48 protein-coding genes (1 of these 48 running past the window's edge) are annotated in these 57,671 nt (G+C 39.5%); 6 read left to right on the top strand and 42 right to left on the bottom strand.

From position 1 onward, the window contains the following. Positions 1–1,877, top strand: partial view of a helix-turn-helix domain-containing protein gene (locus tag ABIL39_03710; GenBank protein ID MEO0165227.1) — the 3' portion only. The gene continues 373 nt to the left of window position 1, outside the view; the window shows 1,877 of its 2,250 coding nt (coding positions 374–2,250); the start codon falls outside the window, past its left edge; it ends in the stop codon at positions 1,875–1,877. A gap of 136 nt (positions 1,878–2,013) precedes the next feature. On the opposite strand, the gene ABIL39_03705 is transcribed toward ABIL39_03710, so the two are convergent. The 10 genes from ABIL39_03705 to ABIL39_03660 form a co-directional block, all read right to left on the bottom strand. Then, a complete protein-coding gene (locus tag ABIL39_03705; GenBank protein MEO0165226.1) occupies positions 2,014–2,574 on the bottom strand; it encodes a hypothetical protein in 561 nt (186 codons plus the stop codon). Positions 2,575–2,576: 2 nt separating this feature from the next. Beyond that, on the bottom strand, positions 2,577–3,056 hold the full coding sequence (locus tag ABIL39_03700) for a V-type ATP synthase subunit K (GenBank protein ID MEO0165225.1): 480 nt from the start codon (positions 3,054–3,056) through the stop codon (positions 2,577–2,579). 14 nt (positions 3,057–3,070) lie between these two features. Further along, positions 3,071–5,104 (bottom strand): V-type ATP synthase subunit I, encoded by a 2,034-nt coding sequence (locus ABIL39_03695; protein ID MEO0165224.1) that lies wholly within the window; start codon positions 5,102–5,104, stop codon positions 3,071–3,073. Next, positions 5,086–5,406, bottom strand: coding sequence for a hypothetical protein (locus tag ABIL39_03690; GenBank protein MEO0165223.1), 321 nt, complete (start codon positions 5,404–5,406; stop codon positions 5,086–5,088). Before ABIL39_03690 ends, ABIL39_03695 begins: the two co-directional genes overlap by 19 nt. Before the next feature lie 5 nt (positions 5,407–5,411). Next, positions 5,412–6,032: a V-type ATP synthase subunit D gene (locus tag ABIL39_03685; GenBank protein MEO0165222.1), complete on the bottom strand. Its 621-nt coding sequence runs from the start codon at positions 6,030–6,032 to the stop codon at positions 5,412–5,414. An 8-nt stretch (positions 6,033–6,040) separates the two neighbouring features. After that, the gene (locus ABIL39_03680) at positions 6,041–7,426 is read right to left on the bottom strand and encodes a V-type ATP synthase subunit B (GenBank protein MEO0165221.1); all 1,386 of its coding nucleotides are present in this window, start codon (positions 7,424–7,426) and stop codon (positions 6,041–6,043) included. Then, on the bottom strand, positions 7,423–9,195 hold the full coding sequence (locus tag ABIL39_03675) for a V-type ATP synthase subunit A (protein MEO0165220.1): 1,773 nt from the start codon (positions 9,193–9,195) through the stop codon (positions 7,423–7,425). The genes ABIL39_03680 and ABIL39_03675 overlap by 4 nt, the downstream gene beginning before the upstream one ends. Beyond that, positions 9,192–9,512, bottom strand: a complete 321-nt coding sequence (locus ABIL39_03670; GenBank protein ID MEO0165219.1) for a V-type ATP synthase subunit F — start codon at positions 9,510–9,512, stop codon at positions 9,192–9,194. Before ABIL39_03670 ends, ABIL39_03675 begins: the two co-directional genes overlap by 4 nt. Further along, positions 9,502–10,416 (bottom strand): V-type ATPase subunit, encoded by a 915-nt coding sequence (locus ABIL39_03665; GenBank protein MEO0165218.1) that lies wholly within the window; start codon positions 10,414–10,416, stop codon positions 9,502–9,504. The genes ABIL39_03670 and ABIL39_03665 overlap by 11 nt, the downstream gene beginning before the upstream one ends. An 85-nt stretch (positions 10,417–10,501) precedes the next feature. Beyond that, positions 10,502–11,695: an L-serine ammonia-lyase gene (locus tag ABIL39_03660; GenBank protein MEO0165217.1), complete on the bottom strand. Its 1,194-nt coding sequence runs from the start codon at positions 11,693–11,695 to the stop codon at positions 10,502–10,504. A 145-nt stretch (positions 11,696–11,840) separates the two neighbouring features. Here ABIL39_03660 and ABIL39_03655 point away from each other — a divergent pair, with 145 nt between their 5' ends. Continuing rightward, entirely contained in the window at positions 11,841–12,800 is a 960-nt protein-coding gene (locus ABIL39_03655; GenBank protein ID MEO0165216.1) for a phosphotransferase, read from the top strand. After that, complete coding sequence (locus ABIL39_03650) at positions 12,784–13,836, top strand: serine hydrolase (protein ID MEO0165215.1); 1,053 nt, start codon at positions 12,784–12,786, stop codon at positions 13,834–13,836. Before ABIL39_03655 ends, ABIL39_03650 begins: the two co-directional genes overlap by 17 nt. Before the next feature lie 6 nt (positions 13,837–13,842). Here the strand turns inward: ABIL39_03650 and ABIL39_03645 are convergent, their stop codons facing one another. Further along, positions 13,843–16,089, bottom strand: coding sequence for a YCF48-related protein (locus tag ABIL39_03645; protein MEO0165214.1), 2,247 nt, complete (start codon positions 16,087–16,089; stop codon positions 13,843–13,845). Positions 16,090–16,251: 162 nt separating this feature from the next. Between ABIL39_03645 and ABIL39_03640 the strand changes: the two genes are divergently transcribed. Next, positions 16,252–18,513: a helix-turn-helix domain-containing protein gene (locus tag ABIL39_03640; protein MEO0165213.1), complete on the top strand. Its 2,262-nt coding sequence runs from the start codon at positions 16,252–16,254 to the stop codon at positions 18,511–18,513. Positions 18,514–18,849: 336 nt separating this feature from the next. On the opposite strand, the gene ABIL39_03635 is transcribed toward ABIL39_03640, so the two are convergent. The 3 genes from ABIL39_03635 to ABIL39_03625 all read right to left on the bottom strand — a co-directional run bounded on the left by ABIL39_03635 (position 18,850) and on the right by ABIL39_03625 (position 22,190). Then, a complete protein-coding gene (locus ABIL39_03635; protein ID MEO0165212.1) occupies positions 18,850–19,272 on the bottom strand; it encodes a DUF86 domain-containing protein in 423 nt (140 codons plus the stop codon). Then, a complete protein-coding gene (locus ABIL39_03630) occupies positions 19,256–19,705 on the bottom strand; it encodes a nucleotidyltransferase domain-containing protein (protein ID MEO0165211.1) in 450 nt (149 codons plus the stop codon). Before ABIL39_03630 ends, ABIL39_03635 begins: the two co-directional genes overlap by 17 nt. 112 nt (positions 19,706–19,817) lie before the next feature. Further along, entirely contained in the window at positions 19,818–22,190 is a 2,373-nt protein-coding gene (locus tag ABIL39_03625; GenBank protein ID MEO0165210.1) for a YCF48-related protein, read from the bottom strand. A gap of 146 nt (positions 22,191–22,336) precedes the next feature. Between ABIL39_03625 and ABIL39_03620 the strand changes: the two genes are divergently transcribed. Then, entirely contained in the window at positions 22,337–24,571 is a 2,235-nt protein-coding gene (locus tag ABIL39_03620; GenBank protein MEO0165209.1) for a hypothetical protein, read from the top strand. Between the two features lie 152 nt (positions 24,572–24,723). Here ABIL39_03620 and ABIL39_03615 read toward each other — a convergent pair whose 3' ends face one another. From ABIL39_03615 to ABIL39_03590, 6 genes are all read right to left on the bottom strand, one after another. Continuing rightward, entirely contained in the window at positions 24,724–26,814 is a 2,091-nt protein-coding gene (locus ABIL39_03615) for a hypothetical protein (protein MEO0165208.1), read from the bottom strand. Positions 26,815–26,924: 110 nt separating this feature from the next. Beyond that, complete coding sequence (locus ABIL39_03610; GenBank protein ID MEO0165207.1) at positions 26,925–27,413, bottom strand: hypothetical protein; 489 nt, start codon at positions 27,411–27,413, stop codon at positions 26,925–26,927. Further along, positions 27,346–27,957, bottom strand: a complete 612-nt coding sequence (locus tag ABIL39_03605) for a hypothetical protein (GenBank protein ID MEO0165206.1) — start codon at positions 27,955–27,957, stop codon at positions 27,346–27,348. Before ABIL39_03605 ends, ABIL39_03610 begins: the two co-directional genes overlap by 68 nt. A 21-nt stretch (positions 27,958–27,978) precedes the next feature. Further along, positions 27,979–28,272 (bottom strand): hypothetical protein, encoded by a 294-nt coding sequence (locus ABIL39_03600; GenBank protein MEO0165205.1) that lies wholly within the window; start codon positions 28,270–28,272, stop codon positions 27,979–27,981. Positions 28,273–28,426: 154 nt separating this feature from the next. Next, on the bottom strand, positions 28,427–29,971 hold the full coding sequence (locus ABIL39_03595) for an SBBP repeat-containing protein (protein ID MEO0165204.1): 1,545 nt from the start codon (positions 29,969–29,971) through the stop codon (positions 28,427–28,429). A 38-nt stretch (positions 29,972–30,009) separates the two neighbouring features. Next, on the bottom strand, positions 30,010–31,479 hold the full coding sequence (locus tag ABIL39_03590) for a T9SS type A sorting domain-containing protein (GenBank protein MEO0165203.1): 1,470 nt from the start codon (positions 31,477–31,479) through the stop codon (positions 30,010–30,012). A gap of 267 nt (positions 31,480–31,746) precedes the next feature. Here ABIL39_03590 and ABIL39_03585 point away from each other — a divergent pair, with 267 nt between their 5' ends. Further along, complete coding sequence (locus ABIL39_03585; protein MEO0165202.1) at positions 31,747–33,810, top strand: hypothetical protein; 2,064 nt, start codon at positions 31,747–31,749, stop codon at positions 33,808–33,810. Positions 33,811–34,177: 367 nt separating this feature from the next. Here the strand turns inward: ABIL39_03585 and ABIL39_03580 are convergent, their stop codons facing one another. The 22 genes from ABIL39_03580 to ABIL39_03475 all read right to left on the bottom strand — a co-directional run bounded on the left by ABIL39_03580 (position 34,178) and on the right by ABIL39_03475 (position 56,887). Next, complete coding sequence (locus ABIL39_03580; GenBank protein MEO0165201.1) at positions 34,178–34,594, bottom strand: hypothetical protein; 417 nt, start codon at positions 34,592–34,594, stop codon at positions 34,178–34,180. 7 nt (positions 34,595–34,601) lie between these two features. Then, positions 34,602–35,513, bottom strand: a complete 912-nt coding sequence (locus ABIL39_03575) for a UbiA family prenyltransferase (protein MEO0165200.1) — start codon at positions 35,511–35,513, stop codon at positions 34,602–34,604. Positions 35,514–35,522: 9 nt separating this feature from the next. Further along, on the bottom strand, positions 35,523–36,923 hold the full coding sequence (locus tag ABIL39_03570; GenBank protein ID MEO0165199.1) for a capsule assembly Wzi family protein: 1,401 nt from the start codon (positions 36,921–36,923) through the stop codon (positions 35,523–35,525). Between the two features lie 55 nt (positions 36,924–36,978). After that, positions 36,979–38,304, bottom strand: a complete 1,326-nt coding sequence (locus tag ABIL39_03565) for an exopolysaccharide biosynthesis polyprenyl glycosylphosphotransferase (GenBank protein MEO0165198.1) — start codon at positions 38,302–38,304, stop codon at positions 36,979–36,981. Between the two features lie 13 nt (positions 38,305–38,317). Beyond that, the gene (locus ABIL39_03560) at positions 38,318–39,481 is read right to left on the bottom strand and encodes a DegT/DnrJ/EryC1/StrS family aminotransferase (protein ID MEO0165197.1); all 1,164 of its coding nucleotides are present in this window, start codon (positions 39,479–39,481) and stop codon (positions 38,318–38,320) included. 12 nt (positions 39,482–39,493) lie between these two features. Beyond that, positions 39,494–39,991: an acyltransferase gene (locus ABIL39_03555; protein ID MEO0165196.1), complete on the bottom strand. Its 498-nt coding sequence runs from the start codon at positions 39,989–39,991 to the stop codon at positions 39,494–39,496. Continuing rightward, positions 39,988–40,989 (bottom strand): Gfo/Idh/MocA family oxidoreductase, encoded by a 1,002-nt coding sequence (locus tag ABIL39_03550; GenBank protein MEO0165195.1) that lies wholly within the window; start codon positions 40,987–40,989, stop codon positions 39,988–39,990. Before ABIL39_03550 ends, ABIL39_03555 begins: the two co-directional genes overlap by 4 nt. A gap of 146 nt (positions 40,990–41,135) precedes the next feature. Next, positions 41,136–42,236 (bottom strand): hypothetical protein, encoded by a 1,101-nt coding sequence (locus ABIL39_03545; protein MEO0165194.1) that lies wholly within the window; start codon positions 42,234–42,236, stop codon positions 41,136–41,138. 2 nt (positions 42,237–42,238) lie between these two features. After that, positions 42,239–43,285, bottom strand: coding sequence for a GNAT family N-acetyltransferase (locus ABIL39_03540; GenBank protein ID MEO0165193.1), 1,047 nt, complete (start codon positions 43,283–43,285; stop codon positions 42,239–42,241). Then, positions 43,282–44,658 carry a hypothetical protein gene (locus tag ABIL39_03535; GenBank protein MEO0165192.1) on the bottom strand — a complete coding sequence of 459 codons (1,377 nt, stop codon included), beginning with the start codon at positions 44,656–44,658 and terminating at the stop codon, positions 43,282–43,284. The genes ABIL39_03540 and ABIL39_03535 overlap by 4 nt, the downstream gene beginning before the upstream one ends. 2 nt (positions 44,659–44,660) lie before the next feature. After that, entirely contained in the window at positions 44,661–45,839 is a 1,179-nt protein-coding gene (locus ABIL39_03530) for a glycosyltransferase (GenBank protein MEO0165191.1), read from the bottom strand. Then, positions 45,836–47,488 carry an asparagine synthase-related protein gene (locus ABIL39_03525; GenBank protein ID MEO0165190.1) on the bottom strand — a complete coding sequence of 551 codons (1,653 nt, stop codon included), beginning with the start codon at positions 47,486–47,488 and terminating at the stop codon, positions 45,836–45,838. Before ABIL39_03525 ends, ABIL39_03530 begins: the two co-directional genes overlap by 4 nt. A gap of 58 nt (positions 47,489–47,546) precedes the next feature. After that, positions 47,547–48,707, bottom strand: coding sequence for a glycosyltransferase family 4 protein (locus ABIL39_03520; protein MEO0165189.1), 1,161 nt, complete (start codon positions 48,705–48,707; stop codon positions 47,547–47,549). Continuing rightward, on the bottom strand, positions 48,704–49,870 hold the full coding sequence (locus ABIL39_03515) for a glycosyltransferase family 4 protein (GenBank protein MEO0165188.1): 1,167 nt from the start codon (positions 49,868–49,870) through the stop codon (positions 48,704–48,706). The genes ABIL39_03520 and ABIL39_03515 overlap by 4 nt, the downstream gene beginning before the upstream one ends. Continuing rightward, entirely contained in the window at positions 49,867–50,769 is a 903-nt protein-coding gene (locus ABIL39_03510) for a glycosyltransferase family 2 protein (GenBank protein MEO0165187.1), read from the bottom strand. The genes ABIL39_03515 and ABIL39_03510 overlap by 4 nt, the downstream gene beginning before the upstream one ends. 827 nt (positions 50,770–51,596) lie before the next feature. Continuing rightward, positions 51,597–51,773: a hypothetical protein gene (locus ABIL39_03505; protein ID MEO0165186.1), complete on the bottom strand. Its 177-nt coding sequence runs from the start codon at positions 51,771–51,773 to the stop codon at positions 51,597–51,599. Positions 51,774–51,804: 31 nt separating this feature from the next. Further along, the gene (locus tag ABIL39_03500) at positions 51,805–53,115 is read right to left on the bottom strand and encodes a flippase (protein MEO0165185.1); all 1,311 of its coding nucleotides are present in this window, start codon (positions 53,113–53,115) and stop codon (positions 51,805–51,807) included. A 95-nt stretch (positions 53,116–53,210) separates the two neighbouring features. Beyond that, on the bottom strand, positions 53,211–53,537 hold the full coding sequence (locus ABIL39_03495; protein MEO0165184.1) for a hypothetical protein: 327 nt from the start codon (positions 53,535–53,537) through the stop codon (positions 53,211–53,213). Positions 53,538–53,664: 127 nt separating this feature from the next. Beyond that, positions 53,665–53,838: a hypothetical protein gene (locus ABIL39_03490; GenBank protein MEO0165183.1), complete on the bottom strand. Its 174-nt coding sequence runs from the start codon at positions 53,836–53,838 to the stop codon at positions 53,665–53,667. Between the two features lie 214 nt (positions 53,839–54,052). After that, positions 54,053–54,799, bottom strand: coding sequence for a methyltransferase domain-containing protein (locus ABIL39_03485; protein MEO0165182.1), 747 nt, complete (start codon positions 54,797–54,799; stop codon positions 54,053–54,055). Continuing rightward, entirely contained in the window at positions 54,796–55,677 is an 882-nt protein-coding gene (locus ABIL39_03480; GenBank protein ID MEO0165181.1) for a polysaccharide deacetylase family protein, read from the bottom strand. Before ABIL39_03480 ends, ABIL39_03485 begins: the two co-directional genes overlap by 4 nt. Positions 55,678–55,777: 100 nt before the next feature. After that, positions 55,778–56,887 (bottom strand): PAS domain-containing protein, encoded by a 1,110-nt coding sequence (locus ABIL39_03475; protein ID MEO0165180.1) that lies wholly within the window; start codon positions 56,885–56,887, stop codon positions 55,778–55,780. Between the last annotated feature and the right edge of the window lie 784 nt (positions 56,888–57,671).

The following is a 57,671-nucleotide window of genomic DNA, read 5'->3' as shown; positions in this document are numbered from 1 at the left end:
ATTGTCTTGAATATGTGCGACATCTTTTGAATAGCGAGTCCTCCCAAGAAAATTTAAAAAAAGCTGCGAGGATTGTAAACGCCCTCCCTGGCTACCCTGCCCACTACGATTACATCCTTGAACAGATTCCCGAGAATTTGCTTTCCTTAAGAAGAAGGTTTGACAAATTGTACAATCAATTCCTAAAAATTCCTACACCGGAGTTTTATAAAAAGATTCACCGATTGCGTCGGCAATTTGAAAGGAAAAAATTGTATTATTCGGCAATCATTGCCGGGCTCTCCGAAATTCTTGCCCTGCACTGGATGCGCACTCCAGAAAAGGAGATTGCACTCAATGACCATTTGAAAGGATTGAAAGGTAGACTGCGTGATCCAATCTTAAACTTTCAGTTGACCTTCCTTGAAGCGACTGCCAGGATAGAACTTATGGAGTTAGAGAGAGCAAAGAGATTGGTAGAAAAAGCCTTACGGCTCTTAAGACGCCTTCCTTACGCCGCTTTTTATGAATCCTACGGTGATTTGATGACATTCATGAGCGATTATAATTCCGCCTTGAGATATCAATTTAAGGCACTGGAAATGACAAAAGATGAAGAAACAAAAAATCGCCTTTATTTTAAAATTGGCTTGTCCCTCACCATTGATGGTCGACATCGCGAGGCAATAAAATATCTCAATATGGCAAAGATAGAGTTTAAAAATAAATATTTTGCTTCGTATGCTCTTACCCAGGCACTTGCCTATCTTGGCCTGGGAAGGATTGAAAAGGCCCTTTATTATCTACAAAAAACTCTTGAAAAATCTGAGCGCGAGCAGTTTCGTAATACAATATTTACAACAATTTGCTGTTACGGAGCAATTAATTGTCTGATCGGCGAAAAAGAAGGAGCAAAAAACTTGTTAAGCAACTATCTAAGGCTTATAAAAAAATACAAATTAAAAAGAGAAGCGAAAATAATGGAGCATCTGATAAATCCCGAAAATTTGCATTTACCGGCGGCTAAATTACCTACTATCTATTTGGTATATTTACTCAAATGGGCGAAAGCAAGTAAAAAAACCAGTGATTACCGAAAATTACAAAATTATGCAAAAAAATATGGCATCCGTGGATTTCTCCATCGCCTTTTTTTGTATATTCCAGAACCAGTTCATGAAATGTTGAAAAAAGGTAAAAACCCCGAAATCCCCCGTTGTTTCTTGCAAATGCCTTTATTTAACCCAGAAACCCCGGTTTATTATATAAAAATTTTAGGAGAACCAGTTGTTTATAAAAACCAAGAATACTTACGAATTAAATTAACTACTAAAGAATCAGCATTTTTAATTTATCTCGGTCTTAATGCATCTGAACCTGAAAAGAGTGTTTCTGTTACTGAAATTTATAATAACTTCTGGCATAAAAGCAAAACGCCAGAAGATAGATTTTCTCACATGCTTGTTGATATTAAGAAGAAGTTAATGATGCCAGGACATTTGTTGATGATACAATCATACTACAATTCAAAAATGCTGGTAAACAAAGGATTTTATATTGCCACTGATTACAGTGACTTTTGTTCAACCCTTACCCGGGCAAAGGCACTACAGCGGGCAGGGGAATGGAGTTTCGCAAGAAAAGAATATCTAAGGGCATTTAAGTTGTTTCGGGGTGAGCCGTTTAAGAAGAATTTTGATAACTGGTCCGTGGATATGAGATTTAGAATTTTGAGTCAGTTTGAGACCGAGGCAATAAATTTTGCTAAGAGCTGCCTTGAACACAGCAATAAAACTGACGCACGAAAAATTTTGCAAAAGGTCTTAAAGATTATCCCGGATGCAGAAGAAGCGAAAAATCTGCTGGATATTTTATCTACCGGTCATAAAAAATCATAGGATAAATGCATGTTTATATTTTTCTGTAAGGCTAAAGCCTTACCAGATGAGGGCAAATCGCCCCAAGCCCAGCCTTTGATTTATTGAAAAAGGTGTCAAATTAAAGAACGACGCAATTTTTATGTGGCTATCAGTATTATATGTATTCCAGCGCCCGGGCAATCAAATTCTTCAGTTCATCGCGCATAATTTCAATAATTACGTCTACTGAACCGAGAAATGTTATGTTGCCTTTCTTGATTATGACTCCACCATGCATTTTATCCTCTTTAATCACGAAGTTACAATTTTCCTGTTTCAAAAACTTCTCCAGTTGAGGTCGGTAGCGCTTAATATCATCGGATGACAGGTATAACTCACCTTCTTTTTCTCCGCTCTTTTTTATTAGTTGCTTGAGAAAATCAAGATAACTTTTATGCTCAGACAATTTTTTCAAAGCAGATTGGAGTACCTCATCGATGTAAGTCTGCATCTCTGCCGTAATTTTCTTATTGTATTCCAATTTTAATTGCGCTAGTGCCCTTAATACCTCTTCCTGTTTTTTCTTTTCAATCTCGGTATGCAAGCTTTTCTCTGCCCAGGCAATCTTTTCTTGATACTCTTTTTTCAATTTTTCAATTTCCGCCGCATAATGTTCTCTTATCTTCTCGGCTTCTTTTCGGGCATCGCTTAAAATTTTTTCTACAACGCTTTTCATATTTAGAGTTTCATTCCCATCAGACTCAGAATCGTAACAATCAAACCCAACACTGCATAGATTTCTACCAGAATTCCATAAATTACTGCCTTTGCCGATTCTTGAGGTCTCTTTGCTACCATCTCTACACCCGCAGTGCAAACTTTACCCTGCCAGATTGCGGAAACCAGACCAGCCAGGGCTACAGGCATGCACGCAAAGAACAATTGTAAACCCTGCCACAATGAGATTGCCGGAACCGTGCCACCCAGAAGACCTATCTTGGTCAGCAATAAGAATGCACCTAAGAATCCATAAAATCCCTGAGTTCCGGGCAGTGCCACCAAGATTAATAATTGCCCGAACTTATCCGGATCCTCACTCAGGACACCATTGGCAGCCTGAGCGGTGTAACCTATGCCAATTGCGGAACCAATGCCCGCAAGAATTGCGGCTAGGGCACCCCCGGCAATGGCAATTGCTAAACCTAATGGATCGGTCATAATTCCTCCTATTTTTATTTTATCTCCACATATCTTGTCTCCAGACCAAATGGCCGAAAGAGTTTTCCACCACCGGTGTAAAAACGTCCAAAAAATTCGATATAGTGGAGACGCATAGTGTGAATAAACCCACCTAATGCATTGATTAAAATATTGAAACTATGCCCACCGATCAACACGATTATCGTTAGAAAAATACCAATCACAGGAACCTTTAAGAGCATCCAGGCGATCATATTCACCGTAATTGCGATGCCACCGGTAACCATACCCAATGCCATCAATCGGATATAGGAAAGAATATTGCTGACAAATGAAGTTATGCCATAGAGTGTGTAAAGACCCCATGCCATCCGGATTAATACTTTCTTTCCCTTTTTAATCCGGAAAATATTCACGACCAATAAAGCTCCAGCGAGATACTTGAAAAACGGTGGGAAGAGCTTCATCAATGTGCCGAGCAAAAATAAGACAAACAGTGTCCATAAGAGCTGATCAATCAAAGGTGGATTACCGGAGCGATTGGAATAGAGGATGATCCCGGTAACGGCAAGAAGTATTAAAACCTTAAGGATCGGTGATTTGAGAATTGTAAAATAAAGCGGAATGCACACAATCAATACTACCCAGGTAAGATTTTCAAATATCGCCCGAGCGTACTCTTTGTTTCGAAGGTCATCAAAGACTTCAATCATTACTCCCAGTAAAACATGGATATATCCGATACTCAAAGAGAGATAAAAAAAGGGCATCGGATTGGTAAGTGGATCAAAGAGCATCAATTTTTTAAAGTTTTTAAAAAATGGAATACCAATCAAATCAAAGAGATTACCAGCCCAGCCTCCAACCATACTCCCGGTAAAGATGGTGATAATACCCCCTACAAATAAAATCCATAAAAGACTCTTATCACCCGGCACCCGCCGCATAAGGTATAAAGAGAATAGAGCAAGAAATATCCCATAGATAGCATCGGTCAGGCAAAGGGCAAAAAAGAGCGGGAAAAATACGGCAATGAATGGTGTTGGATCATATTCTTTCTGCTCGGGCATACTATAGAGTCTAATCAACATCTCATAAGGTGTACTCCACCAGGGGTTTTCAATTGCCACCGGTGGTTTCTCTTCGGTGTCGGGAGAAATTTTTTGATAACCAGCAAATTTAAATTCGCCAACAAGTTTTTCGATTTTGTCAAGGTCTTTCTTTTTAACCCAGCCAATGATATTCACGGTCTGGGATGTTTCCGGCAATGCGGCTGCCACTCCATGCTTTCTGAATTCATTTTCTAACCAATCATAGACAATCTTCAAATTCATAATCTCTTGAGCCAGTTCAGCTTCTCGACGGTCTAATTCCGAGATTCGTAAATTAATCCGCTCAATCTCCTCACTCCATGCCGCAATCAGCTCTGCTGGGGTTTTGGGGACATCCGGCAGTTCAATGATTTCGCATCCGAGTTCCAGAAGTTTACCTTTAAATCTCTGGAGATCTTCTTTGGATACAAAGAAAGTGCCAAAAATCTTTGTCCCCACTCGATTGATAGTCTCAAAAGAAAAGGATATTTCAGCAATCAATTCCTCAATCTTTTTGAAGGTATCTTCAGATTTAATCTGGACAGGGATGGTCTCAATCTGTTTAAAACTTTTTAGTTCGTTTAACTTATATGATAAAGGCTGAAAAGGTGTCAGGAGGGAAATCATGTTGCGCAAATTCTGCAATTCATTGCGCAACTCCTCACGTTCTTTTTTTATCTTTTCAAGCTCTGCGGTGGTGTGTCGGAAGTCATACCTTTTAGTGAGTTGTTCAAAATCCTCTAAACGCAAAGGAATACGTGGTGGCACAAAATTGTCTAAAACCCCTTTTTTTTGATAGGTTGAAATCTGGGTAATCGCTTCTTTTATTTTTTCCAGGTCCTCCGGGGCATAAACCGGAGCCTCTTTTGACTCGGTAATATGAATTATCCTGAGTTTGTGGAGTCGGTCGATAAACTGATCTTTTATACTTTTGTGGACGACGATTACTATCTTTTCTAACGGGACGACGGCCATTTTAGTATCAGTTTCTGAACTTCCTCTATTGCTTTTTCTTTGTTCTCTTGAAATTTTTCTTTTAAATCCCGCCGCAGTTGCTCATATTCTTTATCAAGCAACTTTTTTTGTGCTTCGATGATCTGCCTGGCTTCATCTTTGCTCGCCTGTAATAATATAACTCTTTTCTTATTGATCTCTTCCAGCCTTCTCTCTAATTCCTCTTTCGCTTTTTGCAGCTCCTCAATTCCCTGCCTTTCAGCTTCTTGCTTTATATTCTCACCTTCTATCTCAGCCTTTTTAATTTCTTCAATTAGATCCATATTGCCTACCTTTTGCCTAAAATTTCTTTCACCCTCATTAACCGAGTTAAATCCGACCTTTCAATTTCGGATAACTTTAAATTTATGTATTTAATCGTCTCTTCAATGGCAGGAATAAGAATAAATTCCAAGGCATTCACCCGACGTCGCGTTTTCTCAATTTCAATGGATAGAATTTCCAGTGCCTTTTCCAGTTCGGCAATCTTCAATAAACCCTCCAGCAAAAGGTCAATCTTCCTTAATGCCTGATCCAGGTCACCCGAGGTATTCAAAAATCCATAACTGAGCATCGTCCCCGAAATTTTTTTTATAAACCTCGGAATGCGCACATTGAATATCCGCTCTTCATAGTATTCAATTTCAATCTTTTTATCTGAACCCAGAAGGGCTTCTTCAGTAACATCTGGTGCCTGCTTGCTGGATGCAAAATAGAAAAAGCTATAGGCTCTGTTAAGCTCTTCTTCTATCTGCAATCGCAAGACCTGAATCTGTTTTACCAGTTCCATTACTTTTCGCACCAGTTCATCCTGTTTATCTTTTAATAATTTATGCCCGCGCCGGGCAATGATATTACGCCGTTTGAGTCTGAGCAGTTGCATCCGGGTTGGTGGTATATCCAGGCGCATTTTAATCCTTATGCGTGAATATCAGGATTGTCATAGTATTTCCTCAAATATTCCTCACGCACCCGTTTCATCTCACTCCGGGGCACCAGTCTTAATAGCTCCCAGCCTAAATTCAATGTCTGCTCAATTGAACGATTCTCATACTCACCCTGATTTATATACCGTTGTTCGAAAACAGTAGCAAACTTTAAATAGATTTTATCAAGGTCGGAAAGTGCCGCCTCACCGAGGATGATCGCCAGTTCCTGGGCTTCCTTGCCTCGGGAATAACAGGCAATCAGTTGATTAAATAAGTCAGCATGGTCTTCGCGGGTCTTACCTTTGCCAATCCCTTTATCTTTTAGGCGTGATAATGACTGCATGACATCCACCGGCGGTAGAATTTTTTTACGGTATAAGGCACGGGAGAGGATTATCTGTCCCTCGGTTATATAGCCGGTTAAGTCAGGGATTGGATGGGTCTTGTCATCCTCGGGCATGGTGAGGATGGGAATAAGTGTAATGGAACCTTGCTTCCCTTTTATTCTCCCGGAACGCTCATAAATCGTAGCCAAATCGGTGTAAAGATAGCCTGGGTAACCGCGCCGACCCGGAATCTCCTTGCGCGCCGCTGAAATCTCTCTAAGTGCCTCAGCATAATTGGTCATGTCCGTGAGAATGACCAGAATGTGATAACCTTTGGTGAATGCTAAATATTCGGCGACGGTAAGCACGACCCGCGGTGTTGAAACTCGTTCGATCGCCGGATCATCGGAAAGGTTTAAAAATAATACTACTTTTTCCAATGCCCCGGTGGTGGTAAAATTTTCAATGAAAAAATTTGCTTCTTCAAAAGTAATGCCCATGGCACCGAAGACGATTGCAAATTCCTGTCCTTCCTGTAAGACCGTAGCCTGTCTCACAATCTGGGCAGCAAGACGGTTATGTGGTAATCCCGAGCCGGAAAAAATCGGTAGTTTCTGACCGCGCACCAAGGTATTTATACCATCGATTGCCGAAATACCGGTCTGAATAAACTCATTGGGATAGTCCCGGGCAGTAGGATTTATCGGTGCACCATTGATATCCAGAAGCGCTTCGGGCACGATCTCCGGACCCTCATCGATCGGCCGGCCCAGACCATCAAAAATCCTGCCCAGCATTTTTGATGATACCCCAATCTTCAGTGTGCGCGCCAAGAACCGGACTCGACAATTTGCCACATCAATTCCTGAAGAGCCTTCAAATATCTGAACGAGTGCCTTGTCTCCATCTACCTCCAGTACTCGCCCCCTTTTCCTTTCTCCATGTGGGGTATAAATCTCAACGAGTTCTTCGTATTTTACGCCCTGGGTCCCTTCCACTAAAAGGAGTGGACCACTGACATTGGCGATGCTTGTGTATTCCTTTATCATCTTAAAGCTCCTGCGGATTGTTTGTTCAACAGTTCTTTGAAATCTTTTATTATTTCTGCCTTTATCTCATCAATCTGGGACAGATTTTTTTCTTCAATGTATTTTGCCCGGGCAATCTTCTCCCGGACCGGCATTTGAACAATTTCAGTAAAAGGAACTCCACTATTCAATGCCTCCTGTGCCTGGTTATAAAAGAAGAGACAAAGGTCGAGCATTTTATACTGTTTTAGTAAAGAGGTATATGTATCAATCTCATGAAAGGCATTCTGATGGAGAAAATCCTCGCGGATGGAGCGAGCGCCTTCCAGAAGCAAACGGTCTTGCGGCGATAACGCATCTACTCCTACCAGCCGGACTATCTCCTGTAATTCAGCCTCCTCTTCAAGAATCTTCATCGCTTCTTTTGATAGCGCCGTAAAACCCGGGGCAATTGAATCGAGATCGTCGCTGACGCTGTCAATATAAAGTGAATAAGAATTCAACCAACTGATCGCCGGAAAATGGCGCTGATAAGCCAGACGATCTTCAAGGCTCCAGAATACCTTTACCACCCGCAGTGTTGCTTGAACAACCGGGTCTGCCAGGTCGCCACCGGGCGGAGAAACTGCGCCGATGACACTTAAAGCACCTTCCCGTTCAGGATTCCCTAAGGGTTTTACCCTGCCCGCCCGTTCATAGAAAGAGCTTATCTTTGCTCCCAAGTATGCCGGATAGCCTTCCTCGCCTGGCATCTCCTCAAGCCTACCGGATATTTCGCGCATCGCTTCAGCCCATCTCGAGGTGGAATCCGCCATCAAGGCAACCGAGTATCCCATATCGCGGTAATATTCCGCAATCGTTATTCCCGTGTAAACCGAAGCCTCTCGGGCTGCTACCGGCATATTGGAGGTATTAGCAACGAGCACAGTACGTTTCATAAGTGGTTCACCACTTTTGGGGTCCTTTAATTCCGGAAATTCAATTAGCACATCGGTCATCTCATTACCCCGTTCTCCGCAGCCCACATAGACGATTATTTCGGCGTCAGCCCATTTCGCAAGTTGGTGTTGAATCACCGTTTTGCCGGAACCAAAAGGTCCTGGACAGCAGGCAGTGCCTCCCCGAGCAATAGGAAAGAAGGTATCAATCACCCTCTGCCCGGTACTCAAGATGGTGGTCGGTGGTAACCTTTTCTCATAAGGTCGGGGCACACGCACAGGCCAGCGTTGAATCATATTGAATTCTTTAAGCCCTTCCTCGGTTTCCACCACATAGATGATATCCGTGACCTTGAACTTTCCGCCCCGTATCTCTTTCAATACGCCAGAAACATTGGGCGGAATCATTATCTTGTGAAGGACAAGCACACTTTCGCGCACCTGCCCGATGATATCTCCTGGATAAACTCTAACCCCGGATTTTACGAGGGGCTCAAATTCCCATAATCTTTCCCGGTCTAATGCTGGAACCTCAATACCCCGGGTGATATTCGGACCTGTCTTTTCTTTTATCAAATTCAAAGGGCGCTGAATACCGTCGTAGATATTCTCAATAAGTCCGGGTCCTAATTCTACAAATAAAGGTTGATCGGTTAAAAATACCGGATCACCCGGTCCAATACCAGAGGTATCTTCATAGACTTGGATTGATGCCCGGTCACCATCAAGACCGATTATTTCACCGATGAGTCCTTCATTGCTCACCCGCACCACATCATACATCCGGGCACCTTTGACATTCCGGGCGATCACAAGGGGTCCCGAAACTTTGACAATCTCACCCTGTCTCATTTTTCCTCCAGGAAAATATCCGCACCCACTGCCTTTTTAATTATTCCCCGGAGCCGTTCAATCGCGATGCGCTTTTTCGCGGCACCGGTAGCGAAAGGAATGAGGCATGGAAATGCTTGGGTCTGATATTGACGAAGCACATCCTTTAATTCTTCGGTAAAATCTTCAGCAAAAAATATCACCCGTACCCCCTGGTTTACCAATTCATAGATTTTCTTTTCGGCTTCACCCTTTTCCACAATGCAGACTATAGCACCAGTTGCGAGAAAAGGCAAAACCTCCTGTCTTCTGCCCAAGATAGCCAGACTACCAGACATCGGGAAGGCTCTCTCTTAGCTGAGCCGTAGGGATATTGTATAATTTCCCCATGTAGACCTGACGCAATAGCCTAATTTCATTCAATTTGAAATTGTAATAACCGAATAAAGGCTCAATACCGAAAGTATAATACCGGGCTGTTTTTAGAAATTGCAATCTCATTTCGTCGATTAGTCTTTCCAGTCTCAAAAACGAACCATCCGTCTCAAGATAACCTCCCCCTTGTTCAATGATTCGATCATAGGGGGTATTGCGAAAGACACGTACGACCACCGTGAAGTCTTTTGAGAGATGCTCAACAAACACCCTCTCCGGAATCGTTCCATAAGGTATATAAACCTCTTTGAACAACTCTAAAGGATTTTCAAATTGTCGTGCCCGAAAGAAACTCCTGATATTTTCGAGGTCAAAAAAGAGTTTAAAGTATTCGGTGAAAAACTCTGAGATGCAGGCAGATTTCCAAATTCTTTCACAATAGAACCTGTCTAATTTCGCAGATAGCAAAAAACTATTTTTATGAGTTAGATAGTCGTTGATGATTGCCAAAATCTCCTCGGAAGATTCCAGCCAGAAAAGGTTAACTGGGGATAATAATCTTTCTGGTCCTTTCTTTAATCTCACCTTGAGATTGTGAATAGCATGGGGTAAAAGAATGATCTCTTTTATCTCTTCATGAAGACAGTATTTTTCGAAAAAAAACCGTTCCAACTTCTCTGCCGTACTCAGTGTCTCAAGAAATTCCTCGCCCGCCGCATAAGGGGTATCGCTGAGTATCGCTTTAAAATTGCCAATTTCGGCCTCAATGAGCCGGTCAAAATGGCTCTTTTTTAAAAGCCTTGCCTCGCGGGCACGGATTAACCCGGTGACGAAGGCATATCGGGTATCGTTTGTTCCTTGAAGCATAATATCCAGTAATTATATTTAAAATAGAAAATAAGTCAACTGTTTTAGACTTAAGTCTTAAAGAGGATATAAAAATTACTTTTATTCATTCCCTGATGAGCGTAGCCAGTCCCCCGCCAGATGTTTCCCGATATTGGACTTTCATATCCTGCCCAGTCTGCTTCATTATCCGAACAACCTCATCAAAGGAAATTTTATGAGTCCCGTCGGTCTGGAGGGCATAGACCGCACAATCAAGTGCCCTTTCTGCAGCCATTGCATTCCGCTCAATACAGGGAACCTGGACCATTCCCGCAACCGGGTCACAGGTAAGACCGAGATGGTGTTCTAAACCCATCTCTGCAGCATATTCCATCTGGTTGATGCTGCCACCCAATAGATAGGTGGCAGCGGCTGCAGCCATTGCACAAGCAGTCCCAATTTCGCCCTGACATCCCACCTCCGCACCGGAAATTGAGGCATTGTGTTTTATAAGATTACCAAAAATGCCGCTTATTGCCAAGGCATTTATTATCTTTTCCTCACTCAACCGATAGCTTTCTTTTAGATGTTTCAGGACTGCTGGCAGGACGCCACTTGAACCACAGGTAGGTGCGGTTACCACAACCCCGCCTGCGGCATTTTCCTCAGCCACTGCCAGGGCATAGGCAAAGACCCGACTGATTCGCTCCATTAACCCTCGGCTATTGCAAGATTTAATATACATTGAACTCGCCCGTCGTTCCAATTTCAATGGTCCTGGTAAAACCCCTTCGGTTTTCAAACCTCTTTCAATCGTTTTCTCCATTGTCTCCCACATTATCCGCAAATATTTCTTAATATCTTTTTTCTCAAAGTGATAAACATATTCGTAAAGAGTCATACCTTTATTCAAACAATAAGCACTTATCTCTTTGAAACTTCGGTGGGGGTAAACCTTTTTATCGCGATTGATATTTTTTAAATCTTTAATCGCTCCGCCGCCCACTGAAAATACAAGCCATTTCACTTTTTTACCCCGCTTCCTGGTAGCTTCAAAAAGCATGGCATTAGGATGGACTTTTAAAAACTTATTTTTTTGAAAAAAAATCGTAGTTTTTTCTTGGGGCAAAATTTCTTTAATTGCGGATTCGGTAAGATGTCCCTTGCCCGTGGCAGCCAGGCTACCAAAGAGGGTTACCCGGTAATGGAGTGCATCGGGATTTTTTTCTTTAAATATCCTCGCAGCTAAAGCCGGTGCCATGGTATGACTGCTCGAGGGGCCCTTACCAATTCGGAAAAGTTCACGTAGTGATTCCACAAAAAAGAATATTATCGAAATTTTACCATCTGTCAAGAAATGGACAAAATTTTTTATTGATTTTTCATCAAGAAAGTATATAATTTTAATATGCCCTTCGCTCTGGTTAATGTTCAGGATTTACTGTATTCTTACCCATCAATTTATGAAGGAATTAGCTGAAATAATTCGTGAATCTGGTTATGAACTCGTTGAAGAAATTACCACAGGTGGCTCGGAAAGAAAATTCTGGCGTATTAAGAAGGGAACTTCAACTTACATTTTTATATGGGATGAAAATATTACAGAGTATGTTAGAATCCTCAAACACCTCAATAACAAGGGCATCGGTGTTCCTAAATTGATTGAACACCACCATGGTTATGCGATTGTAGAAGATTTGGGTAAGGACTCGTTATATGGATTAATGCGTAGAAGGGTTGCAAATTGGTTGGACTTTTATAAAAAAGCAGTGGTCGAACTTGTGAAACTCCAGGTTGATGGCTTCCCCAAGGCTCCGGTAAATAATTATTACGACAGTGAGCATATAATCTGGGAGCAGAATTATTTTAAACAATTCTTTCTGAAGCAATATTGCCAGATACCCGATGAGAAAATTTATGAAATAGAAGGGGATTTAGAATTATTACGTAAAAAGCTCGTTGAGGCGATAAAATCAATAAGTTATTTTTTGATGCATAGGGATTATCAATCCCAGAACATTTTTGTAAAAAATGGTAAGATTAGAATTGTAGATTTTCAATCGGCGCGGATTGGCCCCTTAACCTATGACCTGGCATCGCTACTAAAGGATGCCTATGTGGAGATCGATGAAAAAAGCGAGGACATTCTGATAACCTATTATTTAAATTGTCTGAACAAAAAAGGAATAAAAATCTCAAAAGATAATTTTCTTGCATCCTATCAGCTTACTGCTATCCAAAGGCATATGCAAGCACTGGGGGCATTCGCCAATCTTTCTCTGAATAAAGGCAAAAAACATTTTAAAAATTATATCCCCCGCGCTTTGGAATTATTAAATGAGGAATTGAAAGTTAGTGAATTTCGTAATTTCCATAGGCTTGTTTCTACAGTTAAACGATCATTCAATGGTAAACTTCCTTAAAGTCTGCAAATACTTAAACAATTGTGTAAAATATAAAAAAATTCCTGGGGCGGTGTTATGGGTTGGGAATGACAAAGATGTTTATATTTTTGAAGCCTTTGGTTATCAGCAAATTTTTCCTAAGAAAGAAAAATTAGATAAAGATACAATCTATGACCTTGCCTCGCTGACAAAACCTTTATGTACTGCAATGTCGGTTATGTTGCTATTTGAAGAAAAGGAGGTTAAACTTAATGACTGTATTGAAAAATATCTCCCTGAATTCAAAAACAAACCGAATGGTAAAAAGACAATAAAGGAATTACTCACCCACACCTCCGGTTTGCCCGCCTGGTTTCCCTTATATTTACTCAATCCACAGGAAAGGATTGATTATCTCTCCAGGGCGAATACAGGTAAAAAAGAAGTCATTTATTCCTGTTTAGGATATATCATTCTTGGATTGATGATTGAAAGAATTACAAATCAAAGGCTGGATGTATTTTGTAAAGAAAAAATATTTAAAAGATTGCATTTGAAAAATACAATGTTCAATCCATCAAAAAAAATAAAAAACATTGCTCCTACTGAGTTAGGAAACGAACATGAAAGACAAAAGGCAAAAGAATATGGTGATATATTAAAGATAAAATGGCGTGATTATTTGATCAAAGGCGAAGTACACGATGGAAATTGCTTCTACGCATTTGATGGTGTTTCTGGAAATGCAGGATTATTTTCTAATGCCGAAAACTTGGCTATAATAATGCGGGCATATTTAAATGGTGAGATTGTAAAACCGAGTACTTTGAGATTAATGATTAAAGACTGGACCGGGGGCAAAGAAAAAAGGGGGCTTGGCTGGTGGGTGAATCCCTATCCAGGAATTTTATCCAATTCAGCATTCGGACATACCGGATTCACCGGCACAATGATTATGGCTGACCCGAAGAAAAATTTAATAGTGATATTATTATCTAATAGCGTCCACCCAGAAGTACATCTCGGCAGGATGCCCAAGATAAGAAAAAAAGTTGTGCAACTTATTGTATTATAAGCTCTTCTACTTCATCAAGATCAGCTTCTGGGTTTCAACATAATCGTCCACTCTGATAACGCAAAAATAAAGACCGTTCGCGCAACTAAAACCATTCCAATCCCTGCCGTTCCATATAAATTCATGAGTACCCGAGGGCATCGTTTTGTTTGCAATCTCATTCACACGGTTACCGAGCGCATTGAAAATTGAAATCTCAACTGATGCAGGGTGAGAAAGCGAAAATCGAATTGAGGTTCTTCGAGAGAACGGGTTTGGTACAGCCTGGAATTGAACTCGATTTTCACGGCGTAAATCTTGCTGTGATATACCTGTCCACGGGTTATATCTTAAATTGATGGAATGATATCCACATGTCCAGAAAACATCACCATAATGATGGGCAATGTCGTTTAAAAAAGAACGAATACGAGGGGTCACATAACTCTGTATCCAACTTGTACCACCATCCGTTGTTTTGTAAATAAATCCCCTACCGTCATCCCCGGGGCTACTACCCCAATAATTATGAGCAAGTAACCACCCATTCAAAGTGTCTTTCATTATTATATCGGTAATCGTATAATGTGGAAGGCTCTGCACCACTGTCCAGGTTGTACCACCGTCTGTAGTACGATGTACTCTTGCATTATATGAGCCAAGTATACCCAGATTCTGGTTGACAAAATACGCAACCTGAAAATGGTCTGGTTGTGCCGGTGTTTGCGGATTCCATGTCGCACCACCATTGCTCGTGTAGTAAATAAAACCATTATCCCCACCATAACCTCCGCATGCCCAACCGCGCTGCGAGTCGATAAAATAGACCGCGCTTACATAATAAGATGTACCGAGTGATTGGCTTGACCAGGAAGCCCCACCATTACTTGTGAATCGCAGTGTACCATTGCTCCCACATGCCCAGCCTGAGTCCTGGGTTGCGAAGAAAATACTACCGATCCATGCTGAAGAACCAATTGAATTGTATACCCATGTTGCTCCGCCATTAGTGGTGCGGTATACACCTGAGGAATTTCCTTCTTTTAATATCCATCCATAGTTTAAACCCTTAAATTGAATCTTGGTACCACCTGGCGTGTTGGGGTCATAAAACCAGTTATTACCGGCATCAGTTGAACGCAAACAATAGCCATCATTTCCATAATCAGTTCCAGTAATCAGATAACCATTGGAAGAGTCTCTCCAAGCAATGGCTTTCCAACCCGCAGCATTGTAATTCCATTGCCAGTTTGCTCCGTTATTCGTGCTTTTGATTATCTGGCTTGCATTGCTGGTCACCCAGATATTATTACCTACATACTGGATACCCATTGAGTAGTTATTGAACAAATGCGAGTATGATGACCAGTTATTACCTCCGTTGGTGCTAACAACCACACGTGCTGATGATGGAGTAAGAACCTGACTTGCCGAAATCGCAATGCGCATGGTATCCTGACAATCAAGACAATTATTGTAATCAAGATTTGTATATCCCTGTATTGCCCAGTTCTCACCACCATCCGTAGTATACAGAATCGCACCAGCAGGATTTGCGTATATGCTTGAAGTCGTTGCCCAGCCTTTGTTCACGGTAGGAAAATCAATCGCCGCAACCTGTCCAACACCTGCGGGTATGGTTTGACGAGTCCAGGTCAAACCGCCATCGGTTGTGCGATGGATATGCCCATTTATTGTATTGTCGTAGCCACAGATCCAGCCGTTTAGAGAATCAACAAAATAGATGTCATCACAACTATAAGCAGTATTGCCGAACGAAAGATTCTGCCAAGTTGTGCCACCATTAGTAGTACGAATTACGAGATATGCCGTGTTATCACCCCAGCCACCACACGCCCAGCCATGTTGCGAGTCTATGAAATGAACCTTAGATAGATTTCGGGTTGTCGGGCTGGCTTGTGCTACCCAGCTATTTCCTCCGTCGGTAGTTTTATAAATACGACCATTACTACCTACTATCCATCCAATATTTTCGTTGACAAAACATACACCAGTAAGCCCGGTAATATTACTGTCGCTGAAAGCAATGCTTGACCAGTTAGAACCGTCTACAGTACGCAGTATCACACTATAAACTTCGCCACCAGCACTTGTCGAACCAACCGCCCATCCATGAAGACCATCATTCAAAAAGCACAGGTCATTGATATTTACAGTTGCATTCATGGGCATAACAGGCTCCCATGATTGAGCATAGACTTTTTGCATGAGACAGATTATTAATACTATAAACCACTTACCATATTTATTCATAAAAAGCCTCCTTTTGTTGTAAAATTATATTATAAATATTTTATAAATTTCGGTGTCCAAATAAGTAAAAACCCCGCCGTGCAAAATCACTATTTTTTATGTTTTATAAAAATATAAAATGACTTCTTGAAATTTTTTACATTTTTGTTATAATTTCCCTATATGTTGCACAAAAATAAAGTATCTTTTCAAACTAAGATTGAGGCAGTCAAAAAATATTATAAGCAGGGACTTTCTTTGCGTAAAACGGCTGAGCAATTTGGCATATCCTATAAAACACTCTGGTTTTGGATTCGTAGGTATAATTCTGGTGGTATAAAGGCACTTAATAGAAGCCCGGGGCGAGCCGGAATTCCATCCACATTAGCGAAAAAAATATGTATGTTGAAAGAAAGGGAACCTGGCTTAACAATCATTAAAGCAACCAAAATTCTTAAACAAAATGGCGAAAAAGTTTCTAAAAATACAGTTTGGCGCGTCTGGAACCGTTGTTATATGATAAGACGTCCATTAGATAATGTATTAACAACCTTCTGTTCAAAAAGTGACGATTTAGAATTGAAGGTAAAACAAGCTGAAGATTATTTGAAACAAGGGAAAATTAAAAGTGCGGCAAAAATTATTAATGACCTTTTTTACATACCGGAAACCGATATTTTATTGGCGATACCAGATTCTATGCTATCATACCGCCGTAGACTGGATAAACTTTACCTACAAGTTGAAAAAAGATTTGAAAATACCAATTTTTCCGATTTTGCTGAAGATGCGAAAAAAATTGCAAGGACGCTTGAGAAAGAGAACTATTATTGGTCCTCAATGCTGGCATACTTTCTTGTTCTTATTGCATTAACCTGGTTGGGACGTCCCAGGGAAAAACTTGTGATACATTCTATTCTTCATAAAAGAATCAAAGATGTGCGTGACCCCGCACTACGCTTTAATTTTTATCATCAACTTGCAAATACCTATCTTGATTTGTTGATGGTTCATCGTGCCCGTCCTGCAATTGAAAAATGCCGGCGATTGTTATATCAACTTCCCGACGCACTGTACTGGGAATCCTTTGCTGATATGCTTTCTCGTACATTAAATAACATCACTGTTCACCACTGCTATATGAAGGCGGTTGAGTACGCAAAAGACCCTATTGTGCGAGACCGTCTTAATTTGAAGATCGCAAGTTGCTTAGCTTTAATGGGTGACACCAAAGAATGCCGAAAATATCTAAATCTTTGCGGGTCAATTAAAAATTCTACAGTATTTAGTGGAAGTTACTGGTTGGCAAACGCCTATTATCATTTTAGCCGTGGGGATATTTTCCGAGCGCGTGAGCACTATATGAATGCACTAAAGAGCGCGACCCGTGACCAGATTCTGAATAGATTGATTGCATCATCCATCGGGTTAGCTGCGGTAGCGATGGCTTTAAACCAACCAAAAGAGGCAATGGTTTATCTTCTGAAATATCTTCCGCTGGTCAGAAAATACAGAATGTACCGTGAAATGATCTCTTTGAAAAGTTTTGCTGGTATGGAAGTAAAAATCAAACCTGAGGTAATTAAAGAAATGCCCAGAATGAAACTATTAGTATTACTAAACAAAGCACGGAAAACAAAGAAAAACGGAGATTATCTAAAGGCTATAAATTATGCATCAAAGAAAAAGTATATGGGCTTTTTTATACAACACATTGTTTTCTATCCTGATCTTGTTCTTAATGTACTCTCTAAAGGCAAATCTACCAAATTACCCGCAGCTGTCCTACATTTGCCTATTTTTAATACAAAAACTTATGCTTATCGCATCAATTTTTTAGGGAAAATTACCGTCTTAAGTAATCAAGAATATATGAAAGGACGATTAAGTCCAAAAGATGCTGCAATACTTCTATTTATTGTATCCAGAATATACGAACCTGACAAATTATTGGAATTATGTGAACTATATAAAAATTTCTGGCACAATAATCCTAAACCAGCACGGCTTTTTTCCCATAGTTTAGTGCGGATAAAGAAGCAACTAAGGATTCCTTCCCATTATTTAGAGGTAAAAAGGCAGGCTGGTGAATCTTATTTGATCAATCAAAATCTTTATTTTACCACTGACTATCAGGAATTCAACGAGACCCTTGCACGGGCAAAGGCACTACAGCGGGCAGGGGAATGGGGTTTTGCTCGCAAAGAGTATTTGCGGGCATTTAGACTATTCCGTGGCGAACCGTTTAAGAAGAACTTTGATAACTGGTCGGTGGATATGAGATTTAAGATTTTGAGCCAGTTTGAGACTGAAGCGATAAATTTTGCCAAGAGCTGTCTTGAACATGGAAATAAAAATGACGCGCGAAAAATTTTGCAAAAGGTTTTGAAAATAATCCCTGATTCAGAAGAAGCAAGGAAATTGTCAGATAATCTTATAGTCTGATTGCCTGATAGTCTTATAACACTGTAAAGCAAACCTTTAGGTTTGCTTATTTTCGTTGCAAGGCTAAAGTCTTGCCCTACATTGTTTCGCAGTCCAAACAAATAAATAAAGACAGTTCCCATTTCCAAACCTAAACCCAGCTACCATATCTCCTTTCGGATTTATCCGAACGGTATGAGAATTATGCTCGTGGTTTGATGACTGGAGTTAAGGTATAAGCCTTTTATCCGCCAATTCACCGTTTTTACATTCTAACATATTAGAATGTTATAAGGGTAAGATATTGGTGAAAACTTTTCTTCAAATTTTCTACAGGTAATCGAACAAAAATGCAGTTTATCTTCTCATCTCAAGGTACTCAACTAAATACCTGAGAAATTGGCGAATATCATTGAGTTTTAAAAGAAACGAATATACCTTTTGAAGGTCAAGATATAAATAATCGTGGACAATTATATTTCTAAATCTCGCCATATTTTTCGCGGTCTCCAAAAAATCTCTCGGTATAACTTTTTCCTCTCCAAGAATTTCAACAATCTGAACATAGGTATCCGGAGACTTAGCCCCGATTAAACCAATAATATAATTTCCAATGTCCAGACACCCTTCAATTGCTATCTGAAGATTGTGAAGACTCGCATCTTGAGATTTCCAATCGTTCAAGAATTGGTCTAAGGATAATTGCCTTATCTCTTCAAGCCTTCTCAAGGCCTCTTCAATCCGTTCAATTCGCTTGACAATATCACTGCCTAATGCCAATTTGGTTCTCCTTTATTCTTTTGATCAAATTTGCCTCAGCAGAAACCCTTAATGGCTCGGCATCGCAATAAAAATCATATACATTCTTTATAAAATTTAACCGTAGTCTTTCATCTTTAGAGAATAACAATTTGCCGGTTTTTAATACCTGATAGCATAGCACAATCGGTGCGTTATTTAAAAAAACTAAATCTACCTCATCAGTTTTAAGGGCAGAAGTTATCACTTCTATGAGCGCGAGTTTTTTGGTGAACTGGTCTCTATTTGTCAAAAGATAACAAGCTATATCAATATCACTGAGGAATGTTGGTTTACCAATACCATAAGACCCAAAAATGTAGGCAAAAATTATCTCTGCATCAGTATATAACGCCTCCTTTAAATCCGAAATCAGGGAATGGATATCATGTTTAATCACCCTCTTTTTAATCATAAGCAATTATACAGGAAAATAATCCCAAGTCAAGCCATCCTTAAAAAATAAAGTTTTAAATCCCATGGGATGCCCGAAGGCACCCCAGGGGTCCAGAAAGGGGGTCGGGTTTTTATCTTATCTTCACCACCCGCACGGGCGAAAAGCTCTTATCCTCAGGCACGATAAAATAGACTCCGGTGGGCAAATTGTTACCCATATTGTCATCTCCAAACCAGGTGATACTGGATTCATGATTCAGGATACAGGATTCAAGATTGAAAGATTTTACAACACGTCCCGAAATATCGTAAATCTTTATCATGTATCCTGTATCGTGTATCCTGCATCTGATATGGACATTGTTCCTGAATGGATTTGGATAAACCTTCAGTATCTCATTTCCATTCCTTGCAACCAATTTTTCATCATCATTTTTTTCTTCAATCCAGACCGAACCGCCGTTTGTCGTTTTAAGAATCATGCCGCGGGGGCCAACTGCATAAACTATGTCAGTATTTTTGATAGCGCATATGTCGTAAATTACATGGCGTGTTGGTACAATATGTCTTCTCCAGGTTAACCCACCGTCGTTCGTTTTATAAATATTATTATATTCACTCCTTACGGGTGCTGCATAGCCAATGAAATTATCTCGGAATGACAAAGTTCCTATCGCACTTGTTGAATTATCACCAGAAACCTCCATAATAATCTGTTGCCAGGAACTTCCGCTGTTAGTGGTCTTTAAAATCTTCACCTTATAGACCTGCTGGTTTTCTATAACTCCACCTACGAAACCGACTTGACTATTCACAGGAAAGTCTATCGCATAGAAAACCTTCCCCTGTTGTTGCGGTGGCACATAATTCACAACCCAGTTTTGTCCTCCATTTGTGGTTTTATATATAATTGCAGCAGTTGGCGCACCTTCTGGCGAAGGACCGGCAACCGCATAACCGGTATCTCCGTTAAAGAAAAACAAATCCTGGATTGGCGTGTTATACTGTATGTTTTGGTTTGCCCAAGTATCGCCGCCGTTCGTTGTCTTTAATATTACCGCTCCTGAATCATAAAAGGGCCAAATCCCGCCGCCTGCGATATATCCAATCTGTTCATTCACAAATTTTACTGCATTCAACCGCATCGTGGTAGTGGAATTCTTAGGAATCCAAGTATTCCCTCCATTAGTAGTCTTAAATAAAACCCCGTTTTCACCTACAGCAAACCCTGTCAGATTATTAACGAAATGAACATCCCTGAATCTTTGGGCAGTTCCGGTGAATTGCCGAACCCAATTTAATCCGCCATCCGATGTTTTAAGAATATATCCAGAGTCACCGACCGCATATCCAATCTGGTCATTTTCAGGAAAATCTACCGCCCAAAGTGTAACATCAGGTCCTTTTTTAAGAGAAAACCACGATGCTCCGCAATTTGTCGTTTTGAAAATCCTCCCAGGACTAAAATTAATATCATAATCAGAACCCACACCATATCCAATCTGCTGATTGGCGAAACTAAATGAGAATTTATAATGCACAGCACATCTTTGAGGTGGAATAATAGAATCCCAGGTATTACCTCCGTTTGTAGTTTTTCGGATTAGAGACGAATATGTGCCACCACTTGCCTTTACTATAAAGGCAAATCCTAACGAGATTGTTAGAAAATAAATTCCTTTCACATATTCATTAGGTTTATTGTAGATTAATTGCCAGTTATTACCACCATTTGTTGTTTTGATTATTACTGCCTTTGGATTTGTGCCACCGTATCCTTCAATACTTCCGCAGGCATATCCAATATTATTGTTGCAAAAATATAAACTATGATAGCCACCAGGAACAGGACTTGTCTGTTCTATCCAGTTTTGACCGCCATCAGTCGTTTTAAGTAGCAATGGATATAATGTATCATAGGTATTCCACCCTCCAACTGCATATCCAGTATCGGCATTTATTGGAAAATGGACGGCCCTTAAGACCTGGTTTGTTGCCCCAGGATTTGTTTGTGTCACCCAGTTTGCACCCCCATTTGTTGTCTTTAAAATAATGGATTGTGTACCAACCGCATAACCCACATCTGGATTACCCTGTGGAAAGTCAATATCATAAAGCCCTCCTGAGACACCTAAAAGAACATAATTCCAATTTTCTCCCTGGTCAGTTGTTTTAAGAATAATTGCAGTACTATTACTTACTCCACCTATGTAACCGACATTCGGCGTAGGAAAATCAATGCCTAAAAAACGATAGTAGTTAGAAACACTATCCGGATACGGCACCCACTTTGTGGTCCAAGTTAACCCACCGTCGGTGGTCTTATATACCAAAGCCTGCTCATAATCAACAATAAAGAGAGTGTTGCTATCAATCGCATAGCAATCGCTAAAGCCGTTATCCGATGGCAACGGGTTTAACCAAATCCAGGGCAGACTCACCGATTGAGTTGTTCCTATTTTAAATGCTAATATGACGAGTAACAAACAATATTTATTTTTCATAGGACCCCCTTTTGACCCTATTTTACCGCCGACTGTGTCTTTCTCTTTAATATAAAGATTAGTAGAATATAGTAAATTGCGGATTTTATAAGGCTTATTTTTCCCCCACTTGACATTCTTCAAATTTTGATTATATTTTACCAATCATGCATAACAAACGGTATTTGTTCTATCCAGTTATTGAGGAGTATTTCCAAAATAAATCCTCGGTTAGAAAAACTGCCCAGAAATTTAACCTCCATTATCAGACGGTTTTCAAATGGATAAAAGAATATAAAAAATCAGGGCATAAGGGATTTCCCCTTTATAGGCACTATAAGCGCCTTTCCGTGAAAAAAGAAAATTTTATAATCAATCTGAAGGAAAAATATCCTTATCTCACACTCAGTCAGGCACAGAGATTATTAGCCAAAAAGGGAATATTTGTCACCTGTAGAGGAATATGGAATATCTGGCGCAAGAATGGTTATTGTGGGTTTATTCAAGATAATTTATCCAATGATTTCATGGACTTTATTCCGCTAACAAAAGAAGCAAAAGTAAAATTAGAACAGGCAGAATATCTTTTTAATAAAGGAAGGCTAAAAGAATCAGCACAGATTGTAAATTCAATTACCTGGCTACCCAGAAACGATTTGATTCTCAAACTACCCGATGAGTTACTTAATTCAAGGTGCCAGCTTGAAAAATTGATAATGCAATTTGGTAAGATGCCCATTCTGGATTATATCAAAAAGGCAAAAAAAATTTATCAAAGATTTATTAAAAACAAATGGTATTATTCAGCATTAAGAGCCGGTGTCGTATTAACTTCTACACTTTTCTGGTATGGAAGCTTAAAAGAAAGGAAATTATGGACAGAAAAAGTATTATCTTTAATACCCCATAGAAAGAAATATCCAAAAGATCTATTTCCGGTATATTTCAGTTTACTCCTTTCAAAGTGTGCTTACTTAACGCAGGAACTGAAGATTAAACAGGCAATAAAAATCGCCCAGTATTGCTACCGGTTAGTCTCCTATCACAGGAATCATTCAGGTTATCTTCTCTATAATTTAGCGGTTGAATTTATCAATCTTGAAAATTATGACAGGGCATATCTCCTGCTCAAAAAAGCAGCTGATGGAGTTGACATCAATACAAAGAAAATGATAGACACTCTGATCGCAATCTTCATTCACCTATTAAGGTGTGATAAAGATAATGCCCAGAAGTCATTAAATAAAGCAGAAATTGTTGATTGGGCTAAGAATGCACAATTATCTCGTTATCAATCCCATTTTGCTCTAATTGAAGGGGATCCTCAAAAAGCGTTAAATCTGGCAGCAGAGGCTTTAAATCTGTCAACTGAAGCAAATTTGATACTTGATATCTTCAATAGTTATGTTGCGATGGCGGGCGTTTATATGTGCCTTGGTGAAAAAGAAAAAGCAAAGTTGTTATTGGTTAACTTGAAAAAATTTTTGAAAAAAAGAAAAATGAAAAGGCAATTATGGGTGACTAACATTCTCTTGCAAAAAATTCCTGAAGATAAAGAACTTTTGAGATTATCAACATTCAAACTTGCCTGGTTGTTGAAAAACAGGGGGTACTCTTCTGCTTATCAGTTTGCCTTAAGAAAAGGAGTGAAGTTTCATTTTTATCGGTATCTATTCTCTTATCCTGAAATTGTTCAAAAAAGGATTGAAAAAAATAAACCAACTTATCTACCCCGGGCAATCTTGCGTCTGCCAATATTTAATACAAAAGCCGATGTCTATCATATCAATCTATTAGGCAGAATAACCGTCTTTCGCAATCAAAAATATCTCAATTTCCATCTTGCACCCAAAGATACCGCAATACTTTTGTTTATAATATTCAGAATCAATGAGCCGGAAAAATCGCTGAATTTAGATGAATTATATAAAAATTTCTGGCAAAATCGTTCTAACCCTGCAAGGTTATTTTCACATATTCTTGTGCGGATAAAGAAGCAATTAAAGATTCCTGCCCATTATTTAGAGATAAAGCGGCAGGATGGTGAATCTTATTTGATCAATCAAAATCTTTATTTTACCACTGACCATCAGGAATTCAACGAGACCCTTGCACGAGCAAAGGCACTACAGCGGGCAGGGGAATGGGGTTTTGCTCGCAAAGAGTATTTGCGGGCATTTAGACTATTCCGTGGCGAACCGTTTAAGAAGAACTTTGACAACTGGTCGGTGGATATGAGATTTAAGATTTTGAGTCAGTTTGAGACTGAGGCGATAAATTTTGCCAAGAGCTGTCTTGAACATGGAAATAAAAATAACGCGCGAAAAATTTTGCAGAAGGTCTTGAAGATTGTTCCTGATTCAGAAGAAGCGAAAAATTTGTCGGATAGTCTCATAGTCTGATAGTTGGATAGTTTTATGGTTTGAAGTTTAACCGGCACTTAGATTAAAAAAATGCACAAAACACTTTCCACTTCGGAGAACGACGCCTGCTCAAAAATGAGGACCGTCAGTGCTACCAAAATCAACCATATAGAAATTTCACTTTGAGATTTTTACTTTAAAATTATGACTTTGAATACTTTGTTTTTCAGTTTAAGGAAGTAAATTCCAGGGGCGATTCCTTTAACAGGCAATGAAAGATTCTGCATTATAGCACTTGGAAGTTTCCAAGATTTTATCTTTTCTCCTAAGAGAGAATACAATTCTATTATTTCTATATGCCTTGCTTGTTCTGGAAGAAATAGATCGATATTATCCCTTATCGGATTTGGCATAGAGAGTGAGCTGATGATATTAAAAAATAGATGATTTTCTTCTGTTTGCACTATAGAACTTTCATAGATCTGTACCCCAGCTTCAGCGCAAGCCACATATATATAACTATGCGGGAAAACACAGGTGGCATTACTTGGTGTAGTATAATGTGCCCTTTCAGAAGGAGACGTAGGTTCTGAAATATCAATCATTCGTAAAGTGCTTCCATCTGCTAAATAAGCGTAATTACCAGAAACATAAACATCCCGCGCAGCATCTGTGTTGTAACTTCCTACTACACGAGGATTTGAAGGTTCTGACACATCTATTATCCACAAACCAGCAAAATATTGAGCCATAAAAGCATAATTGCCAGAAACGTACACGCCGTAGGCATAACTTGGCAAATTGCAGGTTGCTACAAAGATTGGATTAGAAGGGTCGGATACATTTAGGATTACCAAACCAGTATAATAATCTGCAACATAGACATATATCCCTGAAACATAACAATCATACGCGTAACTTGGGGTGATGTAAAATCCTACTTCATAGGGATTTAGAGGATTTGAAACATTTATTATTCTCACACCCATATCCTCATCTGCAATAAAGGCATAGTTGTTAGAAACGTAAACATTTCTACTCCATCCTTGTGTATCATAGTAGGCTATCTCAACAGGATGGGCAGGATCTGAGATATCAATTATTCTCAATCCTGAAGTTCCGGCAGCAACATAGGCATAGTTACCCGAAACATAAACCCCATAGGCATAACCGGGGAAGGAACAAGCCCCCAACTCAAATGGATTGTTAGGATTTGAAATATCTAATATCCTCAACCCAGCAAAACCATCAGCGATGTATGCGTAATTTCCCGATACGAAAATACCAAATGCATCGCTTTGGGTTTTATATGCGCTAATTTCGTATGGATTGGAAGGGTTTGAGATGTCTATAACCCTCAAACCACCATGTTTATCTGCTACAAAGGCATAATTTCCCGAAACATAAACATCACTTGCATACCCGGGTGTATCGCAGAATCCTACTTCAACAGGGTGAGCAGGATCTGAAACATAAATTATTCTCAATCCTGAATCTTGATCCGCAATATAGGCATAGTTACCTGATAAATAAACAGCCATAGCATAGTTCGGGGTATCCCAATATCCTACTTCATAAGGATTTTGAGGGTTAGAAATTTTTATGATCCTTAATCCTGAAGATCCATCAGCAATATATGCAAAACTATCCTTTACATAAACATCTTCGGCCCAGTCTGGTGTATCATAGTACCCAACCTCATTGGGATGCACAGGATCTGAAATATCAATTATTCTCAATCCTGAAGTTCCGGCAGCAACAAAGGCATAGTTACCTGAAACATAAACCCCATAGGCATAACCGGGAAAAGAACAAGACCCCACCTCAAATGGATTGTTAGGGACTGAAATATTAATTATTCTAAGATCTCCCCCTAAATCAGCCACATATGCGTAATTTCCTGCTACATATACATCGTAAGGATAGGATGGTGTAAAGCATCTGCCTAATCTCGTTGGATTACCTGGATTGGTTATCTCCCATATCTCAAGGCCGCCTCTATCATCAGCAATATAAAGTCTGTTTTTATAAAAAAGACTCCGCACAATCCCCCTTGTGCGAATTTCCGAGATTTTAACAGGATTGGTTGGATTTGAAAAATCAAAAATATCAATACCACCACCTGAACCGAGGATGATAAAGCGTCTAGAAGAATCATAGCCAACGGCAAAAGAAGGGCCAAATGGCCAATTGCCAACAAACCGAACATTCAAGGAATCAAACCCTGAATAGGTTTGCGCAATATTTTGAAAAGAAAGAATGGATAGAATAAATAATATCATACACTCCTCCTTTCTGGCCTTAACCACTTACCATGCCTAATTGTATTAATAAGTGGCATAGAGCAAAATGCAGAGCTATAGAACTTTCAAACCACATTTTCCTAAAATACCTATTTTATTTTTATTACTTTAAAATTTCTACGTGGTTTCATAAGGATAAAATAGGTACCAGTATTTAAACAGGAACAATCATACAGACCTTTATTGGTTCTCCCCAAATACCTTCCAGTGACATCAAGCACTTCTGCTTCCTCATCGGTATTTACAAGTTCAATCAAGTCTTTCACGAAGGTTGCTTTAAGAGGGTTGGTGGTTTTACCCCTATCTATCTCCTCTCTTATAGCAACCATCTCAATATCAATATTAGCATAGATATCATAATTGTTCATTCTGTATTCTCCCCAGACATTGAGGTAACGACTATTTGTGCCAACATCTATATCACCATATATAGCACTGTAAGGGGTTGATGTAATTCTAACCACATTGCCAACAGGAGAACCAGTAGTATTATAGTGCTGTCCCCAGAGTTCATAGATAGTGCCATTTTGCCGGGAATAAGTTACAAAATAATTTACTCCATTGAAAAAAAATGACATGCGCTGACTTATCATAATTGACACCCGTTGCAATCGTAAATGCATTAACGATTGGTATGCCATTATTTGATACAATTACACCTTTAAGTATACATGGGGACGGCATTTCAACCCAGATAACCATAAAGTTCGTCCCACTATAAGCTACATCGGTGTGATAAATAGGGCCGTTGGCGGCTGCCAGTCTGATTGTATCACTTGCAGGACTGCCATTTGTATTGATAAATCTTCCGTATAAAACAAAAGGCGAAGGTGCATAATTACCATAAACGACGAAATACCGAGTGCCCCCCCAATCAGCAGAAGGGTAAGAATAATTCGCATTTGGATTGCGACTGAGCAGGATACCACCAGGGTCAAGGACAGAACCAGCCGGGGTTACACGGGTACCATAGATTTGATAATTTAAACTCCTGCCATCGCCCCAGACAACAAAGTAATTACCGCCTCCAAAAGTAATGTCAGGCGAGTTCTGCACAGGTGTTGGACCATCGTAGTAGATGTAAAAAGAATTTATTGTATCACAATCAGGAGTGACACGCACTCCGCGGATATCACCATAACTTCAACGCCCTTCATGCCAGACAACGAGAAAATTCGTTCCATCGTAGGCAACCCTTGGAGTATTTACACTATCTCCAAATAGGAATTTTCCATTAGGGTCAAGTACGACGCCACCTGTAGATATACGGGCACCATATAATGAGAATATTGGTGAAGAACGAGAGTCAACCCAGAAGGCATAGTATAAATTATTAGCATATATCGCACAAGGATACGTTTCGGATGTAATCAAATTTACAACGGGGAAATCAGCACCGTTCAGCGTCAGTTTGGTCAATATAATAGCGAAATTCATAATACCTCTTTCAACTATAACTTCTTCCCTTGATTTAACTTAGCTCTTGTATATATTCAAGGGAATTAAAACTTCCATTAAAATTAAAGTAAAAGAAATTTTTAGCAAAAACCCACCTATAGTACTATTCTTCTTCATATCTAAAATTAAATTTTTAATCAATTTTAATAACCTTATACCAGTTTCGTGCATCCATCTTAATGAAATAAATCCCGGTCTTTAAATTAGAAGGGTCAATAAGGCGACCAGCAATGTCATAAATTTTCATATTTTTGTAGATGTATGAAGAATTCCGGCCAAGAAGGGTAAGGCAGATTTCGGACGAAACAATAATTTTGCGACTATTACTGCAGATGGGGACCCAATTTAAAGAATAACAGATTGTAGTAAAATCATAGGCGCTATTAATTCCACCGCTAAATCCAGTGATGAAAAAATGCCCATGTGGATCAACTACAATGTCCTGAGCAGCATCCTCCCAGTCTCCTGGGCCATCATAGACCTGGGCTGTGAGCTGATGCCCAATTGAATCATACACTACTGTGGCATAATCATCATCAACTGGTCCCCTGCACTTGCCAGCTACATAGATATTTCCATACGAATCTACAGTTATTGCTTTGGGTTGATCATTGCCACTGCCCGGGCCATTATAGCGCCTCACCCATAAAACATTACCATTAGTATCATATTTTACTGTGCAAAAATCAGTTTGGCTTGATGCATCGGTATAACTTGAACCTGTTACATAGACGTAGCCTCTTAGATCAAATACAATCTTCGCTGGGCGATCATCACCATTAGCTGGACCATTATAACGGCGGGTCCAGACTGTATCGCCCATAGCGTTATATTTAATCAAAATATAATCGCTGGGAAATGTGCCCAAACTCCATGTGCCTCCAAAGACATAGACATTACTTGAACTATCAATTGCAAGTGTTGCACCATATTCATTTAAATTGTTGGGTGAATTATAGGTTTTAACCCAACGCTCGTTGCCCAGCGAGTCATACTTTATTGTAACGAAGTCTAAGTTACCTACAAGATTGATTGAAACACCCGTTACAAAGACATTGCCATGGCGATCAACAGCGATGCTATATGCTTCATCGGTATTATTGCCAGAGCCGTTATACCTCCTTATCCACTTTTCATTGCCGGCAGAATCTAATTTTATCACGACATAATCGAAGCCTGTACCATCACCGATGCTTCTGCCCGTAATATAGACATTGCTAAAGCAGTCAACTGCAATATCAAATGGCCAATCATAGTCATTACCGGGACCGTTATATCGTCTTACCCAGATAAGATTACCTAAACTGTCGTATTTGATAACTGCGATGTCATCATACGAGTCAGGAGTTGTGCTTGAAAGAATGACATAGAGATAACCAAAGGGATCTATGGCAATCCCCCAGCCAGTGTCATTGTAAAATGAGGGTGCAAAATGGTATCTTCTAACCCACCTTTCATTCCCCATAGAATCATACTTAATAGTAGTGCATTCAAATGTGGATGGTGAATCACCGCTCCGGCCAGTAACATAAACATTCCCGCTAGGTTCCACCACGATCGCATTGCCACCGTCAACGAGATTTGCCGGTCCATTATAGCGGGCAACCCATCGCTGGGTTTGTGCCAAAAGATTTAATAACAAAAGAAAATTTGTCAGAATGTAATATTTTAACCTCATCAAACCACCTTACATATACACAATTTAGTCCACCCACTCTACATTTTTATAATATTTTTGGTCAAAAGGATATGGTTTTTTGCTCTCAGGACCATGAAATAAACCCCTGGTGCCACTGGTGTTCCTTGTTCATCCACTCCTGACCAGGTAAGATAGGAGGTTTGCGGCGTAAGGGCGAAAGTTTTTATCAACCTGCCATCCACGTCATAGATGTGAAGATCTGTCCAAGTTAAAAGATTATTATTTATACTTGGAGTCAGCCTTATGTCTATCCTGTTTACAAAAGGATTCGGGTACGCTTGAAAAAGGCTATTTAGAAACGAAGAGTTGTTCTCACTAATCTTCAATTCGGGGGATATTACTCCCCATATCCGTTGTGTATTTACGGACTGATGATTAATAGAATCAGTCCACCCTGAATATGTGATAAGAACCTGATTATTAGGTCCGCAAGCAAGTGCTGGTTGAAACTGTAAGCCATCTTGATTAGAAATATGGAAGGTATCCATTATATTCCCAACGGTATCCAGATGTAACCCATAGATATCATTATTATGAGTATATGCAACTGTATACGAAGGAAAAGTGAAAGTAATCTTTGGTTGGGTCCCAATTATCTCATAATAATAATGGTTAGTATCAATAACAGTTCCATTCGGGCTTACCACTGCACTGAAAAGAAAATTTATCCCACCGCTTCGGAACGACTGCCATACTACCAAATAGTTCGTTCTACCAAAACTAACTGACGGAAATTGATCATGATAGTTGCTTGTTATACCTGAAATCAATATACCCCCTGGGTCCAGAACAGTTCCATTCTGAGCGACGCGTGCCCCATAGATGTCGCAATAGTGGCCGCCAGTATTCCGGGCATCATCCCAGACGACTAAATAGTTTGTACCATCAAATGCGACTGATGGATGAAATCTGTATACAGGTGCAGTAGAGATAGGTATTCCATTCGGGTCTAAAACCACACCAGCAGGCGTAACACGGGCACCATATATGTATCCTTCATAACCATAATTAACCCAATATACCCACACCACAAGATAGTTCGTCCCATCAAAGGCAATTGATGGTTGCTCCTCCCTGTATGGTGAACTGGAGATACGGATTCCATTAGGATCTAAAACAACCCCTGTTGGAGTCACCCGCGCTCCATATATATCCATATTTGCGGTATCTCTTATGTCAACCCACACTACGAGGTAGTTTGAACCATCAAAAGCAACTGCGAGTGGTTGGAAATAATTGGTAGAGGGAGTAGTAGAGATAAGTATTTGATTGGTATCCAAGACAACTCCTGTGGGAGTCACCCGCGCTCCCCAAATATGAGCATCCAGCCATACAACTAGGTAGTTAGTGCCATCAAAGGCAACTGCAGGTTGATATTGGGCATAGGGTGGGGTAGGTTCATTGTTAAGGTTTGTGTCAATCAAGAATGGGTTCAGTAAAATTTCTGCTGCCTCCAGTGTCCCAAGATTAAGAGAATTTTCAATCATCGGCCCCGCAAAAAGGATTATAGTGCAAATAGATATTATAACAGTTCCTATATCCTGGATCCCATTTTTATTTAATTGCCTTACGCAAGGTTTTGGTCTTATAGTCATTATCACTCCTTTCGATTTTTATTTTAATCAAAGATGTTAGTCTTTGCTAAAGCAGGGAAACAGAAAATGTGTTTGAAAATGGAAGGTTTTAATAATAAAATCACCCTCTTGACAATTGGGACAGAGTTTTATATAATGTTTCCAATAGGGAGGTAGATTTTGGCCAAAGTTAGATGCACAGTATCGCCACCCCAAAACTATGAGGATGAAATTGTGGCGATTAAAGAACATAAGCCATGGATTTCAATTAGAACGGCCCGGACTGAATTGCAAAAAAGAGGCATAAATTGTTCGGTGAAAAGTATTTGGAAAGTATGGAAAAAATATGGTATGACAGGATGGGACCGCAGCAAGATTTCACTTACACTAACACAGGGAGTTAAAGAAACGCCGGAATTAAAGTCAAAGTACAAGTTAATTAATACCCTAGTGGCGGAAAATAGATTTGAAGAAGCAGCAAAGATAGTTAACACACTTCCTTCATTTCCTTACCCTGAACTCTTGATAAAAATTCCTCAAGAATATCTTAATATCAATCGTCAACGGGATGCACTGCCAGCTATGATTGCGTTACCAATTATTGAATATTACAACCGCGCTAAGGATTTACGAGAAAAATTTGAAAAACAGCGAAAGTATTATTCAGCATTAATTTGTAGTTTGAACGAATTAACCGCGCTTGTATGGCTGGGCAGACCCCAGGATGGGATACTTCTTTTACAACATCTAAGGAGAAGATTAAATTTTTCAAAACCTAAATACATTGCATTTATTCTCAATATATTTGAGGGTATTTTTTTATCTGCTATAGGGGATATAACTAACGCCTCTAAGATTGCACACAAATGTAAAAATATGAGTTATTATTTATCTTCTCCGTATTTAATAAGCGATCTTGCGAGTCTTTTTATGTTTTTAGGTGAGAATAAAATAGCACAGATTTTGCTTCAAAAATGTATCAAGCGCCAATCTCCTGCGGGAAAAAATTCCCTCGATTTTTTAAATCTTGCAATAAGTTTATGCCATGAAGGCAAATATTCAGTAGCAGAACAAATAATAAAAAATACACCCACCAAATCAGAACCGTTAAATATTATAAAAATGCTTATCATGGTGCATATTAATTTTATAAATGGACAATTTACTGAAGCTTTAAATTTATGTACCAAAACCTTACAAAATGCAGTACACCAATTAATCCCAAACTATGTTCACACTGCCTCGGAATTTGAAGCATTCATTTATGCAGCATTGAATGAACGAAAAAAAGCGGAAGAGATTTTAAAAAAGTATAACCCATACCTACTAAAGCAAAATTTATATAGAGAATATACATTAAGAACATTACTAGCGAACGAGAACTGTCTATTGGAAAAAAAATTTGAAAAACTATCTTTTATCCGTCTTATAAATATTTTAAAAAAATCTCAGGGAAGATACCTTTCCAAATATTACCGGCGTGCAGTTTTATATGCAAAAGCCCATGGGATATCAGGGCTTTTACACCTCTTTGTGCTATTTTATCCTGAAGCAGTGAGAAAATTTCTTGAAAAAGGCAAAAATCCTGGTCTACCACCAACTATGCTTGAATTTCCCATTTTCAAACGAGATACCCCAACCTATCGGATAGAATTTTTAGGCCCTTTGCGTATCTTTAAAAATGGTAAAAAAATTAAAGCAAAAATTCCACCTAAGGCTGCGGCATTATTTATTCACCTTGTCCTTGCGCCATATGGCCGATTATTGACCGATGAGATTTGTCAAAATTTCTGGGGAAAAAGCAGTATAAAACATAGAATGCTTTCTCAAACCCTTACTAAATTAAGAAAATCTATCAAAATATCAAAACACGATTTGAAATTAACTCAACAGAATCTCGTCTTTAAATCTTTCTTAGTAACAGACTACGCTAAGTTTAATCTTTTACTTTCAAAGGCAAAGGCATTGGATCGGGCAGGGGAATGGGGATTTGCAAGAAAAGAATATTTGCAAGCATTTAAATTATTCAGAGGCGAACCATTTAAAAAGAACTTTGACAACTGGTCAGTGGATATGAGATTCAGAATTTTGAGCCAACTTGAGACCGAAGCAATAAGTTTTGCAAAGAGTTGCCTTGAACACGGAAACAAAAATGATGCACGAAAAATACTACAAAAAGTCTTGAAGATAATTCCGGATTCACAAGAAGTAAAGGAATTATTGGATGGCTTGATGGTTGGATAGTTGAGTGGGTAGATGGTTTTATGGTTAATTACATTGTAGGGCAAACCTTTAGGTTTGCATTTTTTATTTCTGCAAGGCTAAAGCCTTGCCCTACATTCAATAAAACCGCTAACCAATCCCAAACCCCACACCATAACGCTCCAAGCAATAGTGAAAATTATGTTCGTGGGTGAATAGTTTTATGATTGGAGTTAAGGCGTCAGCCTATTATCCGCTAAAAAATAGCATGGGATTAAATAAAATTCTTACGCGTTGATTCCGGATAAAGAAGCATGCTCCTACAGTTGCTATCCCGCTGGCATAGAAATTGAACAAAAAAGGCAAGGCTTAAAGCCTTGCCTTTAATTTTTTCAAAATATACGCTTACTCAATATTTATGAACAAAGGCAAAATAACCCACTGTTAATCCTGCTCCATCCCAGCATAGATCTTTCCAGGAAAAGTGCCCTTTTTTCTTTTTATCGTAAAATTCCTTTCCCAACCCGACAAATGCAGTAAGTGATACGGAAAAAATCCTACTCTGATTTTCCTCTTGATGCAAGCGATTGACCAAAGTATAATAGCTGAGCCCAACAATCGAGGCGCAAAAATAAAAATGCAAAAATTTATCCTGCGCAATCCACCTATCCGTCGGAGATTTAACCGCCGGCATGATTTCTGAAGGACTATTCAGTTTTTGTTTCAAGGTATCTGAAAGCGAATCCAATTCTTGAGCCCCCACGGGAGCCACTGCGAAGAAGATAAGCAATGACAGTCGCAAGCCAAAATTTGGAAATTTTTTCATGTTATTGTTATATTGAAGGGTAGATTATACCGAATCTTTTTTGATAATAAATCCGAAGGAATAAAAAGATTAATAGCGTAAGCAAAAGATAATAAGGAAAAACCACTCCCACTATCAAAATGAGCAATGGGCCACCTATTCGGATTGAGAGGGTGACAAATTTTTCATCTCCTTTTATGCCTGCGATTAAAAATAATGGAAATGAGATTACTGCTGGGATGAGACAGATATAGTCCTTTATAATAAAAGCGATGAAAAGACAGATTACAATCAATAGCAATCCCAACCTTGCAGTATTTTTTCTGCCTAATAAGACTCCTGTCGTGAGATATCCACATTTTCTATCACCCTCAATGTCAAGAATAGTGGTATTTACAAAGATCGCGCTAACGGCCAGAACATAGGGGAGCGCTGATACGACTGTTTGATTGGAAAATTTATTACTGGTGACCCAGCCCAAAGAAAAGTTTAGAAATCCATAACCCACACCATTGATGAGAAAGTCAAGAAATGGAACAGCTTTAAGTTTTAAAGGCGGGAAAGAATAAACAATGCCAAAAAGAAAAGAAATAGTCATAAGTAAAATTACATTTAAGGGAAGTTTAATTGAGAATATTATCGTTACCAGTAACAAGAAAAAAATTGTTAAGTACGCAGCACGAAGGGGTATTATCCCTTCTGCAATGAGCAGATGTTTTTTATTTATGGCATCCGTTCGGCGATCCGCAATCTGATTTAGAATATAAAGGCTCGATATCAGGGAGGTATATGCAATCACGGTTGGGAAGAAATTCGGAGTAAAGACGAATCTCGCACCACCGCCTTTCCAATAGCCCAGCAAAAAAAATGCCCAGACCGGAATGAGCAATATCGGTCGGGCAAGAAAGACATAATCCCAAATTGTATTATTTGATGCCATCTACAAGACTCACAGTCGTAGAAAGTCCAATTGCATTCTTACAGGAAATGTTCTTTTAATAACCCCGGACTGATGGTGAAGATTCTGAACCTGCATATAACCTGCGCGCACTTCAAGAAAAAAGCAATTTCTATAGAAAAGCCGCACACCAATGTTAATATTAGCCGTGTGCTCAACAGTACCGGATAAAAAATTATCTTTCGGGAAGAAAGTTCCCGGAACTCGTGGTTTTTCCGGAATAGGCCAGAGCGAACTTACATTATTCTCACCCTTCCTCAAGTAGGAACACTCAAAAAATATATCTAAATTTTTACTTTGATGGTAAGTATATTTGGAATATAATTCATCGCAGTCAGGGCCGTAGGGAAAGCCGATGGGATGACCATAATACATATAGCGCTGGTATGGCGCATATATGCAATAGACCCATCTTGAAAGAAGATGGTATTCAATAATGAAGAAATCTCTTGATAACAATAGATCAGCAAATTCTCCGCCAAAGTTTATCCCAAAGTGATTGGGTTCACCATTGGGGTCGGGTTCAAGTTGATAATCATCAACCAACAGCGCCACATAAAGGGCAGATTTTTTTAAAAAAATCTTAGCATCAAGGTGAAAAAATAAATCCGCATCTTTTTCCCAGTTATGTTGGAGGGTGTGAATGAAAACCAGAGGATTAAAGTGGTAGGGCATAAGTGTATAATTCTCCCCTCCCTGGGTAGCGGCTTCGGAGAAACTACAATTAAACCAATTTATTGGACTAAAATCCAGTCTTTTTATTATTAGATATCTACGGGCGTTAATGAAAGTATTGATGGTGTCATCAATATATTCCAAAGGTTTACAAAACATATCATCAAGTTGGCTCAGATAATAACTCAATTGAATATTTTTTGCTGTCAATCGATAGTGAAACCAGTCAAGGGGCGGACCATAGCCAGAAAGAAGCATGTTGAATCGTGGGGATGGTCCAATGGAAAATCTTTCCCGACCAATGAATACCCCAAAATTTTGATGGTCATATCGGACATATACTCGCTCATAATCCGCCGCGAATAGATTCTCAAATATTTTGCTTGGAGGTAAACTATCCCTTCCGAATTTTACATCCGGCTGCAGGTAAAAGAAAAAATTAGAAAATTGATAATTGACCATCGGTTTAAATCGCGCGACTTTTACTGTGTCAAATTTTGCCTGAAGTGACGAATTGAAAATTTGAAGGCGTTGATAAATGAATTTAGTTTTATTATCATCAAATTTATTCATTACCTCGCCATCAGTCAAAATTAAATAGGGTCTGACCCCCGGAAATTTTGTAAAACGAAGCTCGCGAACAGATAGTTCTTCTAAGATTTCGTTCGGCCAGGAATCGCTGGGATAGTAAATTGACAAGATTAAAAAAACAATCATAGACAACAAATTTTTATTTAAGACGCATTGAAGCTCAGAATTTAACTATTGTTGGTCAGTATGCCCCTTTTCCGAGGATCACCGCTGGAACTGTCTGGACGAGCAATTTTATATCAAGCGTCAGAGAACGGTTTAAGGCATATATCAGATCCAAAAATATAGAGGAATCACAGGGCATGCTACCGCGGCCATAAACTTGCCAGAGACCGCTTACTCCGGGTTTAACTTTTAGCCTCTCTTTATGCCAGTCCTTATAGTATTTCACCTCGTATGATATGGGCGGCCGGGGACCAATAAGAGTCATATCTCCTTTTAGGACATTTAAAAATTGAGGAAACTCGTCAAGGGAAGTGCGACGCAAAATCTTACCCACCCGGGTCACTTCTGAGTAGTTTAAAATTTTGCCCTTAGAAACTTTATTTTCAATATAAGACTTAAATTCTTGCTCCCTTTCTTCTTGAGAATTGTTATTATACATCGAACGAAATTTATAAAGCGTAAACTCTTTGCCATCTTTCCCGCATCTTTTTTGCTTATATATCACCGGACCCCGTGAATCTAATTTAATCGCCACTGCTATAATCAAAAAAATAGGAAAAAGAATGATCAGAAGTATTAGTGAGAAGAACACATCGAAAATTCGTCGCACCACTGCCTGCCATTTCTTTTCCGGGTTAAACTTTAGCGAGAAGATAGGCAAATTATCAATTTTGCACCACTCCCATTTCAGAGGGAGTTCGTTGAGTAAAGTTGCGGCAATGTGCATCTTTGTGCCCGGAGATATATAAGACTGAATTTTCTTATACAAAGCACCAAAATCATTTCCTTCGTGATACAAAAAAATCTCTTTAGAATTTATCTTTTCCTTCGCTTCCTCGGCATTGACCAACTTAAGTCCAACGATGTTATTTTCTTCGAAAAACCGATGAAATTGGATAAATTTCTCTTTGGGTCCAACAAATTTGCAGATTATTTTATTTTCTGGTCGGGCAAAATAGCTTGTTAACAATTTCGGCATTATCCCAAGTCGTAAAAAAGAGGAAATCAATGGATAGGAGATGAAGAAAAAATAGAATATAAAACCCCGGCTATTGATAAGAAAATAAAACTTGGTCAAAAACCCCACGAGGACATAGGTAATGAACGAGATTATCCAGAGATTTACCAGTTTAAAAAATACCCGACCCGACTGGGCATAATAATAATGATTAAATAGGTCAAGGAAGTAAGCAATAAGCAGAATCGTAAGGATTAGAAATATTAAAGTGGTGGGCTGATTGATAATCAAATGGGGTCCACCGTGATACCGTAAAAAACGGGCAAGAAAAAAGGCCGATATTATTGCGGTCGTATCAGTTATCAAAAATATTAAAGAAAGCATGTAATTCTTTTATTTACTCTTGCATCGCCCATGCCTTTATCTTTTCACAGACATATTCAATCTCTTTTTTGGTTAATTCCGGGAACATCGGGAGTGAAACGATTTCGCTGGCGCATCTTTCCGAAATCGGAAAATCACCTTCTTTATAACCTAAATAACTGTATGCCTTCTGCAAATGAAGAGGTTTGGGATAATGGATGCCCGTTCCGATGCCGGCTTCTTTCAAAAACTCTTGAAAATTCGCACGGTCGGGGACGCGCACGGCATAGAGATGGTAGATATGCTTCCCATAATCCATTTCTTTCGGAGTTATAACTTTTTCCACGCCGTTAAGTAGTTCGTTATAATAATAAGCGTTCTGGCGGCGGTCTTCATTCCAATCATCAAGGTAATTCAATTTCACATTTAATATCGCCGCCTGGAATCCATCCATTTTGAAATTCCAGCCTTCAAATTCATGAAAATAACGCTCTTTCTGGCCATGGTCAATCAGCATGCGGACCTTTTCCGCTAGTTCCGGATCATTGGTCAAAACCATTCCACCCTGACCATAGGCTCCTAAGTTTTTGCTGGGATAAAAACTGAAAGCACTCAATTTCCCAAGCGCACCGGCTTTTTTTCCTTTGTATAACGCACCATGGGCCTGAGCTGCATCCTCAATCACCGCCAGATTGTATTGTTGAGCGATCTTCAATATTTCATCCATATCTGCGGTCTGACCGTAAATATGGACCGGGATAATTGCTTTGACATTCAATTTACGTTCCTGGTCTCTCAAAATACCTTTTTTATCATTCCATTCACATTTTGTTTCAATGTATTCTTTGATTTTTTCGGGGTCAATGGTGTAAGAATCTTCTTTGATGTCCACAAAAACTGGTGTAGCACCAGTAAGACTGATGGCTTCCGCCGTGGCAATAAAGGTATAGGGGACAGTAATAACCGCATCATGCCGTCCGATGTCTAATGACCGCAGGGCGACATAAATAGCACTGGTGCCCGAAGATATTGCAACGCCATATTGTGTTCCACAATAGTTGGCAAAATTTTTTTCAAACTCTTTCACCATCTCACCGGCAACAAAGGCACAGGATTCGATCGTCTTCCGGATTGCCTCATCGATTTCATCTTTTATCATCTCATATTGTCGCTTTAAATCCATAAAAGGAACCTGCAATTAATCCTCCTTTCACTTATGATTAATCCTTCTAATTACTTTTGCTGGAACACCAGCCACGATAGTATTATCGGGAACATCTTTAGTAACCACACTCCCCGCACCGACAATGGCATTCTCCCCGATTGTCACACCACAAAGAATCGTAGCACTGGAACCAATCGAAGCACCCTTTTTAACCAAGGTTGGAATAACTTTCCAATCGGCATCGGTTTGCATTGAACCATCCGGATTAGTTGCCCGAGGATATTTATCATTGATGAAAGTAACATTATGGCCTATGAATACATTATCCTCTATCGTCACCCCTTCACAGATAAAGGTATGAGTGGAGATTTTACAATTCTTGCCAACTTTGGCATTTTTCTGAATCTCAACAAATGCGCCAATTTTGGTGTTATCACCAATCTCACAGCCATACAAATTCACAAAGCCAAATATTTTCACATTTTCGCCTAATTTTACATCTTTTATTATCTGATGATTATCAATCTTGGTGATCTTCTTCATTTCAACTCCACGATACAACCATTATTTTTTAAAGATTTCTGGGCGGCATTGAGGATTTTTACAATCTCAAGGCCTACGGCGCCATTAGATAATGGCTCCGTACCATTTTTCATAGTCTCAACAAATTCCTTAATCAAGAGTGCCAATGGTTCGGTCGTATCGAATTTGGGAGCATACATGTCGCCGGTTCGGTACTCAATGAGAGTTTTATAAATCCCTTCTTTGGTCTTAATTTCCACTCCCTTATCATATACTTTTATCTTTTCGATCGTTTCCATGTCATCGTAAACAATCATCTTCTGAGAACCGCCAATTAAAATGCGCCGGACCTTTACCGGTGCAAGCCAGTTGACATGGAAATGGGCAATGCAGTTGTCTTCAAAAAAGATGGTTAAATACGCAATATCTTCTATTGAATTATAATGCCCTACACCGATCGCCGAGATAGCTTTGGGTTTTTTATTAAGGAGATAGAGCATTATTGAGATATCATGAGTGGCAAGGTCATAGATAACATTGACATCGTGCTGGAAAAGTCCCAAATTTACCCGCACAGCATCAAAATAAAGAATATTACCGATTTCGCCAGAGTCAATGATTTCTTTTATTTTCCGGACCGCGCCGTTGTACATGAAGATATGATCAACCAAAAGTTTTACATTGTTCTTTTGAGCCAGTTCCACCAGTGTCTCCGCCTCCGGGATAGTAATGGTAAAGGGCTTTTCGACCAACACATGCTTTTTATGTTGGATTGCCATCTGCGCTAAAGGAAAATGCGTGCTAGCCGGTGTGGCTATACAGACGCCGCTAATTTTGGAATTTCTTAGAATCTCTTCATAACTGTCGACAAGCTTCACCGTAGGGAATTGATGTTTAATATTTTGGAGTCTTTTTACATCAATATCAAAGCAATAGACTTCGCTCACTGCTTTATTATTCAATAAATTTCGCACCAGGTTTGGACCCCAATAGCCAACTCCGATGACCGCTATCTTCATTTTTGCAACTGAATTTATTATATCAAAACTTTTCGTGAAGTCAATAATTCGATTTAATTGAAAACCCCAAAGATAATCCTCCAGTGAATTTTTATCTTAATCTTAATAAATCGAACCTGTGTTTAGTTTATCATGCGGTGTAATGCTTACCCCGTTATTTTTAAGAGCCTATCCAGGTATGAAATACTAACCCCACTCTTGTCTGGCACAACATAGGGCGTCTTATCCAGTATCAAGTTACAGTTACTGCGTTTCCTCCACCAGCGGGCAATTTCTACGGGTGTGGCATACCAGAAATTCTCTTTGCGCAAGACAAACTCCAATAATTCGCAATAGCACTTCTCAAGATGACTATTGAAATAATCAGGATGGACAATAAGTAAAGCGAGCCCATGCATTTTCTCTATCCACTCGAGCTTCCTACGCCATATGCCGATATCCCTCTGTTTGAGAATTTCAAACAGTGTATGATCTTGAGGTAATGTCACCGGTAATTCCACCAGATTACCAATAAAGAAAGGGAAGATGGAAAGGCATCCACCGGCTTGCGGACCAAAAGGATCGGTATCAGGAAAAGACGAATCATATTCAACCGGTAACTCCTGAATCCATTCAACATTTCTCAATAGAGAAGGAGAGCGGAAGCCCTTAGCATTCCATTTTTCAACATAAACTCTTATTCTTTCTTTCCGCTTATCGAACATACTTTTGGAACTGAAGAGCTTGCCATCGTGTTTTAGACCATGGATGCCGACCTCGAATTTTTCTTCTTTTAATTCTTTTATCAAATTATCTGAAACTCGGTATTTTTCGCAGACGAAATACCATGCAGAGCGTAAGCCGAATCGTTTTTCAATATCACAAATTTTGTGGATTTTTTTCAGACCTTCTTTTGTTTCGACATCGTGAGTCAGGCAAAAAGCAAAATTTTTATTATTGGGCCAGAACCAGATAAATGGAATATCACCTGAGAAATTTTGAAGAATTTTTCTTTTAAATTCTTCCAGATAAGTTTCGATTGGCCAAGCAGGAAATGTATTTTTGCTGGCATTTGCCAGCAGCCTTCTTATAAAAATTTGGATAAATCGAGGAATTAGATATTTCATGCTATAAAATAATTTCAGCCGTTTATGATAATATTGCCTTCGGTATCTCTCAAAAATGAATCTCTCAAATTCATTTTCAAATGGTTCAAAAAATTTCTCGTATTGATCGGGAACCTTAAAAAATTTTATCAATTCACCCATTTTTAGCCAAGATATTTGTAGAATATCCTTCCAGAAAATTCCAACACTGGGAGCGGCAGTTTTTTCAAGATTGAACTGGCGATTTGATATTTTTTGCTGCTCTCTTTTATTGCGCTGACTCCTTCGATTTCCGGCCAGTGATAATAAGGTAAATCGGCTTCTTGAGCTCCCCAATGCCGTTTAAAAGCCATCAACCCTTGGTTATCGGGAGCAGTCCGGCCTAAATCGAGTTTTCGATAGCCATTTTCTACTCCCCACTGAATTGCGCTCCATAAGATTAAATGATTGGGCTGATATTCAAGGTAATAGGGATGCGAAGCGTTGAATTTATAATATATCACATCTTTGAATGTAAAGAAAACACTTGCACCAATCGGTTTTTTTCCATATCGGGCAATCAATAAAAAACCCAACCCAGCATTGAAAATTTCGGTAACGATATTTTTAAAAAATTTAAAAGGCTGCGGAATTACACCGTGTTTCCGACGGGTGAGGAGGTTTAGTCGATAAAAAATTTCCATATCATGCAATTCGATCGTTCTTATTATTTCCACTCCATGGCGTTGAGCTTTTTTTATTGGATAGCGGACTGATTTTTGCTTAAAATTCCTCCACAGCATATCTAAGCCTGGAGAAAGGTTTAAAAGAAATTTTTTATAGTAGGAATATTTCTTAAAAGCAAATTGCTTTTCAAAATCAAAATTACCTCCTCTGATTTCGATATATCCAATTGCTCCTTTTTTCATCATTTTTATAATTGATGATACTACATTTTCGAGATCTGCGGCGGTAGTGAATAAAGGCGGACATTCATCAGTAAAGGGCAAACTGACCAGCCTTTTTTTTCTCAATTTTCCTTTCAGTATAAAAAAAGGAATACCCGCGGTTATTTCTCCATCCTCGACATTAGCGATAAAATAGGGTTCGTATCCATAAGTTTGCTGTATCACCCGGGCCCAATTTGCAGTGTGGAAAATTGTCCCGGAAGGTTCTCGTAGGACAAAGTCATCCCAATTCTTATCGGTAGAGGGAGTTATCACCTGAATCATGGTGTAGATTCATTTGCTTGATTGCCCGTAAGGGCATTTGAGGCACGAAATATTTCCGCCGAAATAAAATAGAAAATATAAGAAGCAGCATCAAAACGCCAGACCGGATGATAAAGAGGTCCGATGATCAAATAATAAAAAACGATGCCTGGATAGGCACTCTTTAGAATTTTTAATAATTTACTCTGACAAAGACTGTTGCTTACCCGCATTTTTGACCAGACGGTAAGGACAATACCAATCAGAATAAAGTAATAAAGGATAATCCCAACCAATCCTACATCTAACAGTGTGGATGCAATTTGGTTAGGGGTATCTTTGGTACCAGTAACAACTTGGGTAATTCTTCCCGGTTTGCTAAAAAAATTGCCGACAAGGCTTGAACCCGGTCCCTCACCGAGCAAGAGTGATTTCGTGTCAGTTCTCAACTCGTCCAATACTTGTAGTAAGATGCCCAGACGATATGCTGAGTATTTTGTCTCAGTAGCAACTTCTCCCTCGAGTGTAAGATATGTCGTTTGCAGAATAGTTGCAATGTTCCGCCCATGCAGTTTTTGCCAGTTTTTATAAAATATTTGAAAAAAAATGATTCCGAGAATAAGAGCGCTGAATATTACTGAATATTTTTTCAACCGGGTCTTAAAGGGGTAAAAATAAAATGTTACTAAAATAGTCAGAGGAAGCCAGATGACGATTGATTTTATCTCACCATACAATGCAAACAGAAAAAATATGGCAATGCCAATTATATGCCATACGGTAAAACCGGTGTGTAACCCCTGGGCAATAATGATACATGATGCATAGATACTATAAATTCCAAGATTCGTCGTGCCCCAGGCTCCTAACGACCAGGAGATATCATCTCCGGTTATGCCCAAAACATAATGTCGGTAGAGAACTTCGGGGAATTGCAGGAATATTAAAACCAAAAATAGAATTACAAATTTCTGAGTTGTCTTTTCCTCCCAATCAATGTTGATCAGAAGAATAAAGAAAAGAGGATAGCGTAAGTAAACCGCAAGATAACCAAGAGTCTCAATCCAAGAAATGTTGTTATACATCGCCGAAAAGACCGAGAAAAAGACATAGATTAGGATTACCAGCAAAATTTTTCCTAAGACAATGGTTTTAAAAAGATGCCGGCGTCTCAGTATTTCAATAAGAATGATTACCGGGATTAAGACGATGGTAAACCATCTTATAAACATATAGTCCTCTAATAGTCTACCTTCCGAAGTCTGTTCCGGTAAATACCAGACCAGGGGCAGCAGAATCAAAGGTAATTCATTCCATCTCCGGATGAGGATAACCAATAAATATAGCACGATAATAAAACCTATCCCCCATTGCAAGAAGCCAGTTAGATTCATAATTACCTCCCGAATTTTTGATGGTGGCAATTGATATAGATATCTTTGAGTTTAACCCAGCAATACTCATTGGAATACTTGAGATACGCCTTATTTATCCTCTCCCGGGCAAGATCATAGTGAAACATCACCCATTCAATCTGCCGCGCAAGGTCACGAAAATCATGGGGATTATAAAAACATAATTCATCCTCATCAAAAAAATCTCTAATCGCCTTTACTGCACTACATATCACGGGAATGCCCAGGGCTATGTATTCAAATAATTTGTTGGGCAAAAGATAATCACACAATACCGAGACGACACCAATGTCTGCAGCGCATAAGGCACCCGCAATCTTTTCAAAAGGAATGAAACCTTTAAACTGAACACAATTATCAAGGCATAATGATTGGGCAAGTTCTATTAAATCCCTTTGATACTCACCCGTCCCGATTATCTCACACCTTATTCTGGGATAATTATCCTTTAAGCAAGCGATGGCCCTCAGAAGATTCTGAATCCCATAGATCTCGGTAAGGGTTGAATGGGTGACGATATTTACCACCTCTTTTGCGTTATATAAATCGCTCCGGTGAATCATTTGATCGCTCATTACACTGACTCCCGATAGAAACATTTCTTCATCCGGCACATTTAATATTATGATGCTCTTTTTAAAAATCTTCTCCCTTCTTTTATGTGTGATAATCAACTGGTCGGCAAACTTGACACTCATCAATTCAATCATTTTTAGAAATCGTATCAGCGGGTGCCCGGGTCCAAGTTTGTATTTATCAGCAAAAAGCATCGGCATATTTTCAAAAAGATAAAGGATGATCTTCCGTCTGAATAACTTAGGAACGAAGGCAGCAAATACCAGAAAATCAGGCATCGTATCAACCTCAATGCATTCATATCTTTTGCGAAAGAATAAACGGGTGAGGAGGACGGTTGCGTGGATAAAGAAGTAGAGATATTCATAGATATATCTCAACATTCCCTTCCGGCGATGGCATATCGGTATCCGGTAGATATTTACGCCATTCCAGTTTTCGAATAATTTCTCACCGCTATCACGGGCACATATTACATCAACTTCAAAACCACCTTCCATCAATGCCTTTACATCACGGCGCAGGTGGACCTCTTGAGGAAAATAGTATTGCCGAATTAAACAAACTTTTGGCTTTTTTCTCATCGTGTTCCAATCCGGTCCAAAAAATGGCGGTAGAAGAGTTCAAATCTTGCCACCTTTTCCAATTCATAACTTTCCACCGGTGACCAGCAGGGGAATTTTTTTAAAGACTTTTTGATTTTTTCGCGATTGTAAAAATCCCTCTCCAGTGTCCGGTTTTCTGATAATAGGCTATAAACATATTTCATCCAGGGAGGAGTCTCTTTCCGGTTTCGTCTGGGATTTACAGCAATTTTTAGAATTCCGAGATTACTAAAGATTGAATTCAGGTAGCTACGGTCAAATTTCTGGGGATAACCGCGGTCAAGGGGAATGTCGAGTAGATGCGGCGCCATCTGTTTGACGATATGATAATAAATCTTACGACTTTTTAAGGTAAAGAGGAAATTCCTTTTCCAGGAATTCAGTCGCGCGATTGAAAACGGGCTCTTCAGTAATAATTCAATTATTCGACCATCGAAATATGGCATTGCCACAGGAATTATCTGGCTCTCGCCGTAATTGAGTATGCCATAGTCATCGCGATAGGCATTATACAATAAAAAACAGGTCAACTGCTCAACCGGTTTAAAGTGTTGATAGGGAAAATCATCGAAAATTTTATCCGTAGTATCAATATTAAAAAAGTGCTGGACATGATCATCTCCTTTACCATAGATATGACTCAGGGTCACAGGGGATATGTAATCATTGGGCACCGGGGTAATCCTTATCAATTCACCCTGACCGGAGAAGATTATGTCCACCTCATCCGCAATCTGTTTTATCGCATTATAACGGCCGATGTGGAAAAAGGGGAAAGCAAAATCGGTCAATCTTCCTACTTCAGCGATGAGATCTGCCGTATCCCTTTCTTGAGGATAAAAGGGCAAAAATCTCAATTTGAAACCAGCCGCACGGGCGAGTCTTCGGACAATATCGGTCTCCTCGATTGCTGGATTGTCCCAGGTATAAGCATACCCCTGAACCCCCAGATCATAAAGGCAGGCGAGGATTGCCCTCGAGTCATAGCCCCCGGAAAGGAGTATCCCGACTCTCTTCTTACCTTCAACCCATTCTCCTATCACTTCCCGCATCACCACCGGGAATTTATTAAAGAATTCTTTCTCGGTAAGCATCGTTCCCGAAAAAAACTCCGCGGCATCCCAGTAGTTCTCTTTTCTCAATTCTTTTTCATCCCAGACCATCAGGGTGCCCGGTCGGAAACGGAAGACATTTTTAATAAAAGTCCTCTCCCCCAGCAGATAATTGAAATCCGCAAATTGCCTGAGGGCAGTCTTATCGAGGCTAATGGGGAAATCAGGCAAAGCCAAAAAATTTTCGAGTGCGGTTGAAAATATCAATGCATTATCGGGGGTAACTGTGTAATACAGCGGATTCAACCCCAATTTATCACTGGCAATCATTGCCCGTTTATGGTTTTTATTCCAGATAAAAAGGGAAAAATATCCTGCCAACTCATTCAAAAGATGTTTGATCTCCGAACCGGACAACGATGAAAGCAGGTCTCTCTTGATTTTTACGATATGACCGGTGCTGAGGATGAGCGCAGCGTTTGAATTCTCAAGCACGCGTATATCTTCCCGCCCGGAAACAAAGACAGAAAAGTACCGTTCAAGGTAAGGGGCTTCTTTCTCAACCGAAGGATTCAATTTGCTCCTATCAATCGACTTGCCACAATAAATTAGCATGCCGCGCAACTCCATTGCACTAAATCAAAAGAGAGCGATAAAGGGCGCGTATCTTCTCCGCCCACTGCGATAGCGAAAACCTTGCCTCTGCTACCCTTTGGGCATTCTTCCCCATTCTCTCCCTCAATTCAGAATCCCCTAAGAGGTATATTATTTTCTCCGCAAGCCCCTCATAATCGCGCGGGGCGATTAAAAAGCCAGTAACCCCATCCTCGATTATCTCGGCGATACCTCCGGCGTGGGTTCCGATCACCGGTTTACCCGCCATCATATATTCAACCAGAACATTCCCGAAGCCTTCATAGTGTGAACATAATACTCCGACATCAAAACTGGGGATTACTCTGGTGGCGTAGGGAAGGTTATCCAGAAGGATTACATTTTCCTGGAGATCACAGGATTCGATCATTTTCACTAATCTTTCCTTCATACCAATCCCAAAATATTTCCTTTCCGAACCGATGATGAGAAAGATTGCATTAGGATGCTTTTTTCGCACCGAATCGGCTGCCTTTATAAAGGTCTCGTGATCTTTTTCCACTGAGTAATCAGCGATCATACCCACAACAAATCGGGAAGATAATCTTTTGCCGGTTAATTGTTCAATCAGAACCTGTGCTTTCCCCTCATTGGAATTTGAGAATTCAGCCGGATCGACACCATTGTATATAACCTGAACCTGAGCCGGGGATGCAAAATTCTTCCGGATCAAAATTTCTTTTATTGTTTCGCTGATTGCGATATGGGCATCAATAAAAATGGCGCTGAAAATTTTATACAAAAACGGCGTGAAGTTATGGTAGAGATCATTTCTTATCGCTCCCTCCGGGATACACCGCCAGTGGACTATCAGTCGGTAACGGAAGAAGGGCTTGAGAATTATCGCTGCCAGCAGGTAAGCAAGACCCACAAACTGGATATGGACAATATCTGCCCTGATTTCCATTACTGCCTGCTTCATTTTCATGAGCGCATCCATGCTAAATTTACGATTCGCCGTTTTTTTACACAGATAAACCGGACCATACCTTCTCAGTTGCTTTAAATAACTGCGGGGTTCGCTGAAAAGAAAGGCAACTCGGTTACCTTCGTTGACCAAGTGTTTGCCCAAGTATTTTAAACTCGCGATGAATGCACCCGGGCTCGGAGCTATATAATCAGCAGCAAATACTACATTCACTCAGTGTTTAAAACCCGTGCATAAAGGGAGAGGATATTTTTAACCCAGGTATCGAGAGAGAATCTCTCCAGCGCTATCTTCCGGGCGGTAAGACCCATTTCCTCTTTCAATCGGGCATTGGTTATAAACAGTTCGATCTTCTCGGCAAGTTTCTGATGATCACCGGGCGGAATTAAAAAACCATTCTCACCGTCGATGATGATCTCCTTTATCCCCCCGACGGCGGTACCTATGGCCGGCTTGCCAGCGAGGGCATATTCGATCAGGGCATTACCGAATCCCTCAAAATTTGAAATCAAAAGTCCAATATCAAAGCGCGGGATTATTTCATAAACATTATTCATTTCACCCGCAAAATAAATATAATTCTTTAAATTCTTGTCGGCGACATAAGATTTTGCCTTCTCCATATATCCTTTGCCCTCGACAATCTTTTCCGAACCGACAAAGATGAAAAAAATATCAGGGAACTTCTTAGTGAGGATTGATGCAGCATTGATGACGGTCGCATGGTCTTTCTGGGGTGAAAAATTTGCTATCATACCCACCACAAAGCGACCGGATAGTTCTATCCCTAATTTTTCTTCCAGGATCCTTTCTGCTTTTACGGAGTCATTTTTTATCACCTCCGGATCGATGCCATTATATATCACCGCGATTTTGTGTGGCCGGGCAAAATTTCTTTCCACGAGCATTTTTTTTATGGATTCGCTGATGACCACATTTGCGTCGATAAAGAAAAGATTTAGGAGATGATAAAATAAGGGACTGAACCGATGGCGGAGCTTCGATCCTTTTAATAGACTAACCGGCGGATTACGATAATGGACTATAATTTTATGATGGTAAAAAAATTTAAGTATCACCGCCGATAAAAGATATGCCAGCCCCAAAAACTGAATATGGACCACCTGTCCCCTGATTTCCCTCAGGGCATGTGCCATATTTATAAGCGAGGAGATGCTGAACAACTTATTGGCAGTTTTATCACAGAGATATACATTTCCGTACTTTTTTAGTCGTTTCAGATAATCGCGCTCCACGCTGAATAAATAAGCTACCCTTCCGCCGTTCTTTTTTATGGCATCCGATAGTAATTCAAGGCTCCGGATGAATGCACCCGGACTCGGAGCGATGTAATCCGCCGCAAAGACAATATTCAAATTCTCCATTCCTTTCTATTGAGTTTTCTTCTCAACCAGGCATTCAACTTGCTGGTCAGGCGTTTTTTAAAGAAGTCAACGACCGTTTTGTCTTCAATCCGTTTCTTATATTTTATAAAATCGCTAAAATACCCGAACAAAAATGGGATGGTTCCGATATGGGGATAATCAAATGTATACTTCAATGAGGCAAAAAGAATAAAGATCGGATCGTATCCTAAGTAATACCGGCTTTTACCGATATCGATAAATCCATACCAGAAACCGCTTCCGCTCCAGGTAGGACGAAGGTGGGTGATTATTAAATCCGGAAAGTTACGGGTTTTATAACCCAGGCTCATTGCCCGGGCGGTCGAAACACTATCCGGTGCCCGCGTCAATTTCCAGCCGGTCTTTTCAAAACACTCTTTCGTCCAGAGCCGTGCAGCACCACAGGGCCATTCCGGGGGCTCCTTCTCCCAGATCCTTTTATCACCTACTTGACACACCACGATCCCGCTGGCAATACCTAATGTTTTATCAATTTCAAATTTCTCAATTAGTCTTTCAAAGTAATCATGAGGAAGAACGATATCCGCATCAAGGATGCCAATGTACTCGAATGACTCATTCCATATTTTTTTAAAATATTCGAATCCTTTAGCCACCACTTCTGAATAATGGAAGCCGATCTCCCGTTTTTTCTTTCCTTCAAGCCTTATCACCCTGAGCCAGGGAACTTTTTTTGTCCATTCTTCAAGGAACTCGTATGAACCATCGGTGCTGCCATCATCAACGAATATCCAAAGCGCCGGGGGAATCGTCTGGTTTATCACACAATTAAGAACCTCTGGCAGAAACTTTATTTCATTTTTCAACGGCGTAATGAGGATATACTTCCGGTGGACAAATGAATTCATGGAAGAAGAAATAATTCATTATACCCAAGTTTTCCTGACTCTCCATCTTTAATTGCTCTGATGATTAATTTGAAGCGCTCATATCTTTTCATAAAGGCATTCAGGAAAAAAGGAGTGTCAGATAGATGGTTCGATTGATAAGTCGATATCCTTTTCTGATTATAATAACTTTTTTCGAAGTAGGAAGTGTTGCACGCTCCGTAATATCCCCTGAATTCCTCCTTTGAGTCTAGCCAGGGAAGAATCCCGAAGGAAAAGTGCCTCAATTTATCCCACGCGATCTCCCGAGAATTGATTCGGGCTGATGGACACAAAAAATATGACCCCCCAAGCGGATGAGACGGAGGGTATGTTCGAGGTCATCCTGATAAGGAACAAAATCTGAATTGGGTAAGCAGATCTTTTCATAAACCGACCGGTGGGCGAAGAATCCACTACTGTAGGGCGCATAGGTGGCGCTGATAAATTCGGGCTATTCTGCAGCTTTAAAACTTAAGGGTAAAATCGATCTTATTAACCTTGAAGGCATATTAAGGATATGGAAACTAAAAAAAACAAGCGTGCCTTGAATAGTAGTCATAGGAGAATAGACCGCGTGCTATCTCAGGTTGCTGGTCAGGAAGAAAACAGACCAGGGCAAAATTGTCTCTCCGGTAATCAGTGCTGAGTTTTTGCTATTTTTCCAGCAAGTTAGAGAGCGTATCATCCTCAGGCAGAGTATCATCATCCATTAACCAGATAAAATCGCAATCCGGATCCGGGAGTGCTTCTTTTATGCCAATACCAAACCCGATCGTTGAACCAGGGTTTTGGGAATTGATAATTATTCACACTCTCTCTTTTTCTGCAGTTATCTGTTCAATATCTTCTTTATAACCAAACGGACTTCTTTTGACGACCATGATAATCTTCTTCACTGACATTTGAAATAATGATTTAACTAAACGTTTTACATAAAGCGAGCGTGGATCATATGTAACGATAACTATTAAAACTCTGTACATCACCTTCAATTTGTGAATAAATGCATCATTTTTATTTCTCTGGACACAGAAGATTTACATTTGCTCTTTTTAATATTAAAAACAGAATTAAGCAGGCAGAACACATTGTACACAAAAATGCAATAGCGGCCCCGAGATGAGCAAAAAATGGTATCAGGATAAATGCTAACATCACGTTAATTAGAGCCACAATTATTAAAGCTTTAGCAAGTTCGCTGTCCATTTTTAAAGGTAGCATAGTTTGAAATCCCAACACATTAGTGACCGCTCCAGCCAGTGGTAAAAATGCGAATATTTGCATAACATAAACTGATTCTTGATACATTGGACCAAGAATAATTTTTATTATTACCCTCGCACCCAAAAGGATAATAATAGCGAGAAATATGCCTATTGCAATATTAATGTAAAGGATGCGACTTATAAACGATAGTGCTTTCTCTTTTTTTTCGTGGGCCGCTTTGCTGACATATGGATATACCGCTTGGGATAACGGCACGAGTAATCTCTGTATAGCATATATCAATTTTTCAGCTGCCGCGTAATATCCCACGACAACATTATTCCAAAACAGCCCGAGAATAAACATGTTGGTTGTAGAATACAGACTTACATTGGTAGCAGAAATAAAGCTGTGCCAACCGTGTTTAATTTGCGAAAATATCTCCTGGAGTTTAGGTGTTCTGAAGGTAACACCAAATTTAAAAAGTGCAAGAAGCAGGCCCAAAATACCTGAGGTCAGATAACCCATTGTGTTAAACAATGGGACATAGATATAATCGTTTGTATTTCTAATAAAAATAAATATACAGATAGTAAATACAGCTCTTTCCAAAATTGTAAGAATTGTGATATATCCCATTTTTTCTAAACCTAAAAATAACCACAATGGAAAAAGGGTTTGCCCCACAATAATTCCGAAGGTTAAAACATATACTAAAGAATCCTTTTTAAATTTATCTACCTGTAAAAAAAAGAAAAAAATAAAAAAACAAAGTGACAACAATAGTACTTTTGCATACATAACTGAACTAAAAATTTCAGATAATTTTTCTTTCTGTCCGCGATAAATTGAAATTTCTCTTGTCGCCGAGAGATCGAAACCATAATTGGTAATTAAAATGAAATATCCAATGAATGATTGTGCAAAGGCAACAAGGCCATATTTTTCAGGACCGAGGATACGTACCAAATAAGGAAGTGTAATCAATGGAAAAATATAGTTAGCAATTTGGACTAACATAAGAAATATGAGATTTTTTATTATAGTTTTAACTGCTGCTGAAGATATCGCCACATTCAGATAATTAATTCCTTTGTTTAATGTTGTAAATGTAGCCATATTTACTTAAATAACATTGGTTTGCTTTTTACTCTTTTATGCCCTGCTTTTTATAGGAATTACAGAAAAAACTATTAAAATGCGCTATAGATAAATTATTCCAATTCCGCACAAGTATTTACCTCATCAATAATTTCTTTGAAAGTATATTGTTTTTTAATTTCGTTCCAAAATTTCTTAACTTCGCAGCCCATTTGGGAATCATAAACTTTTATATCATGGAATCCTATAATACCGCCTTTTGAGAATATTGGTCTTATTAATCCATTGTAACATGAGAAAGCAAAATTGATATAGTTTTCTATAGGCATATTTCTTCCAAGATTTTTTATCTTATGTGTGCAAAAAGGTAAAAGCAGATATCTCACAATAGTATGGTATAAGATGTCTTTTATTATCCCAGCCCACTCCCATATTGTCATCTTTTCTGCGAAATATGTTGCCCATATTTGTCAATAAAGAGAATATCAATTTTTGGTTCAATATTCCGGTTTTTGCAAAAAGACTTAAATTCCTTTGCAAATTCAATATCATCCCTTGAACAAAAATTTAATCAGCCCAGTTGCAGGGATTAGCGCAGTCGTTGATATCGAGGCTGATCAATTTTGCATTGCACAACTGGGCAAGCCGCTCAAAGACAAATGTCGACTGTCCGATTTCAACACCGAGTTCAACCATTAATTTGGGGTTCAGAGCAATTGCTTCAATAAAGATGGTTTCCAATATGGTCTTTAATGGAAGTCCTGATTTTTGCCTTCATTTTTATTTCATTCAACTCTTTTAGATCACTGATGACATTAATCCCATTTTTTCAGGGTCAGCAGGGGATTGAGGATATTATCTATTATCCGTGATAACAGATACCGCGGATGAATAAATGATACTTATTTTTCTTTGTAATCGGGCGCCCCAGCTCATGGGTCACAAAGTTATAAAATCATACTTTAAGTTTAACACCGCATATTATCCGAACATTCCTCCGGTGGAGTCGGACGAGAAAGGAAGTCAGCCGAGTGATGAATTTGCTAATCGCATACCTACCCAACACTGGAAATAACTGTTTGTTTGTGGTATAGACTTCACCCACAATAGTGCCACATTTTGAGAAGAGTTCTTTAACCTGGGCAGAGGTATACTCAATTATCACACTTTCACCCACCCTCTTTCCGGTAAGCCTGCTACTCCATACGAAAATGAAAGTCCCCTCCGGATCCAGGTAGTCAAAGATTTTCTTTGTAATTTCTATTGCCTCGGGAATGGTATCAATCAAATTATAGGGCGGGAAATCACAGCAAAATATGACATCGAATTTCTTTTCGGGACGGAAAGGCATATTGAATGCATCACCGACGATCCAGGAAACGCTACAACCGTAAAGTTTTTGCGCCTTCATAACGCCGGTTTTGCTGTAATCGAGCCCCACCACATTGAAGCCCATTTCAGCAAATATATTACTATACGAGCCTGTGCCACACCCCAGATCTAAAAGTAATTTTCCTTTCGGTATTTTATACCTTTCTATTATCCCTTTTATAAATGCTCGATCAACATGCCGGAACCGCTGATAATCGGTGGTTGAATATTTTTTATCATAAAAATCACGATCGAGCGCCTGGCGCTCTTCAAAAGATGCCCTTCTGAAATCGTTATCAAACTTTATCTCTTCCGTTGTTTCTGGTTTCATATCGTGGCGTGTGCCCTCCACCATTCTACAATCTGGTTAAGTGATGTCACCCAACCCCCCTGATCTAAACCAATTTTTATGATCTCCTCGTAAATATTCTTTGCCCCGGGAAACTCATCTTCATTAAAGACCCGAAGGTGCCACAGGATCACCATCACCCCTCCTTTTTCGCGGATAAATTCGATCAATTCGCGACAGTGCTTGAGTCTTTCCTTAAAAAAACGAAATTTGCTGAATAGACAATAATCCATCAAAACCAAGGGGATTACCACAAAATCATCCTGAAAAGGCCGAAAGGGGAAATATTTATTATCCAGAAACCCAATATCACGATTTGAACCGTAACTGGCATCGTAATGGAATCCCAATTCCCTCTGAATCTGCCAGGTCTGGGGTATTTGGAGATTGAGATAGTGCTGACGGACTCCAAGCACCGGGTGGCCCACGATTTCTTCAAGGAGTCTCTTTTCTTCTCTCATAAGTTCCTTATCCTTGTAGGAATTATAAGAACCGTGCAGACCGATCTCCCAGTTTTTTTTATCAAGAACTTGAATCATCTCCGCCACTTTTTCTTCCCGAAAACTTGCCTTGTTGAGCGTGGCTAAGATCTCCCGGGCGTGTCTAAAGGTGAATCTTTTTGTCTCATGCAAGAAAAAAAATGTCGAGCGGACTTTATATTTTTCTTCCAGTTCCATGATCTTCTCGAAATTCCAGTAGGGTTCCTGCACCTGGAAGAGCGAAAGGAGATGATAGGTTCTTAAGGTTTTTAGAAAATGAGTTAAGTATTGATATGTTTTCTTTGTTTCGTCCACATCGTGGCTTAAGCCCAAGGCAAATTTGTAATTTTCCGGCCAGATTCCCTCTCGGAACTCGTTCATCTCACCTTCGATTACCTCTTACTTCCGGGATTCAGTTGGGGCAAAATCATATTAGTTGCCCATTGTATCGGGACAACTCTTCCGGTCGCTGGAAAGTCATTTACAAATTATCACCGGTAACAAAAAACAACTCTAAAAACCGGAAATTCCCCACTTCAACCTGATTGGCATATATCGTAACTTCGATCTCCTTGTAATTCATGTCCAGAAGTTTCGATCTAACCGATGTCCTGCCTCCGGAAATCTTACTCAGAATCTCTTTGATCGTGTTCTCCCTCACATCCTGGGCAAAGATGTTCTCCCAGTCCATATCCACAAGGTTCTCCGGATCATACTTAAGAAGACGCAGGGCAGCTTGATTAGCATCGGTGATTTTGTAATCCTCGGTACTGACTACGATTATTGGGATTATCCCATCGTCAAATAACCGCTCATACTTTGCCATAGCCTGAGCCTCTTGTTCAGTGGTGGTAATCGGTTCATGGAGATAATGGACCAAACCTCCGCCATCCGCAAAGACCTGAGGATAAACACTACAAGTCATCCGTTTCTTGATCCCCTTAAACGAAAGGGTATCAGTCACCGGTTCTCCGCTGTCCCGCGCCCGCTTACCCGGACAATCCGGAACCGGTTCATTGGAACAGTGGAGAAGTTCGTAGCATTTCTTTCCAATCACCTCATAGACACCTTTTCCTAACATCTGGAAGGTCGCAAGGTTTGCCCGGAGAATCTTGTAATCAAAATCGGTAACGAAAATCGGTTCTTCAATCGCATCTACAGTTGCCTCCCATTCCTTCTTGGCTGCAGTAACAGTTAGAAGGAGTCGGCGGTTTTCCTTCAATAATTCCAGCTGTCTTAAAGCACGATTTAATGTCAACTTCAGCCTTTCCGCATTCAAAGGTAAAATAAGGAAATTATTTAATTGATAGGCTTCTAACTTTACCAGGGCTTCGGGCACGGTGTGCCCGGAAATGAGAATTATCTCGCTTTCCGGACAGATTTTCTTAAGGTCCGGTATTAAAAGATGAAAAGGAAGCGTGGGGATATGGGTGTCTACAAATATAACATCAAAATGTTCGGATTTACATAAACTCAGACACCCATCCGCTGTATTGGCGGATTTTATTGTATGCCCTATCCCTTCAAGAATATTTTTTATCTCCTTAACGATCTCGTTATCCTGACTGAGAACCAAAATCTTTGCTTTCATTTTTCACCACCTTTTTGATGCCCCTCAACGAGCTATTTTAAAAGCGAATAGGCTACCGCCCTTGTCAGTTACATCACACTGACGAAAAAACCATAAGTTTGATATTTAAATTTTATTCAATTTGGCGTTATTGTCAAGGACCATAAAATGCTGAGTCCTCTCCATATTTCTATATCTTTATGAAGGAACGATAAAAATCATGGGCAAGATTTGTAAGGGTAACCAATAATTAGCGTTGGGTACTTTTGTAGGGGAAGGCTTTAGCCTGCGGATAAATGTTTTTAAATCCCTGGGTATCTCGCACCCTGAAGGGTGCGGCTACCTCTAATAATCCAGTGGCATAAAAATAATTTGAAAAAAATTGGAGAAGGCTCGCCATAAATGCTGAGTTTTATTGCAGTTTATAAAATTTTCCATTTAGCTTTAATAAGATTCCATTAACTTGTGAGGAAAACCGGTAACCTTAATACCGGGCAAGGTCTTTGCCTAAAACCGGAAATGAGATAAAAAAGCAAATTTGGAGCGGTATTTTAATTATTTTATCAGGTCTCGCGCCCCCTATGTTAATGCTTAAAAAATTTGGGGTTTCTGATAGTTCTATGCCCCTTACAATTAATATCCCCAATTAAGAGTTTAAAAATAATTTGAACAAAAAAGGCGAGGACTTAGGTGCATTTTTCCTGAGTACTCCTCACTTTTTCCTCCCCCTTTGATGGGGGAGGATTAAGGTGGGGGTGATAAAAATGGATTTGTCTCTTGATTCTTTTTCAATTTGTTTTAAAAT

The sequence above is a fragment of the candidate division WOR-3 bacterium genome (assembly GCA_039802205.1).
Taxonomy (GTDB): domain Bacteria; phylum Hydrothermota; class Tepidihabitantia; order SM23-42; family JAOAFX01; genus JAOAFX01.
This window is presented reverse-complemented; position numbering and strand designations above follow the sequence as displayed.

What these genes read in the sequence shown, in the direction of transcription:
- ABIL39_03665 (MEO0165218.1), bottom strand. Translation starts at nt 10,416, where the DNA reads ATGCTTCAAGGAACAAACGATACCCGATATGCCTTCGTCACCGGGTTA.
- ABIL39_03500 (MEO0165185.1), bottom strand. Translation starts at nt 53,115, where the DNA reads ATGGCTACATTTACAACATTAAACAAAGGAATTAATTATCTGAATGTG.
- ABIL39_03630 (MEO0165211.1), bottom strand. Translation starts at nt 19,705, where the DNA reads ATGATTAAAAAGAGGGTGATTAAACATGATATCCATTCCCTGATTTCG.
- ABIL39_03695 (MEO0165224.1), bottom strand. Translation starts at nt 5,104, where the DNA reads ATGGCCGTCGTCCCGTTAGAAAAGATAGTAATCGTCGTCCACAAAAGT.
- ABIL39_03705 (MEO0165226.1), bottom strand. Translation starts at nt 2,574, where the DNA reads ATGAAAAGCGTTGTAGAAAAAATTTTAAGCGATGCCCGAAAAGAAGCC.
- ABIL39_03475 (MEO0165180.1), bottom strand. Translation starts at nt 56,887, where the DNA reads ATGAAAGCAAAGATTTTGGTTCTCAGTCAGGATAACGAGATCGTTAAG.
- ABIL39_03700 (MEO0165225.1), bottom strand. Translation starts at nt 3,056, where the DNA reads ATGACCGATCCATTAGGTTTAGCAATTGCCATTGCCGGGGGTGCCCTA.
- ABIL39_03690 (MEO0165223.1), bottom strand. Translation starts at nt 5,406, where the DNA reads ATGGATCTAATTGAAGAAATTAAAAAGGCTGAGATAGAAGGTGAGAAT.
- ABIL39_03545 (MEO0165194.1), bottom strand. Translation starts at nt 42,236, where the DNA reads ATGGGTGAATTGATAAAATTTTTTAAGGTTCCCGATCAATACGAGAAA.
- ABIL39_03670 (MEO0165219.1), bottom strand. Translation starts at nt 9,512, where the DNA reads ATGTCTGGTAGTCTGGCTATCTTGGGCAGAAGACAGGAGGTTTTGCCT.
- ABIL39_03640 (MEO0165213.1), top strand. Translation starts at nt 16,252, where the DNA reads ATGTTGCACAAAAATAAAGTATCTTTTCAAACTAAGATTGAGGCAGTC.
- ABIL39_03675 (MEO0165220.1), bottom strand. Translation starts at nt 9,195, where the DNA reads ATGAGACAGGGTGAGATTGTCAAAGTTTCGGGACCCCTTGTGATCGCC.
- ABIL39_03680 (MEO0165221.1), bottom strand. Translation starts at nt 7,426, where the DNA reads ATGATAAAGGAATACACAAGCATCGCCAATGTCAGTGGTCCACTCCTT.
- ABIL39_03600 (MEO0165205.1), bottom strand. Translation starts at nt 28,272, where the DNA reads ATGAATTTCGCTATTATATTGACCAAACTGACGCTGAACGGTGCTGAT.
- ABIL39_03530 (MEO0165191.1), bottom strand. Translation starts at nt 45,839, where the DNA reads ATGAGAAAAAAGCCAAAAGTTTGTTTAATTCGGCAATACTATTTTCCT.
- ABIL39_03685 (MEO0165222.1), bottom strand. Translation starts at nt 6,032, where the DNA reads ATGCGCCTGGATATACCACCAACCCGGATGCAACTGCTCAGACTCAAA.
- ABIL39_03610 (MEO0165207.1), bottom strand. Translation starts at nt 27,413, where the DNA reads ATGTCATTTTTTTTCAATGGAGTAAATTATTTTGTAACTTATTCCCGG.
- ABIL39_03510 (MEO0165187.1), bottom strand. Translation starts at nt 50,769, where the DNA reads ATGAATTCATTTGTCCACCGGAAGTATATCCTCATTACGCCGTTGAAA.
- ABIL39_03580 (MEO0165201.1), bottom strand. Translation starts at nt 34,594, where the DNA reads ATGAAAAAATTTCCAAATTTTGGCTTGCGACTGTCATTGCTTATCTTC.
- ABIL39_03590 (MEO0165203.1), bottom strand. Translation starts at nt 31,479, where the DNA reads ATGATTGAAAATTCTCTTAATCTTGGGACACTGGAGGCAGCAGAAATT.
- ABIL39_03575 (MEO0165200.1), bottom strand. Translation starts at nt 35,513, where the DNA reads ATGGCATCAAATAATACAATTTGGGATTATGTCTTTCTTGCCCGACCG.
- ABIL39_03485 (MEO0165182.1), bottom strand. Translation starts at nt 54,799, where the DNA reads ATGAAACCAGAAACAACGGAAGAGATAAAGTTTGATAACGATTTCAGA.
- ABIL39_03565 (MEO0165198.1), bottom strand. Translation starts at nt 38,304, where the DNA reads ATGCTTTCTTTAATATTTTTGATAACTGATACGACCGCAATAATATCG.
- ABIL39_03535 (MEO0165192.1), bottom strand. Translation starts at nt 44,658, where the DNA reads ATGAATCTAACTGGCTTCTTGCAATGGGGGATAGGTTTTATTATCGTG.
- ABIL39_03650 (MEO0165215.1), top strand. Translation starts at nt 12,784, where the DNA reads ATGGTAAACTTCCTTAAAGTCTGCAAATACTTAAACAATTGTGTAAAA.
- ABIL39_03615 (MEO0165208.1), bottom strand. Translation starts at nt 26,814, where the DNA reads ATGATATTATTTATTCTATCCATTCTTTCTTTTCAAAATATTGCGCAA.
- ABIL39_03550 (MEO0165195.1), bottom strand. Translation starts at nt 40,989, where the DNA reads ATGAAGATAGCGGTCATCGGAGTTGGCTATTGGGGTCCAAACCTGGTG.
- ABIL39_03655 (MEO0165216.1), top strand. Translation starts at nt 11,841, where the DNA reads ATGAAGGAATTAGCTGAAATAATTCGTGAATCTGGTTATGAACTCGTT.
- ABIL39_03645 (MEO0165214.1), bottom strand. Translation starts at nt 16,089, where the DNA reads ATGAATAAATATGGTAAGTGGTTTATAGTATTAATAATCTGTCTCATG.
- ABIL39_03595 (MEO0165204.1), bottom strand. Translation starts at nt 29,971, where the DNA reads ATGAGGTTAAAATATTACATTCTGACAAATTTTCTTTTGTTATTAAAT.
- ABIL39_03540 (MEO0165193.1), bottom strand. Translation starts at nt 43,285, where the DNA reads ATGATTCAGGTGATAACTCCCTCTACCGATAAGAATTGGGATGACTTT.
- ABIL39_03625 (MEO0165210.1), bottom strand. Translation starts at nt 22,190, where the DNA reads ATGAAAAATAAATATTGTTTGTTACTCGTCATATTAGCATTTAAAATA.
- ABIL39_03555 (MEO0165196.1), bottom strand. Translation starts at nt 39,991, where the DNA reads ATGAAGAAGATCACCAAGATTGATAATCATCAGATAATAAAAGATGTA.
- ABIL39_03495 (MEO0165184.1), bottom strand. Translation starts at nt 53,537, where the DNA reads ATGACAATATGGGAGTGGGCTGGGATAATAAAAGACATCTTATACCAT.
- ABIL39_03480 (MEO0165181.1), bottom strand. Translation starts at nt 55,677, where the DNA reads ATGAACGAGTTCCGAGAGGGAATCTGGCCGGAAAATTACAAATTTGCC.
- ABIL39_03505 (MEO0165186.1), bottom strand. Translation starts at nt 51,773, where the DNA reads ATGTACAGAGTTTTAATAGTTATCGTTACATATGATCCACGCTCGCTT.
- ABIL39_03620 (MEO0165209.1), top strand. Translation starts at nt 22,337, where the DNA reads ATGCATAACAAACGGTATTTGTTCTATCCAGTTATTGAGGAGTATTTC.
- ABIL39_03570 (MEO0165199.1), bottom strand. Translation starts at nt 36,923, where the DNA reads ATGATTGTTTTTTTAATCTTGTCAATTTACTATCCCAGCGATTCCTGG.